This is a genomic window from Anaerolineales bacterium (assembly GCA_019637755.1).
Classification (GTDB): Bacteria; Chloroflexota; Anaerolineae; order Anaerolineales; family UBA11579; genus JAMCZK01.
This window is the reverse complement of record JAHBVC010000002.1, coordinates 618,595-673,564: the sequence shown is the minus strand read 5'-3', so window position 1 is coordinate 673,564 and position 54,970 is coordinate 618,595. Positions and strand designations below refer to the sequence as shown.

Annotated in this window: 60 protein-coding genes, 2 tRNA genes and 1 other annotated feature (2 of these 63 running past the window's edge); of the genes, 27 read left to right on the top strand and 35 right to left on the bottom strand. The window is 60.0% G+C overall.

The features are described 5' to 3' along the window. The 5 genes from rplA to KF821_11175 form a co-directional block, all read left to right on the top strand. Positions 1–430: the 3' portion of a 50S ribosomal protein L1 gene (gene rplA, locus KF821_11195; GenBank protein MBX3006377.1), read on the top strand. It extends 296 nt beyond the left edge of the window; only the last 430 of its 726 coding nucleotides appear in the window; its start codon lies beyond the left edge, outside the window; its stop codon occupies positions 428–430. A 22-nt stretch (positions 431–452) separates the two neighbouring features. Next, positions 453–605: a sequence feature (ribosomal protein L10 leader region), on the top strand. Positions 606–611: 6 nt separating this feature from the next. Beyond that, positions 612–1,136, top strand: a complete 525-nt coding sequence (gene rplJ / locus KF821_11190; protein MBX3006376.1) for a 50S ribosomal protein L10 — start codon at positions 612–614, stop codon at positions 1,134–1,136. Between the two features lie 37 nt (positions 1,137–1,173). After that, positions 1,174–1,554: a 50S ribosomal protein L7/L12 gene (gene rplL / locus KF821_11185; protein ID MBX3006375.1), complete on the top strand. Its 381-nt coding sequence runs from the start codon at positions 1,174–1,176 to the stop codon at positions 1,552–1,554. 149 nt (positions 1,555–1,703) lie between these two features. Then, complete coding sequence (locus tag KF821_11180; GenBank protein MBX3006374.1) at positions 1,704–2,381, top strand: response regulator transcription factor; 678 nt, start codon at positions 1,704–1,706, stop codon at positions 2,379–2,381. Further along, on the top strand, positions 2,382–3,854 hold the full coding sequence (locus tag KF821_11175; GenBank protein ID MBX3006373.1) for a HAMP domain-containing protein: 1,473 nt from the start codon (positions 2,382–2,384) through the stop codon (positions 3,852–3,854). Here the strand turns inward: KF821_11175 and KF821_11170 are convergent. Beyond that, on the bottom strand, positions 3,811–4,359 hold the full coding sequence (locus KF821_11170) for a transglycosylase SLT domain-containing protein (protein MBX3006372.1): 549 nt from the start codon (positions 4,357–4,359) through the stop codon (positions 3,811–3,813). The genes KF821_11175 and KF821_11170 overlap by 44 nt on opposite strands. A 171-nt stretch (positions 4,360–4,530) precedes the next feature. Further along, positions 4,531–5,184, bottom strand: a complete 654-nt coding sequence (locus tag KF821_11165; GenBank protein MBX3006371.1) for a hypothetical protein — start codon at positions 5,182–5,184, stop codon at positions 4,531–4,533. Between the two features lie 163 nt (positions 5,185–5,347). Between KF821_11165 and KF821_11160 the strand changes: the two genes are divergently transcribed. Further along, positions 5,348–5,821 carry an NUDIX domain-containing protein gene (locus KF821_11160; protein ID MBX3006370.1) on the top strand — a complete coding sequence of 158 codons (474 nt, stop codon included), beginning with the start codon at positions 5,348–5,350 and terminating at the stop codon, positions 5,819–5,821. 2 nt (positions 5,822–5,823) lie between these two features. Here the strand turns inward: KF821_11160 and KF821_11155 are convergent, their stop codons facing one another. Next, positions 5,824–7,053: a hypothetical protein gene (locus tag KF821_11155; GenBank protein ID MBX3006369.1), complete on the bottom strand. Its 1,230-nt coding sequence runs from the start codon at positions 7,051–7,053 to the stop codon at positions 5,824–5,826. Positions 7,054–7,126: 73 nt separating this feature from the next. On the opposite strand from KF821_11155, the gene KF821_11150 reads away from it, so the two are divergent. Next, positions 7,127–8,032, top strand: coding sequence for a DUF1028 domain-containing protein (locus KF821_11150; GenBank protein ID MBX3006368.1), 906 nt, complete (start codon positions 7,127–7,129; stop codon positions 8,030–8,032). On the opposite strand, the gene KF821_11145 is transcribed toward KF821_11150, so the two are convergent. The 9 genes from KF821_11145 to KF821_11105 form a co-directional block, all read right to left on the bottom strand. After that, positions 8,029–10,212: a cellulose biosynthesis cyclic di-GMP-binding regulatory protein BcsB gene (locus KF821_11145; protein MBX3006367.1), complete on the bottom strand. Its 2,184-nt coding sequence runs from the start codon at positions 10,210–10,212 to the stop codon at positions 8,029–8,031. The genes KF821_11150 and KF821_11145 overlap by 4 nt on opposite strands. After that, positions 10,209–11,321 (bottom strand): diguanylate cyclase, encoded by a 1,113-nt coding sequence (locus tag KF821_11140; GenBank protein MBX3006366.1) that lies wholly within the window; start codon positions 11,319–11,321, stop codon positions 10,209–10,211. The genes KF821_11145 and KF821_11140 overlap by 4 nt, the downstream gene beginning before the upstream one ends. 1 nt (position 11,322) lies before the next feature. Continuing rightward, a complete protein-coding gene (locus KF821_11135) occupies positions 11,323–12,471 on the bottom strand; it encodes a hypothetical protein (GenBank protein MBX3006365.1) in 1,149 nt (382 codons plus the stop codon). Positions 12,472–12,574: 103 nt separating this feature from the next. Further along, positions 12,575–13,009: a hypothetical protein gene (locus tag KF821_11130; protein MBX3006364.1), complete on the bottom strand. Its 435-nt coding sequence runs from the start codon at positions 13,007–13,009 to the stop codon at positions 12,575–12,577. Further along, positions 13,009–13,401 (bottom strand): hypothetical protein, encoded by a 393-nt coding sequence (locus KF821_11125; GenBank protein MBX3006363.1) that lies wholly within the window; start codon positions 13,399–13,401, stop codon positions 13,009–13,011. Before KF821_11125 ends, KF821_11130 begins: the two co-directional genes overlap by 1 nt. A 480-nt stretch (positions 13,402–13,881) precedes the next feature. Further along, a complete protein-coding gene (locus KF821_11120; protein ID MBX3006362.1) occupies positions 13,882–14,616 on the bottom strand; it encodes a hypothetical protein in 735 nt (244 codons plus the stop codon). A 10-nt stretch (positions 14,617–14,626) separates the two neighbouring features. Beyond that, positions 14,627–16,351, bottom strand: coding sequence for an ATP-binding protein (locus KF821_11115; protein ID MBX3006361.1), 1,725 nt, complete (start codon positions 16,349–16,351; stop codon positions 14,627–14,629). Next, complete coding sequence (locus tag KF821_11110) at positions 16,348–16,962, bottom strand: hypothetical protein (GenBank protein MBX3006360.1); 615 nt, start codon at positions 16,960–16,962, stop codon at positions 16,348–16,350. Before KF821_11110 ends, KF821_11115 begins: the two co-directional genes overlap by 4 nt. After that, entirely contained in the window at positions 16,959–18,143 is a 1,185-nt protein-coding gene (locus tag KF821_11105; protein MBX3006359.1) for a DNA double-strand break repair nuclease NurA, read from the bottom strand. The genes KF821_11110 and KF821_11105 overlap by 4 nt, the downstream gene beginning before the upstream one ends. Before the next feature lie 151 nt (positions 18,144–18,294). Here KF821_11105 and KF821_11100 point away from each other — a divergent pair, with 151 nt between their 5' ends. Next, on the top strand, positions 18,295–18,780 hold the full coding sequence (locus KF821_11100) for a hypothetical protein (protein ID MBX3006358.1): 486 nt from the start codon (positions 18,295–18,297) through the stop codon (positions 18,778–18,780). On the opposite strand, the gene KF821_11095 is transcribed toward KF821_11100, so the two are convergent. From KF821_11095 to KF821_11080, 4 genes are read right to left on the bottom strand one after another with little or no spacing between them, the layout of a single operon-like run. Then, entirely contained in the window at positions 18,777–19,184 is a 408-nt protein-coding gene (locus KF821_11095; protein MBX3006357.1) for a VOC family protein, read from the bottom strand. The genes KF821_11100 and KF821_11095 overlap by 4 nt on opposite strands. 6 nt (positions 19,185–19,190) lie before the next feature. Beyond that, entirely contained in the window at positions 19,191–19,517 is a 327-nt protein-coding gene (locus KF821_11090) for a DUF86 domain-containing protein (protein ID MBX3006356.1), read from the bottom strand. 13 nt (positions 19,518–19,530) lie between these two features. After that, positions 19,531–19,827, bottom strand: a complete 297-nt coding sequence (locus KF821_11085; GenBank protein ID MBX3006355.1) for a nucleotidyltransferase family protein — start codon at positions 19,825–19,827, stop codon at positions 19,531–19,533. Positions 19,828–19,886: 59 nt separating this feature from the next. Continuing rightward, a complete protein-coding gene (locus tag KF821_11080) occupies positions 19,887–20,363 on the bottom strand; it encodes a thioesterase family protein (GenBank protein MBX3006354.1) in 477 nt (158 codons plus the stop codon). 128 nt (positions 20,364–20,491) lie between these two features. Here KF821_11080 and pdhA point away from each other — a divergent pair, with 128 nt between their 5' ends. The 3 genes from pdhA to KF821_11065 are packed head-to-tail and all read left to right on the top strand — an operon-like array spanning position 20,492 to position 23,718. Further along, positions 20,492–21,463, top strand: a complete 972-nt coding sequence (gene pdhA, locus KF821_11075) for a pyruvate dehydrogenase (acetyl-transferring) E1 component subunit alpha (GenBank protein ID MBX3006353.1) — start codon at positions 20,492–20,494, stop codon at positions 21,461–21,463. A gap of 3 nt (positions 21,464–21,466) precedes the next feature. Then, positions 21,467–22,438, top strand: coding sequence for an alpha-ketoacid dehydrogenase subunit beta (locus tag KF821_11070; protein MBX3006352.1), 972 nt, complete (start codon positions 21,467–21,469; stop codon positions 22,436–22,438). Further along, the gene (locus tag KF821_11065; GenBank protein MBX3006351.1) at positions 22,438–23,718 is read left to right on the top strand and encodes a 2-oxo acid dehydrogenase subunit E2; all 1,281 of its coding nucleotides are present in this window, start codon (positions 22,438–22,440) and stop codon (positions 23,716–23,718) included. Before KF821_11070 ends, KF821_11065 begins: the two co-directional genes overlap by 1 nt. A 52-nt stretch (positions 23,719–23,770) precedes the next feature. On the opposite strand, the gene KF821_11060 is transcribed toward KF821_11065, so the two are convergent. Next, complete coding sequence (locus KF821_11060; protein ID MBX3006350.1) at positions 23,771–24,337, bottom strand: GrpB family protein; 567 nt, start codon at positions 24,335–24,337, stop codon at positions 23,771–23,773. A gap of 38 nt (positions 24,338–24,375) precedes the next feature. Here KF821_11060 and KF821_11055 point away from each other — a divergent pair, with 38 nt between their 5' ends. After that, the gene (locus tag KF821_11055) at positions 24,376–24,897 is read left to right on the top strand and encodes a hypothetical protein (GenBank protein ID MBX3006349.1); all 522 of its coding nucleotides are present in this window, start codon (positions 24,376–24,378) and stop codon (positions 24,895–24,897) included. Positions 24,898–24,941: 44 nt separating this feature from the next. On the opposite strand, the gene KF821_11050 is transcribed toward KF821_11055, so the two are convergent. The 4 genes from KF821_11050 to KF821_11035 all read right to left on the bottom strand — a co-directional run bounded on the left by KF821_11050 (position 24,942) and on the right by KF821_11035 (position 28,886). Then, positions 24,942–26,171, bottom strand: coding sequence for an ABC transporter permease (locus KF821_11050; GenBank protein ID MBX3006348.1), 1,230 nt, complete (start codon positions 26,169–26,171; stop codon positions 24,942–24,944). Then, a complete protein-coding gene (locus KF821_11045; protein ID MBX3006347.1) occupies positions 26,168–27,415 on the bottom strand; it encodes an ABC transporter permease in 1,248 nt (415 codons plus the stop codon). Before KF821_11045 ends, KF821_11050 begins: the two co-directional genes overlap by 4 nt. A 2-nt stretch (positions 27,416–27,417) precedes the next feature. Beyond that, positions 27,418–28,365: an ABC transporter ATP-binding protein gene (locus KF821_11040; protein MBX3006346.1), complete on the bottom strand. Its 948-nt coding sequence runs from the start codon at positions 28,363–28,365 to the stop codon at positions 27,418–27,420. 68 nt (positions 28,366–28,433) lie between these two features. Further along, complete coding sequence (locus KF821_11035) at positions 28,434–28,886, bottom strand: MarR family transcriptional regulator (GenBank protein ID MBX3006345.1); 453 nt, start codon at positions 28,884–28,886, stop codon at positions 28,434–28,436. Positions 28,887–28,984: 98 nt separating this feature from the next. Here KF821_11035 and KF821_11030 point away from each other — a divergent pair, with 98 nt between their 5' ends. The 5 genes from KF821_11030 (at position 28,985) to KF821_11010 (ending at position 35,466) form a co-directional block, all read left to right on the top strand. After that, positions 28,985–30,391: a PD40 domain-containing protein gene (locus tag KF821_11030; GenBank protein ID MBX3006344.1), complete on the top strand. Its 1,407-nt coding sequence runs from the start codon at positions 28,985–28,987 to the stop codon at positions 30,389–30,391. 64 nt (positions 30,392–30,455) lie between these two features. Continuing rightward, a complete protein-coding gene (locus KF821_11025; protein ID MBX3006343.1) occupies positions 30,456–31,940 on the top strand; it encodes a hypothetical protein in 1,485 nt (494 codons plus the stop codon). A 211-nt stretch (positions 31,941–32,151) separates the two neighbouring features. Beyond that, the gene (locus tag KF821_11020) at positions 32,152–32,907 is read left to right on the top strand and encodes a response regulator transcription factor (GenBank protein ID MBX3006342.1); all 756 of its coding nucleotides are present in this window, start codon (positions 32,152–32,154) and stop codon (positions 32,905–32,907) included. A gap of 11 nt (positions 32,908–32,918) precedes the next feature. Then, on the top strand, positions 32,919–34,601 hold the full coding sequence (locus KF821_11015; GenBank protein ID MBX3006341.1) for a hypothetical protein: 1,683 nt from the start codon (positions 32,919–32,921) through the stop codon (positions 34,599–34,601). A 109-nt stretch (positions 34,602–34,710) separates the two neighbouring features. Then, a complete protein-coding gene (locus tag KF821_11010) occupies positions 34,711–35,466 on the top strand; it encodes a sortase (GenBank protein ID MBX3006340.1) in 756 nt (251 codons plus the stop codon). A gap of 81 nt (positions 35,467–35,547) precedes the next feature. On the opposite strand, the gene KF821_11005 is transcribed toward KF821_11010, so the two are convergent. The 5 genes from KF821_11005 to KF821_10985 all read right to left on the bottom strand — a co-directional run bounded on the left by KF821_11005 (position 35,548) and on the right by KF821_10985 (position 38,822). Continuing rightward, positions 35,548–36,357, bottom strand: a complete 810-nt coding sequence (locus KF821_11005) for a hypothetical protein (protein ID MBX3006339.1) — start codon at positions 36,355–36,357, stop codon at positions 35,548–35,550. A 188-nt stretch (positions 36,358–36,545) separates the two neighbouring features. Beyond that, entirely contained in the window at positions 36,546–37,556 is a 1,011-nt protein-coding gene (locus tag KF821_11000; GenBank protein MBX3006338.1) for a carbohydrate kinase family protein, read from the bottom strand. A gap of 137 nt (positions 37,557–37,693) precedes the next feature. Then, on the bottom strand, positions 37,694–37,891 hold the full coding sequence (locus KF821_10995; protein ID MBX3006337.1) for a hypothetical protein: 198 nt from the start codon (positions 37,889–37,891) through the stop codon (positions 37,694–37,696). Continuing rightward, entirely contained in the window at positions 37,888–38,331 is a 444-nt protein-coding gene (locus KF821_10990; GenBank protein MBX3006336.1) for a hypothetical protein, read from the bottom strand. The genes KF821_10995 and KF821_10990 overlap by 4 nt, the downstream gene beginning before the upstream one ends. 104 nt (positions 38,332–38,435) lie before the next feature. After that, complete coding sequence (locus KF821_10985) at positions 38,436–38,822, bottom strand: Hsp20/alpha crystallin family protein (GenBank protein MBX3006335.1); 387 nt, start codon at positions 38,820–38,822, stop codon at positions 38,436–38,438. Positions 38,823–38,950: 128 nt separating this feature from the next. On the opposite strand from KF821_10985, the gene KF821_10980 reads away from it, so the two are divergent. The 4 genes from KF821_10980 to KF821_10965 all read left to right on the top strand — a co-directional run bounded on the left by KF821_10980 (position 38,951) and on the right by KF821_10965 (position 41,049). Then, a tRNA-Pro gene (locus KF821_10980) sits at positions 38,951–39,024 on the top strand. Between the two features lie 15 nt (positions 39,025–39,039). Then, positions 39,040–39,381 (top strand): hypothetical protein, encoded by a 342-nt coding sequence (locus KF821_10975; GenBank protein MBX3006334.1) that lies wholly within the window; start codon positions 39,040–39,042, stop codon positions 39,379–39,381. A gap of 73 nt (positions 39,382–39,454) precedes the next feature. After that, entirely contained in the window at positions 39,455–40,735 is a 1,281-nt protein-coding gene (locus KF821_10970) for a formylglycine-generating enzyme family protein (GenBank protein MBX3006333.1), read from the top strand. Beyond that, a complete protein-coding gene (locus tag KF821_10965; GenBank protein MBX3006332.1) occupies positions 40,732–41,049 on the top strand; it encodes an SUMF1/EgtB/PvdO family nonheme iron enzyme in 318 nt (105 codons plus the stop codon). The genes KF821_10970 and KF821_10965 overlap by 4 nt, the downstream gene beginning before the upstream one ends. Before the next feature lies 1 nt (position 41,050). On the opposite strand, the gene KF821_10960 is transcribed toward KF821_10965, so the two are convergent. Genes KF821_10960 through KF821_10950 form a run of 3 tightly spaced genes read right to left on the bottom strand, consistent with a single transcriptional unit; the run spans position 41,051 to position 42,875 of the window. Further along, complete coding sequence (locus KF821_10960) at positions 41,051–41,611, bottom strand: YdeI/OmpD-associated family protein (GenBank protein MBX3006331.1); 561 nt, start codon at positions 41,609–41,611, stop codon at positions 41,051–41,053. Further along, complete coding sequence (locus KF821_10955) at positions 41,608–42,150, bottom strand: DUF1697 domain-containing protein (protein MBX3006330.1); 543 nt, start codon at positions 42,148–42,150, stop codon at positions 41,608–41,610. Before KF821_10955 ends, KF821_10960 begins: the two co-directional genes overlap by 4 nt. Continuing rightward, entirely contained in the window at positions 42,147–42,875 is a 729-nt protein-coding gene (locus tag KF821_10950; protein ID MBX3006329.1) for a hypothetical protein, read from the bottom strand. Before KF821_10950 ends, KF821_10955 begins: the two co-directional genes overlap by 4 nt. Before the next feature lie 131 nt (positions 42,876–43,006). Between KF821_10950 and KF821_10945 the strand changes: the two genes are divergently transcribed. Together KF821_10945 and KF821_10940 are read left to right on the top strand one after the other, a co-directional pair. Beyond that, positions 43,007–44,140 (top strand): HRDC domain-containing protein, encoded by a 1,134-nt coding sequence (locus KF821_10945; GenBank protein ID MBX3006328.1) that lies wholly within the window; start codon positions 43,007–43,009, stop codon positions 44,138–44,140. A gap of 6 nt (positions 44,141–44,146) precedes the next feature. Continuing rightward, positions 44,147–45,544, top strand: a complete 1,398-nt coding sequence (locus tag KF821_10940; GenBank protein ID MBX3006327.1) for an MBL fold metallo-hydrolase — start codon at positions 44,147–44,149, stop codon at positions 45,542–45,544. A gap of 182 nt (positions 45,545–45,726) precedes the next feature. On the opposite strand, the gene KF821_10935 is transcribed toward KF821_10940, so the two are convergent. Together KF821_10935 and KF821_10930 are read right to left on the bottom strand one after the other, a co-directional pair. After that, the gene (locus tag KF821_10935; protein MBX3006326.1) at positions 45,727–46,578 is read right to left on the bottom strand and encodes an alpha/beta hydrolase; all 852 of its coding nucleotides are present in this window, start codon (positions 46,576–46,578) and stop codon (positions 45,727–45,729) included. Between the two features lie 8 nt (positions 46,579–46,586). Beyond that, positions 46,587–47,315 carry a siderophore-interacting protein gene (locus KF821_10930; GenBank protein MBX3006325.1) on the bottom strand — a complete coding sequence of 243 codons (729 nt, stop codon included), beginning with the start codon at positions 47,313–47,315 and terminating at the stop codon, positions 46,587–46,589. A gap of 139 nt (positions 47,316–47,454) precedes the next feature. On the opposite strand from KF821_10930, the gene KF821_10925 reads away from it, so the two are divergent. After that, a tRNA-Ser gene (locus tag KF821_10925) sits at positions 47,455–47,542 on the top strand. 117 nt (positions 47,543–47,659) lie between these two features. Further along, positions 47,660–48,757 carry an AlkZ family DNA glycosylase gene (locus tag KF821_10920; GenBank protein ID MBX3006324.1) on the top strand — a complete coding sequence of 366 codons (1,098 nt, stop codon included), beginning with the start codon at positions 47,660–47,662 and terminating at the stop codon, positions 48,755–48,757. Here the strand turns inward: KF821_10920 and KF821_10915 are convergent. Genes KF821_10915 through KF821_10900 form a run of 4 tightly spaced genes read right to left on the bottom strand, consistent with a single transcriptional unit; the run spans position 48,754 to position 52,089 of the window. Continuing rightward, positions 48,754–49,836, bottom strand: coding sequence for a glycosyltransferase family 4 protein (locus tag KF821_10915; GenBank protein ID MBX3006323.1), 1,083 nt, complete (start codon positions 49,834–49,836; stop codon positions 48,754–48,756). The genes KF821_10920 and KF821_10915 overlap by 4 nt on opposite strands. Next, the gene (locus KF821_10910; GenBank protein ID MBX3006322.1) at positions 49,833–50,546 is read right to left on the bottom strand and encodes a class I SAM-dependent methyltransferase; all 714 of its coding nucleotides are present in this window, start codon (positions 50,544–50,546) and stop codon (positions 49,833–49,835) included. Before KF821_10910 ends, KF821_10915 begins: the two co-directional genes overlap by 4 nt. Continuing rightward, positions 50,525–51,274: a class I SAM-dependent methyltransferase gene (locus KF821_10905; GenBank protein MBX3006321.1), complete on the bottom strand. Its 750-nt coding sequence runs from the start codon at positions 51,272–51,274 to the stop codon at positions 50,525–50,527. The genes KF821_10910 and KF821_10905 overlap by 22 nt, the downstream gene beginning before the upstream one ends. Then, on the bottom strand, positions 51,271–52,089 hold the full coding sequence (locus KF821_10900) for a methyltransferase domain-containing protein (protein MBX3006320.1): 819 nt from the start codon (positions 52,087–52,089) through the stop codon (positions 51,271–51,273). Before KF821_10900 ends, KF821_10905 begins: the two co-directional genes overlap by 4 nt. 163 nt (positions 52,090–52,252) lie before the next feature. On the opposite strand from KF821_10900, the gene dnaK reads away from it, so the two are divergent. Then, complete coding sequence (gene dnaK, locus KF821_10895) at positions 52,253–54,154, top strand: molecular chaperone DnaK (protein ID MBX3006319.1); 1,902 nt, start codon at positions 52,253–52,255, stop codon at positions 54,152–54,154. Between the two features lie 195 nt (positions 54,155–54,349). Further along, positions 54,350–54,970, top strand: partial view of a hypothetical protein gene (locus KF821_10890; GenBank protein ID MBX3006318.1) — the 5' portion only. The gene runs 99 nt beyond the window's last position; the window shows 621 of its 720 coding nt (coding positions 1–621); it begins with the start codon at positions 54,350–54,352; its stop codon lies off the right edge, out of view.

Genomic DNA, 54,970 nt, shown 5'->3' with positions numbered 1-54,970 from the left:
ATCGCTGAAGAAGATCGCCAATGGCTGGCTGGATTTCGATGTGGCCCTCTCCATGCAGGAGATGATGGGCAACCTCGGTAAGAGCGGCCTGGCGCGTGTGCTCGGCCCGCGCGGCTTGATGCCCAACCCCAAAGCCGGCACGGTAGTGGCCGCCGCGGAAGATTTGCCGCGTGCCATCCGCGAAGCCAAGGCGGGCCGCGTCGAGTTCCGCGTGGACAGCACCGGGAACCTGCACGTGCCGATTGGCAAGGTGTCCTTCACTGCAGATAAGCTGCAGGAAAACTTCGCCGCTCTGCTGGATGCCGTAGTCAAGGCGCGTCCTTCAGGCGTGAAGGGTGTGTATGTGCGCCGCGTCTCGGTCAATGCCACCATGGGGCCCTCGATCAAGGTGGATACTTACCAGGCGCTCAACCCGGGGGTTGCCGCCTGATCCTGGGCACGTGTAGTACAATCTAGCCGCTTTCGCTCTACCAAAGATAGCAGGCGTTTGCGCAGGAAGCTGCGCAGGCTTAATCCCCTGCCGAGGTAAGGGCTTGATCGTAGTTTTTTTTGACTGCGTAAAGTCTTTGCTTCGTTTTTTGGAGCAAAGACTTTTTGTTTAGGAGGTAAATTTGGCGCTTTCAAAGGAAAAGAAGCAAAGCATCGCTGCGCAGTATGAGCAGTGGCTGGGCGACGCCGAAGCGGTGTTCCTTGCCGAGTATTCTGGCCTGTCCATGCCAGCGTTCGATGAGCTGCGCAAGCGCATCCGCGAAGTTGGCGGCGAATTCCACGTGATCAAAAACACGCTGGGCCGCCGTGCCTTCAAAGCCGCCGGGTACGACGTGCCTGAAGCCGACCTGCTCGGCAGCACGGCCATCGGGCTGGCGTTCTCGGATGCCCCTGGCGTAGCCAAGGCCCTGGCAGACTTTGCCAAAGAGCAAGAAGCCGTAAAGATCAAATCCGGCTTTCTCGGCAAAGACTATCTGAGCAAGCAAGACGTGACCCGCCTGGCCACGCTGCCGGCCCTGCCGGTCGTGCGCAGCCAGTTCCTGGCACTGCTCAATACGCCCGCCACGCAGTTGGTGCGCTTGTTGAATGAACCGGGCCGCCGTGTTGCCCAGGTCATCAAGGCCAATGCTGAAAAAGCAACGGCATAACATCAAACAATCAGAATATCGAAGGAGATATTGAAAAATGGCTGATCTTAGCAAATTGGTAGAAGAGTTGGGTAAGCTGACCGTAGTGGAAGCGGCTGAGTTGGTTTCGAAGTTGGAAGAGGCTTGGGGTGTTTCCGCTGCCGCTCCCGTAGCTGTAGCCGCTGCTCCCGCTGCTGGTGGTGGCGCTGCCGCCGCTGGTGAAGAGAAGACTGAGTTCGATGTGATCGTCAAGGACGCCGGTCCCAAGAAGATCGAGGTCATCAAGGTCATCCGCCAGCTCACCAACATGGGCCTGAAGGAAGCCAAGGACATGGCCGAGGCCGGTAACGCCAAGGTGCTCGAAGCCGCCAGCAAGGAAGCTGCCGCGGACGCCAAGTCCAAGCTGGAAGCCGCTGGCGCGGTTGTCGAGCTGGCCTAAGTTTCTGCACGTGCAAAACAAAACAGCCGCCGGATCTCCGGCGGCTGTTTTTGTTTGCACGTGCCGGCCAGCGGCTTTTAGCTGGCGCTCACCCAGCAGGCGGCAGGCGTGCGCTATGATATAGTCAAAAGTGATCAGGGAGAGCACGTATGGCGGCTCGAATACTCGTAATTGAAGATGATGAAGCCATTTTGGCTTTCCTGCGTCGTGGCCTCGGCTATGAGGGATACGAAGTAGAAACCGCGGAGGACGGCCAAAAGGGCCTGGCCCTGGCCGGCGGCAATCGCCCCGATCTTGTGGTTCTGGATTGGATGCTGCCGGGGATGGACGGCCTCGAGGTGTGCAAGCGTCTGCGCACCATGGGCAAGATCCCCATCTTGATGCTTACTGCCAAAGATTCGGTCAATGATCGTGTGCAAGGCCTGGATGCCGGCGCCGATGATTACATGGTCAAGCCCTTTAACCTGGATGAGTTGCTGGCGCGCATTCGTGCTCTGCTGCGGCGTACCCAGGTGCCCAAGGAAAAATCCTACACGTTTGGTGATCTGACCCTGGATACCGGCACGCGCCGTGCGCAACGCGGCGAGCGCGTGATCGACCTGACCGCCAAAGAATATGAGCTGCTTGAGCTATTTTTGCGCAACCCGCGCCAAGTGCTGACCCGCGAACAGATCTATGACAATGTGTGGGGCTATGATTTTGGTGGCGAGAGCAACATTATTGAAGTGTATGTGCGCTATTTGCGCCAAAAGCTCGAGGTTGGTAAGGAGAGCCGTTTACTGCATACCGTGCGCGGCATGGGGTATGTCTTGCGCGAAGATGAGTAAATGTCGCTGCGTACCCGCCTCACCTTGTATTACACCCTCGTGCTGGCGGCCGTGCTGGTCCTTTTTGGGCTGGCCGTCTATGGCCTCATTTCTGTAGTCCAGCTTCGCCAGGTGGATAGCGCCCTGGAGCGCGCCGCCCGCGATCTTTTGTTTGTCGCCCGGGTGGATGAACAGGGCGACATTATTTTTATCCAACGCGTTTCCTTCGATTCCAGCGTCATCAGCCAGGTGTGGAACACCAGCGGCCAATTGGTCGGCGTCACCCAAACGGTGGACCCGCAAAGCCCGCTGATGCAGCCGCTGGATGCCAGCGCCATGCAGGCTGATGAACGTACTTTCACCAATGTCACCATCAGCAGCATCCCCTACCGCGTGCTTAGCGTGCCGCTGCACTCCAACGGCCAGCGGGTTGGCGTGCTGCAGAGCGGCGCCTCGCTCAGCATCTTTGATGCGCTGCGAGCTGACCTGGTGCGCTATCTGGCGCTGCTCAGCGCTATCGCCATCCTGATCGCCGGCATGCTCGGCCTGGTCACCGGGCGCCGGGCGCTGGCCCCGCTGGCGACGATCACGGACACGGCTTTGCAAATCACGCGGGCCGATGATCTTTCGCGGCGCATTCCACCTCCCTCGGATCCCGAGGACGAGGTGGGGCGGCTGATCACCGCATTCAACGACACCCTGGCGCGCTTGGAGAAGCTTTTCACTACGCAGCGTCGCTTCGTCGCCGATATTGGCCATGAGTTGCGCACACCGCTCACCGTGGTGCGCGGCAATCTGGATCTGATGCGCCGCATTGGCAAGATGGACGAAGAATCGATGCACAGCATCGAGCAAGAGGTGGTGCGCCTTTCGCGCTTGGTGGAAGACCTGCTGGTGTTGGCGCAGGCCGAATCGGGCAAATTGCCTATGGACCGGCGGCGGGTGGAGTTGGATAGCTTGCTGCTCGAAGTCTTCAACCAGGTGCGCGTGCTGGCTGGCGATTCGGTCAAGCTGGAGATTGGCAAAATTGATCAGGTGCTGGTGTGTGGTGATCGCGATCGCCTGCGCCAAGTGGTGCTGAACTTAGTGGCCAACGCCATCAAGTACACCAAGCCAGGTGGCGTGGTGACCGCCAGCCTATCGAAAGATGCACAGGAAGCCAAGCTGGCGGTGCGCGATACCGGGCTGGGCATCCCAGCCGCGGATTTGCCGCATGTGTTTGAGCGCTTCTATCGTGGCGATAAATCGCGCTCGCGGGGCAAAGATGGGGCCGGGTTTGGCCTGGGCCTCTCGATCGCCTATTGGATCGTGCGCAACCATCGCGGTGAGATTGAAGTCAAATCACGCGCCAATCGTGGCAGCACCTTCACTATCCGTTTGCCGCTGGCCGATGAGAACTGCCCGGATACAACCTCTGACCTGCGCTTAGAAACTACCTTCCCCGTGGCGGCTAAGGCAACGCCGCCTGGCGCTCCGCCTGAGCACATAGACTAGCCCCGCCGGCGGCTAACCACTCCTGCAGTACCGCACTCTCACTGCGCCCGGCAACTGCATCGGCGTAGATGTGGCTGCCCCAATACTGGTAGTCACGCGTCTCTTGTGCCCAGGCGCTGCTGGGCCGGCTGGCGCCGTTGATGCCGCCATTGTAGCCGGCCAGCGCCAGGTTGGCGTCCCCATCGAAATGGCTCAATGATTTGCGTAGGTAGGCCAGGCCGCGGCGGGCATTGGTCTCCGGGGCGAAGGCATCCTCGCCGCTGGCAAAATGATAGGGCATCACCTGAAACAAACCTTGGGCGCCGGCGCCGGAAAGGGCGCGCGGGTCACCGCATGATTCGATTTGCATTACAGTCGCCACCAAATTTGGGTCGAGCGTATTCTCGGCCGCCCATGCCAGGATCTGGGGCTCCCAGCGCAAGACCTGCGGGGTGAATACATGTGCCAGCGCGGAGCTTGAAACCGGCACAGCGCTTTGGCTGGCCGGCGGGCGGGTATTTTCCAATGGCCTGCTGAGCAGGCGGGTGATGGGTAAATTCAGCAGCCCCCAAAATAACAACGAACCAAAAATTAGCACGCTTACCGGAGGGAACAGCAAGACCGAGAGGCAGCCACTCGCCTGGCCTGCCTCTCGGTCCTGGTACTGCACGAAAGAACGGTTCTGCGCAGACACAGCCTAGCTTTCGATGTCCTCGTACTGATAGCTGTGCTGCTGTACCGGCTTGGCCTGGCTGTGGCCTACCAACCCGTTGTACATGGCGGGCTGTGCGGCGCGGCTGCCTGCCGGCTGGCTGCGGCGCATGGTCGGCGGCATGCTGCGCTGGCTCTGCGTGAACAACTTGCCGCCCGAGCTGATCAGTGTGCCGATGGTCAGTACGCGGATCAGCCAGACGAATACAGCCACGAAGGCGGGAACCACCGCCAGCAGGGTGCCCATATCCAGCAACCCTTCGCCCAGCGCCGGGCTGTTGACCAGCGCAATGGAGACGCCCCACCAGGTCAGCGTAGCGTTCATCGTGGCGGCCAGCAACCAGGCGGCGAACAGGTACCAGGTGTCAGAGAGCTGCTGGCTACGCAGATCGGTGTGATTGGCAAACATGTGCGCGATGCCTGCGAAATCGATGGCGCAGAAGGCCACCGCCAGGATCGAAGCCCAGGCTACGCCGCCAAAGCGCAGATCGCCCAGCAGGTCGTGCAGGGCAAATTCGGTGGTGCTGAAGTTGAACAGCTCAAAGGCCAGCAACGCCGCAACTACCAGCAGGCCCCACACCAGATTGCGCTGAATAAAACCCGGAACACTGAAATTGCGAAGTAATCCTTTATTGACCATTTCTTGTTCTCCTCTGGCCTTCACGGCCAAACATCTGTTCTAAGATGGCTAGAGTATAGAACAAGAGAGCTAAAAGAGTCAATCGCCGTGTATGGGGGGTGCTTGCAGAGTCGCTCCTCTGTATGGTGAGAATCCAGAGATTCGCCGGCGTATAATCATGCGGATGTCAAAAACCAGCGCAGGAATCTTGATGTATCGTTTGAATGATGGCCGGGCCGAAGTGCTGTTAGTGCACCCGGGCGGCCCATTTTGGAAGAATAAGGATCTGGGCGCCTGGTCGATTCCCAAAGGGGAATATACAGACGAGGAGCCGTTGGCGGCGGCACGGCGTGAATTTTGGGAGGAGACGGGTTTTCAGGTCGAGGGGGACTTCATCCCGCTGCAACCCGTGATCCAACGCAGCGGCAAGCAAGTGAGCGCCTGGGCGGTGCAAGGGGATCTGGATGCGGCTGCCGCGCACAGCATTGAATTTGAGATGGAATGGCCGCCGCGCTCAGGCAAGCGCGCCAGCTTCCCAGAGGTAGAGCAGGCTACCTGGTTCTCTTTGCCTGAAGCCGTGCTGAAGCTAAATATGGCGCAAACCAGCTTTGTGTACCAATTGGCCACACACCTGGGTATCACGCTGGAACAAAGCTAGCTTCAGGCCGGGCTGCGCTCCATGACCTTGGAGACGCTAAAGGCAACGTTGTGGTGAGCGATCAGCTTGCCCTCGCGGTCCATGCGGATCAGATCGGTGCCGCGCGCCATCTTGCCATTCGCCAACGTAGCACTCCACACCACCCGTAAGAACTCGCCATACACTCCCGAATCCACCAGCCGGAAAGTGGCCTTAGGAAACGTGTCTTTGAATAGGTTCACGTACCAGCTATACAGCTCGCGCGATCCCGTGCGCCCTTGGCCGTTGCACGCCAAATGGCCATCTTCTTCGTACAAAAAGACTACCTGATTGGCTTTGCCGGAATTCAGCGCGGCGATCAGGCGCTGGCCAATCGCCAGGGCCTGCTGGGCGCGCGGGTCACGCACGGTGGGCGTAACCGGCTTCACCGGGGCGGGGGCCGGTGCCGGAGGCGTGGGGGCTGGCGGGGCCGGTACCACGGGCGGCGGCACGGGAGCCTGCGGTGTCTCCCAGTTGTATTGGCGCACGGCGTTCCACACATCCGGTTTCAGGTAAGCGGTTTGCCACTCCCAGAAGCTCGCGCCGGCCAAGCCTTGTGAGCGCGCCGCCTGCAAGAATTCCAGGATCTGCTGCCCGGTGGGCGACCAACTGCCTTCCCCATAGGCGGCCCCGGTGGGCACGATCGGGCGGTTGGGTTTGAGCGCCTTATACTCGTTGATCGAACGCTGCAGTTGCTGCGCCGGGTTGCTGGAGCCCACCCAATACACCTGCGGCAGGTTGATATCGCAATACTCCAGGAAGGTAGTGAACGGAAAGGGTGCGTGCAAATTGGGGTAGCGGTAAGTGCTGAGCCCGATGGTGAGCTTGGGTAGGCCGCTGCGCAGCTCTTTCATGTAGGCCTTGGCCACTTTCGCCATGTTGGCCGCCTTGAATTGCTTCTCCGCATTCACCACAAAGCCATCCAAGCCGAGTTGGTTCACCCGGGCAATCGCACGCCGCGCTTCATTGGTGGGGTTTACGCCGTAGATGTACTGCCAGCCCCACGGGGAGATGCCACGCGCTCGCAACGCGGCCACCAGATCGGGAACCATATCGACCCCGTTGGTGATGTTGTAGCCGTAGACGCCATCCGCCACCTTGATCAGCATATGGCGCAAGCCGGCCTGCTGGGCTGCCTCGGCGATTTTGGCCGGGTTGCCCTCGAATGCGCGTTTGACCTGCCAGAGATAGTAGCCTTTTCCTGTGAGCTCCATGCCTTGAAGATTGCAGGTTTTGTGCCAGGTAAGGCAAAAATCTAAACAGGAGTTCGCCACTATACTTACCTATATGACCTACTCCATCGTTGCATATGATCCGAGCACACGCCAATTTGGCGTGGCCGTGCAAACGCACCAGCCCGCTGTGGGCGCCATCGTGCCCTGGGTGCGCGCCGGCGTGGGTGCCGTGGCCACGCAGTCGCTGGTCAACATTTCCTTTGGGCCGCGCGGCTTGGAGCTACTCGGCCAGGGGGTGAGCGCGCAGCAAACTCTGGAGCAATTGATTGCCGCAGACGAAGGCCGCCAGCACCGCCAATTGGCGGTGATCGATCGCGCCGGTAATGCCGCGGCCTATAGTGGCGAAGGCTGCATTCCCTACTTTGGGCATGAAGTCGGCGAGCACTTCAGCGTGCAGGCTAACATGATGGCGCGCCCCACAGTACCGGCGGCGATGGCTGAGGCGTACCGCCGCGCGGGCGGTGACTTGATGCACCGGCTGATGTGCGCGTTGGAGGCAGCCGAAGCACAGGGTGGCGATATTCGTGGCAGCCAATCCGCTGCGATCGTGGTCTACGCCAGTGAGGACAAGCCGCAGTGGGAGAACCGGGTCTGCGATTTGCGTGTGGATGAGCACACCCACCCAGTGGCCGAGCTGCGTCGCTTGGTGAGCTTATGCCAGGCTGAACACATGAGCCAGCGGGTGGAAGCGCAGGCTGAGGCCTTGGCAGCCAACGAAGTGCTGGCGGGCTTCGCCGCGGCGCGCCAGGCCAGCGCGGACGCAAGCGAGATGGCGTTTTGGCAGGCATTATTTTTGGCAGATACCCTGGGCCAGCTAGCCGAGGCGCGCACGCTCTTGCAGCCGCTGTTTGCGGCGGAGCCACAATGGCGCGAGCTTTTGCAGCGCTTGCTGGCGATGGGCACGCCGCCCAACGGCCTGCTGGAGCATCCCGAAACGCTCGCCGCCCTGCTCGCTTAGCCTTGCGGCGGTTTGCCGCGCCGCTGCACCTGCAGCCAATGCGCCAACTGCGTCCATACCAGCAGCCCGAACGCCACGAGCAGCAAGGCCAATAGCGGCCACAACCACAACCCCTGGTTGCTGGCGGCTGCCAACGGAGCCGTGGCCATTTCAGCACTTACCGATGTGGCCGAAGGCACCATTGGGGCCAAGGCGCGGCTATCTTTGATCAGCGTACTGCCTTGCTGCGCTAGTAAAAGTACCCCATTGGTTTGTTCCGAAAAAGCGGGTTGGGTAACCAATCTCACTAAGCTGTTCAGGCTGTCGGGTGCATTGCTGAGCAAGGCCAGTTTGCTGGTGGTCTTGGAATCAGGCAGCCGGCCCAGCGAAGCCGCCGCCAGCGGCACGTTGGCGCTATAGCTCAGGCGATTGCCGTCACTCAGCAGCAGGGTTCCGCGGGTGCCGTCGCGTTCCACCCCGAATACGCTTTGCATTTCCAGGTCAGATAGAAAATCATCAAAGTTTCCCAGCAGGATCACATGGTCATTTTGCAGACTGGCAAAGGCGCTACTGCTGCTGCCGATCTGAACCTGTGCTTGCAACGGCCACACCTGGTATGTAGCGGCTAGCCCGCGCAAGAGCTCTGCGGCGCTGCTCCAGGTTGCGCTGTCCTGCGCAGGCAGCAGCAACGTGGTGGCTTGCATACCATCCTGCAGGAAGGGCAGCGGAAAATCTCCCAGGCTGGCTTCATGCTTGGTGGCCGGCTCTTCTGCATTGGGCAACTGTAGCGCCGAATCTGCGTAGATCGTCAGCCAGTGCTCCCCCTGCTGCGGGTCGGCGCATAGGTCTAGCGGCACCACATCGGCGGAGACCACCAGTTCGTTGACGCCGGGTTTCAATACAGAAGGCGGCAGCAAGGTCACCTCGCTGTGGCGTGCCGCGGTCTGATCTACCAGGCGTGTGGTGCTGAGCAACTGGCCGTTGATCGACAGACTCACACTGGAGCGCAAATAATCCAGCAGTTGGGAGTGGGCAAAGCGTAGATCAATAAACGCGGCATCACTGATCGCCCGATCAGGAGACACGTAAAAAGGCACACGCAACTCTGAGCGGCCAAAGCGGGTGAAGGTGAAATCATTGTGCCCCAGATCCGCCAGCGTGCTGCTTAACCGGTCCGTGCGCGGGGTAGCGGTGAACTGCTCTTCGCCGATGAGCGCCAGCGTGCGCTCGCGATTGAGTACCAGCGGGCCGCCCAGCGCCAAAGCGGCGCGGTTCACCGCCGCGTCGCTGCCGCCACTGACCACCAGCAGGCTGCGTTGCAGATTCCACGGGGAGCGGCTTACCTCGATGAAGCCCAACTCGGTTCGCTGGCTCACTGGCAGGCGCAAATTGGCGTCTTGATTGTGTGGCAGGGTGAGGGTATCCAACTGATTGAAGGCTTCCAACGGGCCAACAAAGATCAGGTGGTGTTCGCTTAACTCAGCTGCGCTCACTTCGCTCTCCTGGCGCAGCGTGATCGCCTGGGCTGGGGCAAAGCGCCCCAGCCCTGCGGCAGCGCGCAGGCCGGCGGCTACCTGCGCTTCGCTTGGATTGCTGGGTATGAGGATCAGCGTTCCGGGCTGCTCCAGCGCATCGGCGCTGAAGTAGGGATAGGGCAGCCGGCCAAGATCGGGCGTTACGGCGGTTTCGCTGTAGCTTAGGTTTAAGCTGGAGCTGGGCTGCAGCAAGGCGGTGCTGGAAAGATTAAGCGCACACGAGGCAGAAGCATCCCAGTAAATGCGCAAGCTATGTTGTGCGCCCTGTGCCAGCCGGCTGGGCTCCAGCGGCAGGCTGAGTTGCTGCTCGCCGTTGGCGCTGAGCACGTTGCGATACAGCACCGTATCATCAAGCAGCACCGAAAGGTGCCCGGCCACCAGGTTTTGCGTTGGCAGCTCCCCCTGGGCAGGAATATAGCTGGAGAAAAAGCTTTGCAGATCCAGGGTCAGGTTGCTGCCCAACTCGGGTTGCCAGTTGGCGGGGGTGGTGAAGTGTAGCGTAACCTCCCCATAGGGCCCTTGCAGGGCGGCGTAGGGCTCCATGCCCAGCGCGGTGAGCGGAATGCTGCGCTGCTGCAAGCCGGTTTGCAAGGCTGGCACAGCCGGCGCCAAAGCCAGCAGGCCTACGGTAGCGCACAGCAGAAAGAACTGGCCTAGCCGCTTCATGGCTTGGGCTCTCCCAGGTTTACCGGGTAGACAAAAATGCGTTCCGGCGCCTGGTTGGCTTTCTCCAGCGCATACTCCGCATTGCTGCATAGCTCGCTGAGCGTCTCCTCATTCTCCCAGGCAGTCAGGCCGATGCTGGGTTTGAGCGAAACCTTGTAGAGGCCGGAATGTTCCTCCATTGGTTGCAATAGCCCCTGGCGGATGCGCAGCAGGGTGCGTGCGGCTGGCTGCGGCGGCGTATCCGGCAGCAGGATGGCAAAAGCCGATTCATTCCAGCGCCCTACGGCATCGTTGCCGCGCAATTGCTTTTTGAGGATCTCTACCGTGTTGGTCAGGAAGTCGGTAAGCACCGCGTTGGGTAGCGAATTGGCAAACGTTTTCAGGCTTTCCAGTTCGATGATTGCCAGCGACAGCGGGGCATCGGGCCGGTCCGCCATGCGCCGCTCGATCAGGTTGCTGAAGTGGGCGCGCTTGTAGGCGCCCGATTCGGGATCGCGATTTAGGCGATCGCGGATCGCTTCCAGCGGGCGGCTGGCCTGATAGATCACGATGACTTGCAGGATGCCCAGCCCCAGCCCGCCGAGGGCGAACAGCAACAGCGAGAGCAGCGGCCGCGGGCGAATAGGGGCTTGGGGGGCGCGGGCCTCGTCCAGAACCGAGATGTCAAAGACCTGATAGATGCCCTTGATCGTGGCAATGCCTTGCGTGCCGACATTGTTAGCCAACGCAGCCGCAAAGGCTGGGCTTGGCCCATCAATGTTCAGGTAGAAGATGTTGGATTCCTGCGGCACCACCACACTGCGTTGGTAGCTGGCAAAATCCTGCCCGGCAGAGGGCATGTTCAGTTGTGTGTTTTGGTAGACGCGCTCGCTGGCTACGATCTCAGAGTAGGTAGTGATCACCGAGCGTTTCTCCAGCGTATCCAGGCTGGAAACCACATCGCGGCTGCTGGTGAGGTTTTCGTTGGGATAGATGACAAAGGACGTAGTGGCGCGATAGATCGGCGTGGCACTGATCGAGATCAGCACGGAGAGAATACAGGCTCCCAGCACATACATGGCGATCCAACGCCAATTGCTTTGCAGCAGATCAAGATAATGACGCACCATCTTACAACTCGGCTCCAATAATGAATGTACGTCCCCAGGTGGACACGTTGTCGCGGTTGATACAGGTTTGGAAAGTGAGCGTCATTTGCCCACCATACATGCGGTAGAACACTTCTGAGGCGCTGATCTTTTCGCCGGTGTCTAAATTCAAGAAATCACTGGTGGCGCTATTGGGGTTGAGCGCTTGAAAGCTGTGGATCTGGTAGATCTCAAATTCCATTACGCTGCCGTCACCCATTACTAGGCGCGCCACATCGCCCGGCGCCAGTGCGAAGAAACTGCCACCCGCCAGGTAGTTGTGCGCCAGCAACCCTTCGTTGCCGGTGTGCTGGCGCACGATGCGGAATTCGGTCACCTCACCAAAATTGCTGCTAACCCAGGCCGGGTCACTGGCGGGCTGCTGCACGATGGGGTATTCGAACTGTCCTTCCACAAATACGCCTACGCGTTGGTTGGCATCACCATTGCTCACGTTCTGCACGAACTGATCAAAGGCAGGCAAATTCAAGGCGGCCGTATCGGCATCCGTCAGCAGGGTCACAGTTACGCCGTCGCCGGTCACCGGCTGCAGCAGCTCGACCGTCGGGCTGGCTGGCAGCTCGGTGGCCACCACGGCCTGCGTAACCGTTGGCGTGTCTGTGCTGGCGGGAGTGGCGCTTGTGTGGGGTGGGCTGGCGGTGGGTGAGGGGGGCGGCTGCGTTGCGGCGGCTTGCGCACGTACCGGCGAGGTGCGCATGGCGAGGGTGAGTGCCAGCGCGGCCACTAGGGTGACGAGCAGCCCGGCAGCAATGGCGCTGCCCCAGATACGCCCCTCGCGCGTGTGCAGCGCGCCGGAGGCGGGCATTTGCTTGCGCAGGCTGGGCTGGGCGGGCATGGCTTGCGGAGCGAGCGCCGCCAAGCGTTCGAGCACTTTGGGGTTGTGTGGGCTGAGCTGCAGCACGCGTTGCAGCGCATAGATCTGCTTGCTGCGCTCCTCAATGGCAAAGCTGAGCAGCCACCAGCCTTCAGTGTAGTGCGGGTCTGCTTTGAGTGCCTGGGAAAGCAGCGCCAACGCCGCGCGGCGGTTGCCCACTTTGAGCAGGGCTTTGACTTGTTGGCTGGTATTCGAATGGTCCATCGCCGCGAAACTTTCAACAATGAAAGCTGACATCCATCTTATGCCATCCTGGCAACTATGCGCTTATCAGAAATGCAAGGAGAGCAAGGCTGGCCTTGCTCTCCTTGCGAAGTTGCAGAGATGCTGTTTTGAGGGACTAGTAGATAAAGGGTAACAAACGCTTGGTGCGCTGCATATAGGCGGGGTACTCAGCGAACTTGTTGCATAGCAGCCCCTCTTCATACTGCAGTTTGAGCACCAAATCTACCAGCAAGGCCAGCCAGAAGAAGATGCGTAGCGGGCTGGGCGCACTCAGCACCAGCGGCAGCGTAAACAGCAGCAGGCTGGTGTACATGGGATGGCGGATGATGGCGTAGGGCCCGTGTTGCACCATGCGCCCCCGCGCCAACGGCAGTGGCGAGGCGCCGAAGTTGCCGATGCCCATGCTAAAGATCGCCCAGGCGGCCAGCGCCAGGCCGGCGAGCTGCAGGGCGAGCAGAGCCCAAGGCTGCGCCAGCCATGGCCCGCTGAGCAGGATGGCGCCAATTGCGACGAACTGGACGAGGACGAAGACAAGAGAAGAGTTGACCATTATCGACCTATCTCTAGGGTATTGAGGAGAGCGGCAGAAGCTTTGTAGGGATCGTCTCCTTGCCACTCACTTATCCTAAATAGCTCTACTTTAGTACGATCAGAATTCTTGTAAAAGACACTATCAGCTTTTATGTGTACACGTCCTCCCGCTGGCCTTCGCCCCTGTTGCCGGAAAGCCATTTTGATCATTTCTGTTAACTCGCAAGGCTCAAGAGATACACGTTCTTTCCGGTTGTACCCTCTAGTAAAACCAATGTAGGGTTTCCAGGCTTTGTCGAAGGAGAAAAGGACCGTCTTGTTCTTGAGGTCAATCAGACACACTTTCCCAAGTTTCTCTGAATCCAGTTTGGATAATGATACTTCTTGTGTATAAAGGAACTCTTCTGCCATTTCCTTAGTTACTATGCATGAACCCGCCATTTTGTGACCTCCGCATGAATCAGAACTTTGCACATCCTAACCCTTGTGGGAATGGCTGGTTACTTTTTGAATCCGCTACTTTACTTGTAAAATACAGAACTATCCTGCAAAAGTCAGCCTCTAATAGTTAGGGAGAAGGAGGCAGCTCCTCTAATTCTTTAAGGCACGCGCGTCTCTCATCCAGCTTTAATCATAAATCGAGTGAATAGCCTGGCTTCTTTGCCATCCTATAGACCTCCTTGGTTTGGGGACGGCTATTAAAAGCCCAGTTCTTTCTTGAGCTGCTTCTCGCTCTTGCCGCCAGCGGCCTTGCGCCTAGCAGCTCTTGCCAGAGGGTGCCATCGTAGCGACGGCTTTGGATTGTTGGAAGCATCGGGATACCTAGCCCATCAGCTCACCGTCCAACCCCCACTGAGAGCGGCAAACTGGAAGAGCAGAAGTTGGCCCTGCTCACTTTGCCTTCTTCAGCAGCGTCCAGCCGCTGCCGGCGGCCAAGGCGGCCGCCAGCACCCAGGCGCTGTTAGCCACCAGCGCACTATCCGCCTGCTTGAGGGCGATGCCTACAAAGGCCCACACCAGAACCAACATAAAAGCCGCATCACGCTCGCGTAGCAGCATCGCCGCGCCCAAGCCGCTGGCAACCACCAGCATCACGACCGCCCACAGCTCGGCGCTAATGCCCCAGCCACCCCAGCCCACAAAAGTTAGCACCTGCGACGCATTGGCAATGGTGGCCACGGACACCCAGCCAAGGTAGACGCTAAATGGAATCTGCACGCACCAACGAAACAGGCGGTCCCCCTTGGTTGCTGCCACTTTGCGATAGATAAAAATCAGGCAGGCGAGCAGCACCACCATCACCAGGATGGTGAGCACAAACTGTTCGTAATGCCACAGCAAGATCCATGTGGCATTCGCAAGGCTAGCCAGCCAATAGGCGGGCGCAATCTCGTCAAGCACTTGCTTGCCGCGCTGGGAAGGGCCAATTTGGTACAGCGCAAATACAACCAGCCCAAGATAGATCAACCCCCAAATTGAAAATACATAGCCGTCCGGCACAAAGCGAATTGGAAAACGGTCAGAGATCTCCCCAGTGGTCTGTCCGTTGATGGGCAGGATGTTGGCCAAGGCGTTGACAGTAATGGTCAACAGGGTGAGTACTACTGTGATCGTTCTGCGCAACATAATGCCTCCCTTAGAAACCTAATTCATCTCTGAGCTTCTTTTCATTCTTGCTGCTCGCCTTGTTGCCTAGCTCCTCTTGCCAGAAATCATTGTTGAAGCGCCGGCTGCGTACCGGCAGCGGCATGGGCACGCCCCACGGCCCCAGCAGCAGCACATCCTCGCCAGATTGCAGGCGTGACAGCATACCCTTCAGCGTTTCACGCCCGGCCAGGCCAGAAAGTACGGCGCGGATGTCATCATCATCGCCTAGCCAGCCCGAAATGCGCGTGCCCAACTGCGACATGACTTCATCATAGATTTGGCTGGGACGCTGGTCAATCACCAGCAGCGTGACGTTGTACTTGCGCAACTCGCGTGCAATCGTTGAGAAGGTAGTCTGCGAAGCCAACTCCTTGTTGAGTAACTTATGTGCCTCTTCCACCACAATCACCAGGGGGCGCGGTTCCGGCGTTTTCTCGTTGTAACTCTTGGTCATCATGGCTTCCCACTGGGCGCGAATTTTGCGGGTGAGCAAATTGCTGACCAATAGATAATCCAAATCTCGGTCGTGCTTGCCAAAAGAGAGGATGACATGCTTGCCGTTTTTGAGCACGTCCACGATCTGGTCTATAGCCTTGTTTGAGCTACCCTCGGTCACATACTTCAGGTCGTTGATCTTGTTCTTGAGGCGTGAGTGCAGTGCGCTCACCGCTTTAGGGTGGATGTTGTGCCGCTCAGCCCAGCCTTCAATGCTGTCTTCCGGGTAGTCGCCATCCTCCAGTCCTTCTTCCTTCTTGCCCGGCCCCAGCGCCATAAAGCGTGAGAACCATTTTTCACCAAAGCTGGTTGCTAGCGCGTTCAGCGTGTTGGGTGCAGTGTCGCGCAGGTTAAGCTCGCTCCATAGCAACTCAATATCCTCAATTTGGATGTCGTCTTTGGCAATCTCCAAATTGATGTCGGGCGCATTGCCACGATAGATTGCATTGCTGCCTGAGCCCAGGCCCACAATCTGCACTTTGGATTTGCCAAACTTTTGCTGCAAACCCGCTACGCTGGTGCCCTTGTTCTTGTCGTGCACGTCATAGGCGTACTCGTTGTGCATGTCAAAGATGAGCAGGGATACCTGGTCATGCTTGATGAGCCCCGCCAGCACCACGAGGGTCAGGAACGATTTGCCCGTTCCCGTGGCGCCAAAAATGCCCGAGGAGCGTTGCACCAGCTTGCGCAGATCAATGCGCACCGGGTGGCCCTGCTCGCGGGTCGTGCCAATCACGAAGCCATCTTTGCTGCCGGCTTTGCCAAAGATTTCGGCGATATCGCCCTGGCTGGCCAGCATGGCGGAGGCATGGTGCGCCGGGACTGTCTTAACCGGTTCCACTGAGGAATCTTCGGCCAGTCCATCCTCTACAGCTTTCTGATGCTTGATATATTCAGGGGTGCCAGGCTCCGGGCCGCGTTGCATCATCAGGGCGGGTAGCACCTGCAAATTTGTGTAGAGCGTTTGGCCGTGCAATAGGCTCGCTAATTCCTGCGGGAGTCGCCCCCCGCCGGGCTCATCTGCAAAGCGCGGGTCAGTAGCGCCAAGCTGTAGGTCAGTTACAAGCCCGTGAAACAGCCAATCGCCGCTTTCAATGACTACGAACGCGCCCTCGCGCACTTCGTGGGCGGGCACTTGCAGGCGTACCTGCAAATTGTCCTTCAGGCTGCCGCCGACCACAAAGCCAACACGCTTGCGTCCCTGTGTATCTTCACTCATTTCGCTATCTCCATGCCGCTGTCAGCCAAGGCCGACATTACTTGCATCAGGGTTTGGTAATCGTCACGCAGCAAGGTAATGATTTCCTGCGTAGCACGCGTGCGCCACTGGGTATCGTTGTGTGCGGCAGCCGCCTGCGCTAGGTGCGCCGCCAGCAATTCAGCCGCGGGCGATTCCGGGTTAGCCCCGTTGCGCAACACATGCCGAAAGTAGCCCAGGCGCTCGGTAAATTGCGCCACCTCGGCTGGTTCGCACTGCCAGACGATATCGAGGCTCAGCGGGGCGCGTGGCGGCAACAGGTGCGAAATCACCCCGTCCCGGCTGTGCCCGATGGTGAGCACACTAATTTCCAGCGGCACAGTGCGGTTCCTGCGGTTGTCAGCGATGATGGCGTCATCCACTTGGTCGGTGGTGGCAATCTGGCGCACCATACCGTCGTCATCAATGTGCATGGCATAGATAAGGCCATAAATCCACATGGATTGGCCCAATGGCGCTCTAACCAGCGCACCGAAGTGCGGGGCATCTTCCTCGGTCACTTTCGTGCCGGCTACAAAGCCAGTGATGGCTGAACGCAACAGGTAGCCCACCTTGTAGGCTTGGGTCGTCATAGCGTAAACCTCCTGCGGCCGGGTAAGTTCTTAGCCGCTTGTTTTTGTGAAAGCTCGCCCGGTTCAACCCCCATGGCGCGCAGCTCATTGATCAGCAGTTGGGCCACTTGCTCGTGCTCTTCAAATTTCACCAATGCAATTTCGTGGGCGCGGTGCAGCACATAAGGATAGGTATAGTCACCCAGAACGCTGTTTTGCTTTACCAATACGGCGTGTAATGCATTCAGCAGTACTTTATCGTATGCCACCCAGCCAGGCACTTCTACGCGCGCCAGCCACGGCGCGCCGGGCTTGCCAACATTAAGGTAGAAGAAGTGCAGCGCCAAATGGCCGAAGTAGCGTTTGGCCGATTGGCTCTGGATGGCAAACAAAGCAGAACGCTCGCCCGGCTGCAGGATATCGCGCAGCAACAGTGCGTCGGTCACACCGCGCAACTGGCGTTCGCGCAGCTCCACCGTACCCGCGCCTGAGGGAAGCTGCATCACTTCCAACATACGCACCAGCAGGTCGGCACGCGGTTTGTCCACATAGCCGGCAGTCGCCGCGCCGCGCTGGTGTAACTGCTCTAGCGCGGCCAGGTACTCGGTTAGGTGCTCTTCAAACGCGCGGTTGTCTGCAGTGTCGATGACTTTGGCGCCCCATAATTCCAGCGGGCCATCTGTGAGCGTGATGATGGGCGTAGCGCTATCTGTGCGGGCCAGCTCAGCCAGCAACTTGCGCTCGCCCTTGTCGCGCTCCAGGCTTACCTGCTCCTCAGAGTAGCTGCCGCTGCGCGTGTACTCCGCCACGTGCAACTCGCTGCGCGTATACACCTCGGGCGCGTCGCTGCTGCCACCGTGCAGCCGAATGGCTCCGAGGTTCACCAAAAAATAGTGCACTGGTGCGTGGGCGTTGGGGTTAATTTGCGAGCCATCGGCAGCAATCAGGGTGTAGTTGGTTGGCAATGCAGGTAGCGCGGCGGCATGGGTCAGCGCCTCATCTACGGGTATTGCACAACGCAGGCGCGAGTCTGCCTGGGCTGCCGCTTCCACTTGCTGGCGGATGGTTTGCAGATCCTCTGCACGCCCGTGCAGCAACGCGCTGGCACTCGCGCGGCGATCTTCCACTTGGCGCAGGCCATCTTTAGCCTTCAGCGCTTCGGCTCGGGCTTGTTGGCGAAGGTCGAGATAGTTAACTGGCATGGTCAGGGCCTTGACAGACTGCTGGCGTACGTGGCATAGTAAGCGTAGAACACTTGTTCATTTTAGCATAACCACCTTGGCGTACCTGCAGGATTTTAATCGCAATACGTCATAGGAAATCTACCCTGCGAACAAGTGAAACGGAGCAAGGATGCATGAAGCACGTGGTTCTTACAACGGTTACTTTCGCAGCCCCAACGGAAGCAAAGATCAATTCACCCTGCGCCAGGCAGATGAACAATCTGACAAAGAGTTCATCCTGCGCGTAGCCAACTTCATCAAGTTGCTCGCCGAACAAGGTTGGACAGCGTGGGAAGCGGCCACGAGTATTGACTCAGCAGTCGTTGCCGAAGGCGCTGAGCGCGTTGCCAGCGATGCCCCCAAAGCCTTCGAGCTCGAGAGTATCCAGTTGGCTGCCGGCGGCGAGCACCCGCGCTGGGTGGTGCGCGGCGGCAACTTCAAGAAATTTGGCGTCACCTGCTGGCCCGAAGTGCTCGAGGCGGCTGGCATCGCCGAGAAGCTTGACCCCATGAAGGAAAACAAGCCCAAAGGGCGTTGGATGGCGCGCTACATCGAGCGCCAAAATGACGAAGGCCGCCTGGTGCCAGACAAAGTTGTGGAGTTGGTGAAGGGCTAGCCTTTTTGATCAGCCTGTAATGGTTGAAACAAAGTAACTTGCAGCCCATCAGGTGAACGTAGGCGAGCGTTCAAGTCATTCCAGGGCGTCAGCATTGGTTCGTGCTCCAGCACCGCGCCATACTTCACGGCGCGGGCCACGGCGGTGTGAATATCGCTTACTTCAAAGCAGAAACGGATCTGCCCGCTGACCCGGCGGCCAACTTCGATGTCGTCCACGCTAGCGGCATAACTGGGGTCAAACACCTCCAGCGCGGCGCGCCCGGCGTGGAACATCAGACCGCGTCCGCCTTCGTCATTGGTCCACAGCGCCGCCGGGTCTAGCCCCAAGCCATCACGGTAGAAGGCCACGACGCGCTCGTAGTCCTCGGTGGTTAGCGCAACACGCAATTCGGTAACTGGCATGGGGCTCTATCCAGTGAACTTTGAACGAATTTGTTTTACTTGGCCATAGAAGATCGGCAGCTCTTCCTGGAGGGTGTGCCAGATAATGTCTAAATCGACCCCAAAATACTGATGCACTACTTTGTTGCGTGTGCCAATGATTTGTGACCAGGGTACTTCTGGATGGTGCTCCTTAATTTCTTCAGGCAGATTCTTGGCAGCCTCACCAATAACTTCAATGTTGCGAATGACTGCGTCAATAACTAGGCTGCTTGCACTGAAGGATTGCATATTCATTCCTTCGGTATAACCTTGAATCTTGGTGATGGCTTCTAGAATATCGTCTAGATACACCTGCGCGCTTCGCCTAGACATATACGGCGTCTTGAAGGATCTCAGGTTTTAACGCTGGTTTCAGAGCCTTCTCAGTCACCAAATCCACGCGGCGATTAAGTAAATCAGCTAGCTGAGCCTCCAGTTGGACAAAACGGAACAAGCCGATGGGGCGCTCAAACTCAACAAGGATGTCGATATCGCTGGTGGGGGTCTCTTCCCCGCGGGCAAAGGATCCAAACACAGCCAGTCTGGATACCCCATATGCCTGGTTAAGCATTTGGTGCTCTTTGGAGAGAATGCCCTTCAGTAGTTCGAACTCTCGACTCATGCTAAAGCTATTCTACAATTCCCGGCTTGCAATTTCAACCGCGTGAAATTTTGTTCTATCTACCCGATCTTGATCGCGCCGCTCACCGGTGCATCCCAGCCGGCTTTGTTGCCGATGGCGATCTGCGCATCCCACAGCGCGGCGATCTCCTTCGGCAGCGGCGAGCTGCGCCGGGTGGCCATATTGATGTGGATGCCCAGCAATTCAGTGATGGCCGCCAGTTGCCCGTCACGGTCGCGCACCATGAAGTGCATCATCAAGAATAGCTTGGGGTTGCGTTGTAAAGCCCGCGAGTACACCTTGAAGCCCTCGCCCGCCCGCAGCTCGGCCAAATAGCGCGTATGTGACTCCAGCGCAAAGCTGCCGTTGCCGCTCTGCGTGTGGTACTCGTGCCCAAAGCCAAAGCTGTTGTACCAATTCCAGGTGGCCCGGTCAAAAAAGTGCGTGTACCACATCACGTTCATGTGGCCCAAAAAATCCAAGTGTTCTTGCTGCACCGTGCCTTCAAACATGAGGGGGAGTTTGCTAAAGTCCATAGGCTGATTATAAGGAGATTTGGCCACAGCGAAGAGGGGCGGGATGGCTTAGGTATAATCATTCCACGTGATCGATCATCACAACGCCTGTCCGCGGCAGGGGTTGTTAGTGTTCAGGAGCACCCTAGATGGCATTAAAAAAGAAGGACCACCTGGAGTTGTATCACCAGATGGTACTCATCCGCCGAGTCGAAGAGCGTTCGGCGGAGTTGTACCAGGCTGGCAAGATCGGCGGCTTTTTGCACCTGTATATCGGGCAAGAAGCGGTGAGCACCGGCATTGTCTCGGTGCGCCAGCCGCAAGACCGTATCATCACGGCTTATCGTGACCATGGCTTGGCGCTGAATGTTGGCATCCCGGCCAAGGCCGTGATCGCCGAGCTGCTGGGCAAGGAGACCGGCGTGTCCAAAGGCCGCGGCGGCTCGATGCACATGGCCGATGTGGAGAAAAATTACTGGGGCGGGCACGCCATCGTCGGCGCCCACCTGCCCATCGCCGCCGGTATGGCCCTCGGGGATCAATACGAGGGCAACGACGGCGTCACCATCTGCATGTTCGGCGACGGGGCTACCAACATCGGCTTCTTCCACGAAGGTGTCAACCTCTCCAAGGTGTGGAACCTGCCGGTGCTCTGGCTGTGCGAGAACAACCAGTACGGCATGGGCACCGCGGTAGACCGCGCCTCGGCGGTGGAGCAGATCCACATGAAGGCCGAAGGCTACGGCATCCCGCACTCTCGCCTGGAAGACGGCATGGACATCATGAAAGTGCGTGAAGCGGTGGGCGCCGCGCTCGATCACATCCGCAGCGGCAAAGGCCCGTATTTCCTCGAGATCATGACCTATCGCTTCGAAGGCCACTCGATGGGTGACCCGCAGCGCTACCGTGAAAAAGACGAAGTCACCAAATGGGAAGAATCAGATCCCATTGGCATCTATAACCGCTATCTGGTGAAAGAAAAGATCGCCACTCAGGCCGATCTGGACAAGATCGATCAGGCGGTCGAAACCGAAGTGACCGAAGCGGTCGAATTCGCAGAGGCCAGCCCAGACCCGGGCTTCGACACCCTCTTCGATTACATGTACGCGAGTAAGGAGTAGAGCATGGCAATCATCACTATGCGCCAGGCCATCTCCGATGCCCTATGGGAAGAGATGGAGCGTGACCCCAAGGTATTTATCCTGGGTGAAGAAGTGGGTGTGTGGGGCGGCACCTATGCCGTCACGAAAGGGTTCCTCGATCACTTTGGCGAGAAGCGCGTGCGCGATACCCCTATCGCCGAATCCGCCATCGTTGGCGCCGGCATTGGTGCTGCGATGGTGGGCCTGCGCCCCGTCTCCGAGATCATGACGATCAACTTCGCCTTCGTGGCGATGGATTACATTGTCAACGAGGCACCCAAGATGCACACCATGTTTGGTGGGCAGATGAAGGTGCCCCTGGTGATCCGCACCGCGGGTGGCGGTGGCCGCCAACTTGGCGCCACGCACTCACAAACGCCCGATGCGATCTTTGCTCACTTCCCCGGCCTCAAGGTCGTCTCGCCCGGCACGCCGGAAGACGCCAAGGGCCTGCTCAAAGCCGCCATCCGCGATGATGACCCGGTGCTGTTCATCGAGCACGCCGCCATGTACCAGGTGCGCGGCGAAGTGCCCGAAGGTGATTACACCACGCCCATCGGCGTCTCCAAAGTGCAACGCGAAGGTGACGCCGTCACCATCGTGACCTACTGCAAGGGTTTGCAGCTTTCGATGGCCGCCGCCGACCAACTCTCGCAAGAAGGCATTGAAGTTGAGATTGTGGATCTGCGCTCCTTGCGTCCCTTGGACATGGGGCCGGCGTTGGCTTCATTCAAAAAGACCAACCGTGCCGTCATTGTGGAAGAAGGCTGGCCCAGCTACGGTGTAGGCGCTGAAGTAGCCACCCGCCTGTACGAGGCCGCTTTCGATTACGCTGATGCACCCGTCAAGCGTGTAGCACAGAAGGAAGTGCCGCTGCCGTATAACGCCGCTCTGGAGCAGTTTGCGCTGCCGCAAGTGGCGGATGTGGTGGCTGCGGTGAAAGAGGTGCTGTAATGGCAGACATCGTAACCATGCCCAAGCTCGGCTTTGATATGGCCGAGGGCACTCTGCTGCGCTGGGTCAAGAAAGAAGGCGACAAAGTAGAAAAGGGTGAGCTGCTGGCCGAAATCGAGACCGATAAGGCCACAGTAGAAGTCGAATCCCAATACAGCGGTGTGGTGCTCAAGCACCTGGTGACCGAGGGCACCCCTGTGCCCGTAAGCAACCCCATCGCCGCCATTGGCGCGGAGGGTGAGAAGTATGAGGGGGCAGCAGCACAAGCAGTCGCGCCTAAAACCGAAGAGAAATCTGTTAATCAAGAGCCATCAGTTAATCAAAAGCAAGCGATTATTGGATTAAACGATAAACAGATTAAGACGGACGACAAGCCAATCCCAGGTGCTGACGCTGATGGCCGCTTACCCGACGGCGTCCGCGCCTCGCCCCTGGCGCGCAAGATCGCTCAGGAGCGCGGCGTCAACCTCAAGTCCGTGCGCGGCTCCGGCCCACTCGGCCGCATCACCAAGCGTGATGTTGAAGGCGCCAAAGCCGGCGGCAGCGGTTTGTCGCTGCCTGGCCTGCAGCTGGCTGACCTCGGCCCGGCGCCAGCCGACAAGCGCGTGCCGCTCACGCGTCTGCGCTCGGCCATCGGCCGCCGCATGGTGCAATCTCGCCAGGAGATCCCACACTTCTACGTCACGCATGAATACGATGTAGACCGCCTGCTGGAAGCGCGCGCCCAGGCCAATGCCGCCCTCGAAGGCAGCGGTGAGAAGCTCAGCGTGAATGACTTCATCATCAAGGCCGCCGCGCTGACCCTGCGCCAATACCCCAACCTCAACGCCAAATTGGATGGCGACGCCATCGTGCAGCTCGGCCAGGTCAATATCGGCGTAGCCGTAGCGGTGGAAGGCGGCCTGCTGGTGGTGGTGTGCCGCGATGCAGACCGCAAGCCGCTGCGCCAAATCTCGCAGGAAGTGCGTGAGATGGCCGGCCGCGTGCGCGGAGGCAAAGTCAGCACGGAGGATATCGAAGGCTCCACCTTCTCCATCAGCAACCTGGGCATGTACGATGTGCACAGCTTCACTGCCATCGTCAACCCGCCTGAGGCCGCCATTCTGGCCGTGGGTGCTGCTCAGGAAGTGCCGGTGGTCAAGAACGGCCAGATCGCCGTGGGCAATCGCATGCGCATCACCATCTCGATCGACCATCGCATCAGTGATGGTGCCGAGGGTGCGCAGTATCTGCAGGCCCTGGCTGCCTACATCGAGAACCCCATCGCGCTGCTCATGTAGCGCGGGGATATACAGACAATCAAAACGGCGGGCCATTGGCCCGCCGTTTTTGTTACGCGTCTGAGGCAGCGGGTTGCCAGCCTGTGGCCGCGGCCCAGTCTTCCGCCGCGAGGTAGATCAGATCCACCGCCGGGTCTTTGACGTCGGGGTAGCTGTCACTATCGGCCAGATTGGCAGCCAGGCGGCGTTTGAGCTCGCCATAGGCTGCTGCGCTGGCAGGGTGGGCGCGCAAATAATCGCGAAAGAGCAACGGATAGCACTGGTTGGGCTGCCCCGCAACGCGCACATGAATATGCACCACGCGCGTAGCCGGAGCCTCACGAAAATACAGTTTGCGCCAGGCCTCGGCGGCGCTGGCACCGCCGGGTGGCACGTGGTCGCGGTCGATCTCTTTCCGGTATTGGTAGCCGGCGGCTTGCAGGGCTGCGATCACCGCTGGGCGCAATGCGGCCACGCTGACCTGGATATCGAGGATGTCTTTAGCGGCCAGCCCCGCCACTGCGGTCGAGCCGATGTGATCGATGCGCAGCGCCAGGTCGCCGAGCGCCGCGCGTATGCGCGCCGCCTCACGGCGGAACTCATCTGGCCAGCCTGGCTGGTAGTCGCTTATCGTCACCATGGCGGCGGGATTGTAACTCAGCGAGGTATCATAGGTTTATGGACTACCAACGCTTTCTGACGGATGGTTTGCCACAGCTAACCGACTATTTGCAAACCGATGATGTGTTTTGGCTGCTGGATGCGGACCCGCAGCTGACCCTCGGCAATGTATTGTTGGCCGAAGCCAGCTTGCAGGCCGAAGGCAAGCTGCGCCCAGAGGATCGCCGCGCCATCGCCGAAGCCAAGCGCGCCTGGCCGGTACTTTGGCGTAAGAAAGCTGAACGTGAATTCGCGGCACGCCTGCGCCAGTGGTCGCATTACCTTGCCGAGCTGGCGGATAAGCCCAAACAACATGCGCTCTACTATGCCAATGAGGTGCGCCCGCGCGTGCTGATGCAACTGCTGGGCGAAGCCGCGCCGGAGCTGGCCGGCAAGCTGCCGGCACTGGATGCTGCGCTTAAGCCGTTGGTGCAGCCAAGCGAGTTTATCTGGGATGCTAAGCTGGCAGACACCTTTCCGGCGGCCCCGTACTGGTTTTTGCGCGTCAAACCCACACTGCCAGACGAGGACGAAAAGTAATAAAAAAGCCTGCGGAATGCGCAGGCTTTTTGTTGTGTCTTGCGCTATTCGTACTTGAAGCGCCACACACCCAGCACCAGAAACGCCAGGCCAAACAGCACCAACATGCCCGCACTGGGTAGCACTTCGGCCAGGCCGAAGCCGCGGATGATGATGTCCTGAAAGCCGCGCATTGCCCAACCAGTGGGCAGCCACAAGGCAATCTTCTGCATAAAGTCTGGCACGATCTCGATCGGCCACATGGCGCCGCCCAGGCCCGCCAACGGCAGGATCAGCAGCATGCTCAGCGCATCGATCTGCGCATAGGTGCGCACCAGCGCCGCCAACAGCATGCCCATGCTGGTGATGCAGAAGGCGAAGGCCAGCACCATGGCCGCCAGCGCTACCGGGGATTGGCCCCAGGGCACATCAAAGGCCACCTGGCCCACGACGACCAGCAAACTTACCTGCGCCAGGCCAGCAACGAACACGCCCAGCAGCTTGCCACCCAAGATCGCCAGCTTGCTCGCCGGCGTGGTTAGCAGGCGGCGCAACGTGCCTTGCTCGCGTTCCAGCAAAATGCTGCTGGCGCCGTACACGATGAAGAACATCGAGAAGATGACCATGTTGCCCGGCGAGGCTTGCGTGAAGCCGATGGGGATGTCGGTTTGCTCATCCAGCCGGGTCAGTTGGCGCGTGGTCACTGTGATCGGCTGGGTTTCCTGCGCGGCCTGAGCAGCCTCAAGGCTGTCTTGCAGATACTCAGCCTCGCTGGGCGCACCCTCACGGCTGAACAAATCCATACGTTCGGCTACCAGCAGGCTGGTATTGGCGATCTGCACGCTGGCGCTCACATCAAACAGCGCCGCCAGTACGGCTTGCTCCACCACCTGGGCAGACAGCGGCTCGTTGATCCGCGTCAGCAGCGGCAGGCGCGTGGGTTGGCCGGCTTCCAGATTGCGGCTCATCTCCGTCGGGATCTGCAGCAGCACACTGCTCTCGCCATCTTCCATGCGGGCGTCAGCCTCAGCTTGGCTCAGGGTTTCGGCCTGCAGGCTGGGGTGCGCATCCAGCCGTGCGATCAGCTGGCTGCCAAAGGGGCCGGCATCCTGGTTCACCACCGCAATGTTCCAGCTGGGCGGCTCGTCATCACTGGCAAAGCCTTGCATACCCACGCCCAGCACAGTGGTGAAGATCAGCGGCAGGGCCAGGCCCCAGATAAAGGTGCTGCGGTCTTTGTAGGTTGTGTATAGGTACAACCAAGCGATGTTAAGCAGGTTTTTGAGCTGTTTCATTTCACGAACCGTTTCTGAAAGGCCATCAGGGCCAGGCCAAAGGTCACGAGGCCAATCACGGCCAGCACCAGCGCCGGGGTTTGAATGTCGGCCAGCCCGCCGCGCTCAACGGTGAGCGCCAGCAGTCCGTCCATCGCCCAGCGATTGACGGTGAGCTTGCTGGCCAGGTTGACGATGCCAGTCAGCCCATCCGTGGGGAAGAAACTGCCGCCCAGCGCACCGAACACCAACGAAACGGCACTGCCCACCACGCCGGCATGGTTCTCGTTGCGCGAGAAGGCGGTCAGCATGGCGCCCAGCCCGCTGGCGGCGAACACCGTCAGCACGACCATGATCAGCAGCCCCAGAATGGAGTTACCCCAGTTGACGCCAAACAGCAGTGCCGAGCTGAGCACCAGTACGATGAACTGCAACAAGCCGGTGAGGAATGTGCCGCCCATCTTGCCCAAGATGATTTGCCAAGTGGGGGTGGGCGTGCTCATCAACCGTTGCAAGGTCCAGTTGCGCTCTTCTTGCAGGATGGAGCGGGACCCTTCGAACATGCTGAACATCAAAAAGAACACCGCCATACCGGGAATGAAGAAGGCGAAGGGGTCAAACGGCTCTTCATCTTCGCCGGTAGCGATCATCTCCAAAGACAGTGTGGGCTCCTGGAAATCAAAGCGCTCGCTTTGCAGTTCGGCGCCAATCGCTTCGCCCAGGGTGGCCATCTCGGCGCCCAGCAGCGGTGCATACGGCGCAATGCGGTCGCCAGATACGCTGCCCGCCAGCAGCATGGTGTTGATGCTGGCGCTGATGCGCTCCACAATGCTCTTGACGATGATCGGGCTCACGGATGCGGCAGGGTCGGTATGCAGCTCCACGCTGGCTGTGCCGCTTTCGCCTTCGCCGTCAGGGATGACGGTTTCACTAAAATCTGCAGGGATCACCAATACGGCGCGCAGTTCGCCACTTTCAATGCGCGCTTTGGCCGCCGCGGCATCCTCACTGATCTCCAGGGCGATCAGGTTCTCCAAATCAGGGCTGGTGAGCACGTCTTCATAGGCTTGGCCGAGTTCGCCGTCGTCCAGGTTCACCAGCGCCATGCGAATGTTCTCGATAGGCGCCTCATCACTAGAGAAGTTGCCAAACGCCAAGCCGATCAGCGCGCTGATCATCAGCGGGGCGGCCAGCATGCCTACCAACGCCTTCCAGTCACGGAAGCGCGTCAGCGTATCTTTGAACGCAATCTCAAGGGCTTTCATGCTCAGTCTCGCAGGGCACGGCCGGTGAGGTGCAGGAACACCGCTTCAAGGTTGAGTTCCTCGATCTTGATGCTCTTGACCTGGCCCCCGGCGCCCGTGATGGCGGCGATGATGCCGCTGAGTTGCTCATTGGCGTGGTCAGCTTGCAGCAAGAGCAGCTCGTCTTCGTAGGCCGCCTTGTGGATGCCGTTCAGCGCATTCAGCTGCGCCAGCAGCGGTTGCGGCTCGCTGATACCACTGATGCCAATCTGCAGCGCATCGCGCTCGCCCACCAGCTGGGTCAGCTCGTCCTGCGTGCCCAGCGCAATCAACTTGCCGTGGTCCACAATGCCGATGCGCTTGCTCAGCTCGGCGGCTTCTTCCATATAGTGGGTGGTGTACAGCACGGTTAGCCCGCGCTGGTTAAGCTCCAGCACCGTATCCAGAATGCGGCGGCGGCTTTGCGGGTCAATGCCTACGGTGGGCTCATCCATGAACAGCACCTTGGGCTCATGCAGCAAGCCCACGGCAATGTTGATGCGCCGCTTCATGCCGCCGGAGTAGCTCTCCACTTTTTCGTTGGCGCGGTCGCTCAGACCGGCGATCTCCAGCGTCTCTTCGACGCGTTGCTTGAGGTGGGCGCCGCCCAGGCTGTACATCTTGCCCCAGAACATCAGGTTCTCGCGCGCCGTCAGGTCAGGGTACAGCGCAATTTCCTGCGGCACCACGCCAATGATCTTTTTCACCGCGTCGGCGTCTCTTCGTACTGAGTGGCCGTCAATGAGGGCGTCGCCCTCGCTAGGGCTGAGCAAGCAGCTCAATATCGAGATGGTGGTGGTTTTACCGGCGCCGTTTGGCCCCAGCAGGCTGAAGATCTCCCCCTGCTGAATCTCAAAGCTGATGCCTTGTACCGCGTGGGTTTTTTCGTAATGTTTGTGCAGGTCTTGCGCCTGCAAGATGGGTTGGCTCATGTCATTTCCTTGGTTGATTTGGCGAACATCCTATATACGAGTGAGCGGGGGTGTGGGTTGTTTGCGGCTTAGGCCTTCTTTTGCGCCTGGCGCAGATGCGCTTCCAGATGGTTCAGGCTGGCGAGCATGTTTTGCAGCGCCGCTTGCGATAGGCCCTGCACCGTCTCGTCTGCCAGCTGCAGCGCCGGGGCTATGCTCTGTTGCAGTATGGCTATGCCCGCCTCGGTAAGTGAGAGCCGGTGGCTGCGGCGGTTCGCACCCGGGCGGCGCACCAGCAGCCCGCGCTTGACCAGTGCCTGCGCCACCACCGAGAGTGTGGCGCGCTCCACAAACAAGTGGTCTGCCAGCTCCGAGGGGGTAATGCCCTCGCCGCGGTCTAACATGATCACACCCACCAGCGTGCGGAACTGCGCTTGGGTCAGGCTGAACTCGGCAAAGCGCTGGTCAAAGCCCGCCGCCATGCGTGTGCCCACGCGGATCAATGCGGTACATACTTCGCTTTCCAAAGTTGGCCGGTTCATGGTTAGTATTCTAACTGTTAGACATCAAACCGTATAGCGGAAAACTCTGTGGCTGCGGAGGCGTATATTAGAATCAACACCACCCTGCGGAGAGTGCCATGCGTTTCAAAATCCTTGCCCTGCTATGCCTCAACCTATTGCTGGCGGCTTGCGCTGCAAACATCAGCGCAGCGGATCAAGTGGCCACCAGTGTAGCCGCCACCCTGGCGGCCAACGGGCAGCCGGTGCCCACTGCGCAGCCTACACTGGGCGAAGTGGCTACGCAGGCGCCCAGCGAGCCGGCCTGCAGCAATGCTGGCTTGGTGAACGTGGCCTATGTAAAGGACGGCAACCTGTGGTTGTGGACCCAGGGCGGCATGCGCACGCAGCTCACCGAAAGCGCGGATGTACTGGAGGTAGCGATCTCCGGCGATGGTTGCCGCATTGCCTATACGCGCAGCCAGCCGAACCCGCAGTACGACCCTGATAGCGAATTTGCAGCGCCAGAAACGCTGGCCGAGCTGTGGGTGGTGAGCAGTGATGGCGCCAACAACCGCGCCTTGGTGGATACGGCCTACTTGGCCAGCCAGCCAGTGCCGGATGGCAACAACATCGCCTCGGTTGCACGTTTCCAGTTTCAGCCGCGCAGCCACAGCCTGGCCTTCAATACTCAGATGCTGCACCCCGGTGTGGGGCGTACCTTACGCAATGATCTTACGCTGGTCAATGTCGATTCAGGTGAGCTGACCCCATTGCTGGGCGTGGAGCAGGGCGGTGACGAATTTGCCTTCTCGCCAGATGGTCAGCAGATCGCCTTCTCTACCCCCACGCAGGTGCATGTGATCAATAGCGATGGCAGCTATTTGCGCCGTGAGCTGATCACCTTTTCACAGGTCATCACCTACAGTGAATATCTCTACAGCCCGCCACTGTATTGGGCGCAGGATGGCCGCGCCCTGCTGGTGGCTGTGCCGCCGGCAGATGCCTTGGCCCCTGGGCGGCCGGAGACCGCGTTGTGGTGGATTCCCTTGGATGGCACGCCCGCCTTCCAGGCAGGCAGCGTGCAGGCGGCCTTCTTCATCATGGGCGCGGCGCGCTTCTCGCCCGATGGCGGGCGGGTGGCCTACCTGCGCCCGCTGGATGGCGATAGCGGCGCCAACGAGCTGGTGATTGCGCTGAGCAACGGCAGCAATGAGTCGCCGGTGTTGCGCGGCGAGCAGATCCAATTCCTGGCTTGGTCGCCGGATAGCAGTCGCTACCTGTACTCCTATGTAGATGGCGCCGCCCGCTTAGTGCTGGCCAACGCCGCCGACAGCCAAGTTAGCCCGCTGGCCCTGCCGGGCACGCTGGCACCTTTCGCGCTGCAAGTGCAATGGGTGGATGCGGCGCGCTTCCTGATCCTGGAGCAGAGTCAAAACGGTGGGCGTTTAGGCCTAATGGATACGCTCGGTAGCTACGAGGAAGTCGATCGCTTTGCCGTGCCGTTTACTTCGTTTGCCGTCACGCGCGAACTGGGTCAAAAGTAAGGGCGAAAAACAGGCGACTCCTCGCTATACTTAAGCGCTAGGAGCCTTTAAGGTAGCCATGTGCATGAAGCCCGCCCCTTCTTCCACCCACGAACGCGGCCAAGTAATCGTTTTACTGGTGCTGGTCTTTGTGGCCCTGCTGGGTATCACCGGCGTGGCCATTGACGGCGGCCGGCTCTATAGCCAGCGGCGCTCGGTGCAGAACGCCGCCGACAATGCCGCGCTGGCCGGCGCGTTTGCCTTGTGCAATAGCACCAACGTGGTCTCGGCGGCGGTGGCATCGGCAGCGCAAAACGGCTTTACCGCGGCGCCGCCAGATGTTACCGTGAGTGTACAAAACCCCTCCGGTAGCGAGTATGTGACTGTTACGATCACCAGCCGCCTGCCCCTGACGCTAGGGCGCCTGGTGTACTCCGGCACCCCCCAAGTCAAGGCCCGCGCCGTGGCGCGCTGCAAGCCCGGCGGCGGGGCGGTGGGCTGGGGCAATGGCTTGATCGCCCTCGATCCCAATAATGACAACGTGGTCTACGGGCCAAGCAGTGGGTGCCTGCGTGTAGTGGATGGTGGCGTATTTGTCGAATCCTCAAACTCGAGCGCTCTATTCCTGGATGGCGGGGATGGCAGCGGTTGCCCCGGTGGAGCACGCATCGTTGCGGAGTGGGTTCAGTTGGTGGGTGGGGTGAGCTTGCCCTCGTGGGTGATTCCTTATGGCAACCCTTCTCTGTGGATCAAGCCTTGGCCGCCAGAGACGGGGCGTACCCCGCGTGGCGATCCAATGGAAGATGTGGCTACTCCACCCATTCCCGCGCAGCCTGGCGCTCCAGCCACGCCCACGATCCATGGCACCTGTGGTGGGGTATTGGATGCCAACGGCAACTTGAGTATCGGTACGGGGCGGGCTTGGTGCTCCACTGGGGTCACCATTTATCCTGGCCGTTATCGTAGTATCGATATCTCCACGGATGTTCCTGTGACGATGCAACCCGGTTTGTATTATGTGACCAATGGTAACTTTACGATCAGCGGGCCAAGTACGAATATGCCCACAGGGACAGGTGTAAGTATTTATGTCGCCAGTGGCAATGTAACCATTACCAGTAGCGCTCAGGCCAATCTCACCGCGGGCAGCTCCGGCGTACTATTTCATGTAGAGAATGGTAGCTTTAATGTTGGTGGCGATAGCGCGGCTTCGCGTACGTTGAACGGAATGATCTATGTTAACAAGGGGGCGATTACGATTGATGGTGGCGCCGCGCTGACTACTAAAGCGCCTACCAGCGGGCCTTATTCGGGCTTGGCCTTTTTTATGGGGCGTGCTAACACTAATGACCTTACTGTAACCGGGGCCGGGGTGCTTTCCATGACCGGTACCATCTATGCCCCTAAAGCACGGATTGCCTCGACTGGTTCGGGTAGTAACAAGACAGTAAATGGGCAGATGATTGCTGGCCGCTTTCTCGTTACGGGCGGTGGGCGGATTACCATTAACTATGATGATGACGTCGTTTTTGGGGGCGGTGGCTCGTCTAGCGTAGAGCTTTCTGAGTAGGTTAGATTTAAGTTAGCTCACCTCTGGCCCCGAATTCGCCTAACTTAAATGCAAGCTTCCCAAAAGCGGTGCTTGCATTTAAGTTAGTATCTGTTATGATTTAGGCTGGAAAAAGTAGAAAAATGGTTGACTCGCGGCCGAATTTATCGTTATTAAAAGGTCGATTTGTTTTGCTACGAGAAACCGAAAAGAAAAGTGGGTAATAGTGCTGTTGGCTGAAGAAAAGGAACTCAATACCACCGCTGCTGGTCTGGATTTGGATGCCGTGCAAGAGCTCGGCTCGCAGCGCGTCGTGATGGTGGTTGAGGATGATCCCGATACGCTCAATCTGCTCAAGCTCACCCTGCGCCGCGCCGGCATGAACGTAGTCGGTGCCTCTGATGGCAAGCAGGCGCTGCGCAAGTGGATGGACACCAACCCCAGCATTGTGCTGCTCGATCTGATGATGCCCGAAATGGATGGCTGGGAGACTTTGAGCCAGTTGCGCGCCATCAGCGACGCGCCGATCATCATCCTGTCGGCGCTCAGCCAAAAAGAGAACATCGTGCGCGGCCTCAAAGAGGGCGCCGATGATTATGTCTCCAAGCCCTTTGTGGGCGATGAAGTTGTGGCGCGTATCGAAGCGGCGCTGCGCCGCTCCGGCCCGGCCAAGCCGGCTTCGGTGCTGGTCTTCCCCGATCAGGGCCTGGCCGTGGATATGCAGAGCCACCAGGTAACCCTGCGCGATCAGTTGATCGATCTGACCCCGCGCGAGTTCGCCGTGCTTGAAATTCTGGCGCGCCAACACCCCAAGCCCGTTTCCTATGAGACGCTGGCGCGCGAGGTGTGGGGCGAAGACAACGACAAGATCCGCGAGCGCATTAAGTGGATCGTATATTTGCTGCGTCAAAAAATCGAGAAGGACCCCAGCCGCCCGGCGTTGATCTTAAACAAGACCCGCTTTGGCTACCAGCTGGCAAGTGAGTGAGTATGAGTACTGTGCGTAAATTTCTTTTTGCGGTAGTCATCGTGGCCGTGGTCGCCGCCGCCGCCAACAGTGTGGCGCGCGCCTGGGACTGCAATGGCCGTTACAACTTCCGTGTAACCGAAACTGGCTCCGTGGAAGTTGAGAACATGTCTGGCATCTATGAAGTTGCCCAGCAGGCGCGTGTAGAGATTAACGGGTCTGAGGTGGCGCGCTTTAATGTGCCCGCGCTGAACGGCAACTCCCCCTGGCGCCAGATTGGCACCATCACTCCGCCCACCACCACCTGGACCTGGAAGGTAATTGGCACTGTCGACTGTCGTGATGAGGGCAAGTACACCATCAAGACGCCCACCCCCTCGCTGACTCCGTCGCTGACGCCTTCACTGACCCCCTCGTTGACGGCTTCGCTGACCCCCTCGCTCACGCCTTCGCTGACGCCATCCAACACGGCGACCTTCACGCCGTCACTCACTCCGTCCAATACCGCTACGTTGACGCCGTCGTTGACGCCATCGTACACGGCCACCTTCACGCCGTCGAACACGCCCACGCACACGGCGACCTTTACGCCATCCAGCACGCCGACGTATACGGCGACCTTTACGCCGTCCAATACGCCCACTTTCACGGCGACCCTGACCCCATCGGATACGCCGACGGCCACCGCAACCCTGACGCCATCCTACACGCCGACCTTTACGGCGACGCTGACGCCGTCCAACACGGCGACATTCACCGCCACCGCGACCTTCACGGATACACCCACCCCGACGGCTACCTACACGGCCACGGCTACGGCAACCTTTACGGATACGCCGACGCCCACCCCTACGGATACGCCGACGATTACGCTGACGCCCAGCATTACTCCCACGGGTACGCTGACGCCTAGCGCCACCTTCACCAACACCAGCACGCCGTCGAACACGCCGACCTTTACGGCAACCTTCACCGCGACCAATACGGCGACCTTTACCTCGACGGCTACGTTTACGGCCACCTTCACGCCCACCTTTACCGGCACGGCCTCCCCGACGATCACCGCTACCGGCACCCTGCTGGCCAGCCTGACGCCGACCAATACGGAGCCGGCCACCAATACGCCCACCAATACCGCCACCTTCACGGCTACCCCCACCGTGTTTGTACCGATCACCGGCGATGGCATCACCTTTGTTGGCCTGTGTGTCGACCAGGCGGGCGAGATCGTCAACACCAACGAAGCTCAGCCGGGTGACCTGCGCTGGGAAGTGAGCAACGCCAACCCCAACCCGATCACCTTTGTGTGGTGGGTGGTGGGTGGCAGCGCCTCGGGTGGCCCGATCGCCGTGCCGGCTAACAGCACGATCGTCTTCGGCTCGCCGGTGAATGGTGCCCTGCCTAACACCGTATCGATCATGTGGATGGACCCGGCCGATGGCCAGTCGAAGTCGCTCAGCAACAACAACAGCGGCACCCTATGCAATGGCGAGCTGCCCACGCCGACGGTAGCCCCCAGCCCCACGCCGGGCGTGCTCATCCCGATCACGGGCATTGACCTGCCGGCCATCTTCCGTGACAACATGTTCCTGAACCTGGGCATCGGTGTCTTCGGCTTTGCACTGATCCTGCTGGGTATCGGCATGAAGCTTGACCGTGACCGCCAGCACCGCGCTGCTCAGGAAGATGAATACGAAGACGAGGATGAAGACTAGGCACTCCGCGTAACCCGAAAGCAACAAAAAGCGGGGCCAGCATGGCCCCGCTTTTCTTGTTTTACCACCCTGGAGTGCAGCCTAGAGGATAGAATCACCACAGAAAACTATGGATATGTACCCGCCACAACCCACGAAAAAAGAATCCAATGCCCTGTTCATTGTGCTGGTATTCCTTGGCTTGGCCGTGATTGTCTTCGCGCTAGGCAAGAGCGTTTTTGATGTCGCCACTATGCCCCCGGCGATCGACCTGGCGGCCGATGATGCCCAGCAAGCCGGCTTTCTGCCGGTGTACTCCTCCGCGGGGCACGAGGCCGATCCGAGCCTGGTCTCAGTAGGCGTGATGCCAGATGGCTTCCCCACGCCGCAGCCGTTGGCTGAGGGCGAGACCCCGGTGGGCCAGGTGCCGGATCGCATCATTATTCCCGCCATCGAATTGGATGCCAGCATTGTGCCGATTGGTTCCATCGATCTGTCGTACGAGGACGAGACCTTTCAGCAGTGGTTGGCTCCTGATTACCGAGCCGTCGGCTGGCACCAAACCTCAGCTGGCCTGGGCGTGCCCGGCAATACTGTGCTCAATGGCCACCATAATGTACACGGCGAGGTGTTTCGCGATCTGTATCGCTTGCAGAAAGGCGATGAGATCGAGGTCTACTCCAACGGCCAGCGCTTTCAATATGTCGTGGTGTATACCGCGGTCTTACCCGAGCGCAACCAGCCGATGGAGGTGCGCGTGGCCAACGCCGAGTGGATCCAGCCCACCGAAGACGAGCGCCTTACGGTGATTACTTGCTGGCCGTATGAGAGCAACACGCACCGCGTACTGATCGTCGCCGTGCCTGTCTCGCCGGCTACCTCGTAGCCGGCAAAGAAAAATCCCCGCCTCCTCAAGCGGGGATTTTTCAGGGGAACCAGTCCCGTTCCTCGGTAGGAAGAAGCTCGCTCAGCTAAGCGGGACTGCGGTAATGAACAGGCGGCCCCAGGTGCTGATGCCATCCCGCTCAATGCAGGTCTGCAGCACCAGGGCGTTATCCTGGTTATACACTTTGTGAAACAGGCTTGAAGCGGAGAGTTGATCGCCGCTGTTCAGGTCAACGAAGGCGGATTGGGTGGAGTCGGGCGACAAGGCCTGGTAGCGTTGCGTACCGGTCACTTGGAAATCACGCGAGCTGCCATCCCCGTAGACCAGGGTAATTACCTGGCCGTTGCTGATCTGGGCGAAGGCGCCGCCGGCCAGGTAGTTGTGCGCCAGAAAGCCCTGGCTGCCGTACTGCGCGGCCAGGCCGAACTGCGTCACCACATTGGGCTGCTCGCTGACGAAGGCGGCGTTACCGCCCTGGCTGGCAACGCCATAGGCCATTACACCTTCGACATAGATACCGGCAACCTGGCCGGCGTTGCCGTTGCTCACCGAGCTGGCGAAGCTTTGCAAGGTGGTGGCCTGTGCAGGGGCCGGCGCCGCGGCGCTTTCAGCCGCCGCCACGGGGGTCGTGTCTACGGCGGGGGCGCTGCGGTCCTTCTGCAGGTTGATCACGAAAGCCTGGGCCAGCACGGCACCGGGGTCAGCGGCGGCCGGGCCGCCCTTCTGGGGGGCCTCGGCGCCGGTTACCGGGGCGAGCACTGTCTCGCTTTGAGGGGCAGGCGGATCGCTGGGGGCGGCCGCTTGGGCCGAAACGGGTTTGATGGCGAACATGGCTCCGAAGATAAGTGCGGAAAGGGTACCGAGGAAAACGAGGATGCTGAGCGATTTCATACTATCTAACCTTCCTTCGAGTTTGAGGAGAACTCGATTTGTAGTTAGATTTTAGTTAGTATGAAGTATTTATTCTATAGTAGTAGGGTACTCTTTGCAGAACTGAAAGGTATCAGCCCCTAAAACACAAAAAGAGCGGCATTTGCCGCTCTTTTGCTCATTTATATGATTGAGGTGCTTGGGCGAGCCTAGAGGCTCTGTACGGCTGCGGCTAGGGATTGCAGGCGCGATTCGGCCAAGCCAGGCAGGGTGTCGCTGACATAGGCCGCACCGCTGCCCTCCATGGCCAGCGATTGCAGCGCGTTTCCGTAGAGAGTGGCCCGCAGGAAGTCTTGTGTGCGTTGCAAGCCGGCAATGAACCCGCCGCAAAAGCTGCTGCCGGCATGGGTGACATCGCTCAACCGCGCCGGATAGGGCGGGATCTGGTAGCGCTTGTGCGCATCCACATCCAGCAGCCATTGGCCGCGATGCAAGCTGTGCACCACCACGGCTTTGCAGTTAAAGCTCCCCAGGGTATCGATCAGCTTCCAGATCTCTTGGGTGCGGTTGGCGAACAGGGTCAGCAGGCGTTCTTCGCTGGTGAGGAACACCGTCAGGCCGTTGACCAGCTCGGGGATCTCGGCCAGAAAGTCAGGATGCATGTAGCCTCGCCCGGCGTCCAGGGTGATCGTATGCGTGCCTTGCTCTCGCAAGGCCGCAGGCAGCAATTTGTGACTAAAAAAATCCAGCGGGCAGAGATGTGCGGCGGCCGCCCCCTGAAAGGCAGCGGGCACGTCTTCGGCACGCAACGAAAGCACATCCCGGCTGCGCTTCGAGTCCAAGTGTTCCACCGGCGCCTGGTAGCCCAGCAGTCCCTTGGGAAAGGGCAGGGAGCGGCGCGCAAAATGCTTGATGGGATTTTCGCCGTGCGCGGTGACTACGTCACTATAGGCGATGAAACGGCGGAGATCGTAAGCCGTGTCCAGCCGCTGGATACCACGCGTATCCAGGCGTTGGGCCTGCAAGGCCTGCTCCCATTCGCGCGGGAAATCATTGCCCACCCGGCACACCAGGCCGGGCACTTCGCCCCACACCTGGTAGGCCGCCGCGGCATACAGCAGATTGCCGCCGGGTTCATCGATCAGGGCTTTGCCTTCGGCGTTGAGGATCGTTTCGCGTTCAATGCGGCCAAATAACAGACAGGAGGGGGCTATGCTCATGCAGCGGATTATAGATGAGCAGGGGGATCCGCGAACCAGGCCAGCGCATCTGTCGTTTCTTTCACTCGGCGGTGCAATCAACAAAAAAGCAGACTTGCGGTCTGCTTTTTTTACGAATACTTGAAGTGCGTGGGTTCTTAGCTCTCGTCGCCCAACTGAGCGATCTGGCGCAGCAGGCCAAAAACCAGCAGGCCGATGCTCAGCCCTTCGCCGCTGGTGATGGCGACTTCGCTACCGCGTTGCTCGGCGCGGCGCAGCAGCAAAACGCCGGTGGCCAAGCCCATCACGGCGCCCAAGACCGCGCTCACTGCCAGCAGGCTGTTGCTTTTTCTCATCGCAAACGCTCCCTTTGAAAGACGCGGCGTAGTGCCTCGCCCCAACTTTGTGCCGCCAGCATGGGTTTAGCGGCGTAATCGGCACCGCGCAGAACGGCGTGGTTGGCTTGCTGCAGCCGACGATGCAGGTAGATGGTGTGTTCGGGGATCCAGCGCATGGCACGTGCCGTGAAATAGATCGCGGCGACTAAGGCCACCAGGAGGATCACGCCGATCAGAATCAGCGGGATGGCCAGGAACAGCGTGGCCACTTGTGCGGCGCGGGCCGCATTGCCCACGTTGGCGGCCAGCAGGGTATATAGCCCGGCACCGCCCAACAGCCCACCCAGGCCTAACGGCAGGGCAATTTGCAGCCATACCTGGCGTACATGGCGCCGGCGGGCCAGCGGATGGCGCGCGGCGCCAAACAGATCTTCGCTATGCAGGGGGTCACGGCGCATACCCCTAGTATAGCGGATGTGATTGGCCGTGGTGAAGGGCACAAAAAAAAGCCGAGCGTCGCTCGGCTTTTTTTGGCTAGTGCCAGTAAATTGACTGGGCCAAGTTACTTGGCTAGCACGGCAATCTTCTTGCTCTTGGCGTGCTCGGCCTTGGCCAGGCGCAGGGTCAGCAAGCCATCGTGCATTTCTGCCTGGGCGTGCTCGGCATCCAGGTCGCTGGGCAAGCGCAGGGTGCGCTCAAAGCGCCCGCTGGGCAGCTCGCTCAGCAGCAACTGCTCGTTTTCCTCCAATACGGGGTGAGGAAACTCGCCTTGCAGGGTGATGGTGTTCTCCAGCACCTCGATCTGCAAATCCTCGGCTTTTAGGCCGGGCAGATAGGCACGCAGCAAGTATTCGTCGCCATTGGCGCTGACGTCCACGGGCACATGCACGCCGGGGGTGCGCGTTTGGCTGAAGCGGCGGGTGCGGGGGTTAAGGTATAGGGTCATCATCGGTTCATCTCCATTGATAGGATGTGATGGCCAGAGCATAGCCCGCCTGCGTAAGAAATCGATCAGCGTCTTATCAGCGCTTGGTTAACGGCGCTGGCCTTCACTGTATTGGTATACTGTGTTGGCTGCGGGGTGTAGCGCAGCCTGGCAGCGCACCGCGTTTGGGACGCGGTGGTCGGCGGTTCGAATCCGCCCACCCCGACCTATGTTGAAAACTATGCTGAAAACAAAAAACTACGTTCGTAACAACCGCAAAGCCCACGGGGTGATCGAGGCGATCCACCTGGATGCCAATGGGCAGCTCGTCTGGGTGCGTGCCTATGAGCGCCGCGGCCCTACCTGGTCCGACACCGTGCTGCTTGACCGTGACGCGCTGATCCAGCGCCTGCAAGCGGGCAAGCGCTTCTATATCGGTGACCGGCGCGAGCAGTGGGCCTCCGAATTTGAGCTCGGGGCGCGAGTGAACCTCAAGAAGACTCACCGGGGCACCTTTCTGGTACTGGGTGAAGGCCGCGGTGACCTGCCGCAGGATTGGCTGGAAGGCGCACCGATCGTATAACCCCTCACAAGCAAAAAGCGCAGGCGGCAAGCCTGCGCTTTTTTTTTGGGCCAGCTAGTTTACAATTTGGGGCATGCATGGGTGGAAACTGGATAAGAAGGCCTTCTTTCGTTACGTCTTGCCCGTATGTCTCGCCATCTTTCTGTTTGTCCTGCGCCTGCTACGCATTGAGGCCCCCACCACGGTGGATGCCAATGCCTTCGCCGCTGCCCCCACCATGGTGCAGGCATCCGGCACAGTAGCGGACAACGAATACATCATTTTTGATCTCAACAGCCTTGAAGTGTTGCAGGAAAGCGAAGCAAGCCTGGATGGCATTCAGATCTATGTCATCTTTCAGGATGGCAAAACCCTGCCCTGGGGCTATCACTTTCCGTTTGAAGAGGATGTCTACCGCGTCCAAGCCGGTGACACGATCATGTTTGATCGCTACGCCGGTTCGGTGAAACTGGATACGCTGGATGAAAAGCTGGATGTAACTATACTGGTGGTGCGCTCGAATGTCGTTGACCAACAGGTGTTGGAAGCCGTCAATGACCTGCTGGGGGATGTGGTGAGCCTGGGTTTGCAGCTGCCCGATATGTGGGACCTGGTGTTTAGCCAGGCCAGCAGCCTGGGTTCGCAACCGGTGATGGAATATCTGGTGCGCATGGAGCCGGTGGATGTGCAAGTGGTGTCGTTGCGGCGTGAAAACAACTGGAGCATCGGTAGCCCGATCCACGGCCTCTCGCAGGCAGAGGCCTTCCAGTTCACCTACACGGTGGCCAGCTCGAAGACGCCTACGATCATCAAAGAGCCGGTGGTGGTAACGGCGACGCCACTGTATGTGCTCAACACGCCTACGCCGCTGGCTGTGGTGGCGGCGCCGTCACTCCTGATCCAATCTTCTAATGAGGCTGAGAATACGATCGATGGCCAGGCGTTGGTGCGGGTCCCTGCTGGGGAATTCAGCATGGGGCTTACCGAAGTGCAGATCAATGATCTGTTTTCGCGCTGCGTGCTGTGCACCACCAATGTGTTTGCAAACTCCAAACCGGTGCATGCGGTGTGGCTGGATGAGTTCTGGATCTATCGCACCGAAGTGACGGTGGCTCAGTACAAACTATGTGTCAGCGATGGTGCCTGCCGGCCACCGTACCGCCTGTCTTCGGTGACCATGCGCAATTACTATGACAACCCGCTGGATCAGGACGCCCCGGTGATCAATGTGGATTGGCATATGGCCAATGCCTATTGCCAATGGGCAGGTGGGCGCTTGCCCACGGAAGCGGAGTGGGAAAAGGCGGCCCGCGGCACCGATGGGCGGCTCTTCCCGTGGGTGACCAGCTCCCCTCCAGCCGGCATGCTAACGTGAGCTACGCTTTTGGCGATGTGACCTATGTGGGCAAGTTTCCGGCGGGCGCCAGCCCCTACGGCGCGCTGGATATGGCCGGCAATGTGTATGAATGGGTCAACGACTGGTTCCATGAGCGCTACTATGAGATCTCCCCGGCGATCAACCCGCCCGGCCCGGAGAATTACGAAGGCGAGTACTTTCTAAAAGTGGTGCGCGGCGGAAGCTATAGCTGGGATGGCGCGCTGGCCAGTGCGGGGTTCCACGACTCGTTTGAGATCAATAAGTATGGCCATGGCGTTGGCTTTCGCTGCGCCGTGGTCGCCGCGCCCTAAACTATACGTTCAGGCGTTCACCCTGGGCGCTGGCTTCGATCAGGCGCTGTAAGCGGCGCCATTGCGTTTCCTCGCGTTTGGCGCTGATCACCCACCAGGTCATCGTCTTTTGGTAGCCCGGCGGCTGGGCGTTGAAGTAGGCCCACGCGCCTGCATTGTGCTTGAAGGCTGCCGCCAACCCCGCGGGCCATTGCATCTGGCGCTGCTCAAACGAATACTGTTGGCTGCGCGCCGGATCGCGTTGTTCGTAGGCCTGCAGGCCGGCTGGCGTCATCAGCCCTAGCGCGTGCAATTCCTGCACGCGTTTGAGGTTAATCGCGCTCCAGTGGCTGCCCTTGCGGCGCGGTGTGATGCGATTGGTGAAACTCTCGTCGTCGATGCGCTTGCGAATGCCATCGATCCAGCCAAAGCACAGCACCTGATCCACCACTTCGGGCCAGGTGATGCTGGGCTTGCCGGTGTGCTTTTTGTACATGCCCACCCAGAGTTCAGTGGCGCTCTTATGATGTTCGGCGAGCCATTGGCGTAGCGCCGCGCTGGAGACGAAGAATACTGGCTTCATCCAGCTTCACTGAGCAGATCGTGGAGCTTTTGCACGGTCTTCCAGGTGCGCGTGGTGGCCTCTTCACCAAATTGCTTGCCGAGATAATCCATATAGCTCAAGCTGCTGGTGGTGGGTTCTACTACGCAGGCCAATTGGTGGCTGCCAGCAGGGAAGATACGGAAGCTCTTATCTGGTGCGATGTAGGGCAGTGAGCGGTTTTTGCCCAGTGGCTGTGTCAGAAAGGTGATGTGCGTACGGCTGCCTGCGGACAAAGTCTCTTTGGCAAACGGATCTCGTTTTATCAGTGCGGCGATCTCGGCAGCGCTGACCACCAGGGTGGGCGAATCGAAGCCAAACGTTTGCACAATCTGTGCCTCGATGGCTGCCGCCAGCGTGGCATGGTCGCCGTTTTTACTGGCGAATACTACGTTGCCTGAGGCCTGCAGGGTGCGCACACCGCTGTGGCCCATGCGCTCGAACATGGCGCGCAATTCTTCCATTTTCACGCGGCGCTTGCCGAGATTGATACCGCGCAGCAACGCGACATAGTGCTTCATTTTTGACTCCGTTGTCGTAAAACCTCAAAAGCGATCGCCGCAGTGGAAGAGGTAACGTCCAGCTCGGCCTTGAATTCGCGCCCATAGGGGATGCTGAGCAGGCCGTCACACTGGGCCAGGGCGGCGGCGTTGAGCCCCCGCCGTTCACCGCCGATCAGCAGGAATAGCGGCCCGCGCAGGTCGGCGGCGTGCAACGGCAGGCTGCCCGGCGCCTTGGCTGCCGCCAGGCAGCGGTAGCCGTGCGCCTTGAAGAAGGCTAGGGCCTCTAGCACATCCGCGCGCGCCGTGAGCATGTGCTCGCTGGCGCCGGCGCTGGCCCGCGTGACTACGTTCAGCGCGCTATCCCAATTGCGCAGCGGCGCTACCAGCCCGCTGGCGCCGGCGGCATACAGGGCGCGGATGGCTTGCCCGTAGTTGTAGGGGTCTTCCACGCCATCCAGCATCACCACCCAGCCCGGCGCCTCAGCCAGCGCTGCCAGCGGCGCAAAGCGCCGCTCGCCCGCCAGAGCCACGATGCCGCCGTGGCTGCGGCCTTGTACCAGGCCGTCGATCTCCTCGGTGGCCACGAACTTCAGCGCCACTTGTTGCTCAGCCGCCAGGCGTTCGATCATGCCCAGGTTGCGCACCTCTTTGCCCTGCTGCACATACAGCGCGTCGAGCGGGCGGCAGGCTGCTTGCAGCGCCGCCAGCACGGAAACCCAGCCTTCGAGAACCAGCGAATTCATAGAAACTCAGTATACAAGCAGCCGCGCCGTGCAAAGCGAAAAACCACGTACCGCATGCGGCTGCATGTCATGCGCATGCAGTTGCGCATTCATCCATCTCGGCGCGCTTTCTTACATATAATAGCTGCCACATGTCTAGTAGCACGCCAGCACTGATCACCAGCACGGACACGCTAACCGCCCTGGCAGAGCGCTTACACCACCACCCGCTGATTGCGGTAGATACGGAAGCCAATAGCTTACACGCCTATCGTGAACGGCTGTGCCTATTGCAGTTTTCCACCCCTGACGAAGACGCCTTGATCGATCCCTTTCCTTTGCCGGATCTGGAGCCGCTGGCCGCGCTGTTTCTCAGCCCGGCCCACGAGAAAATTTTCCACGCCGGTGAATATGATCTGATCGTCATGCAGCGCCAATACCACCTGGATTTTGCCAACTTATTTGACACGATGATCGCGGCGCGTACTCTGGGGCGCAAACGCGTCGGCCTCAGCAGCTTGCTGGAAGAAGACTTTGGCATCACGCTGGAAAAGCGCTTCCAACGCGCTGATTGGGGCGCCCGCCCGCTGCAACCGGCGCTGCTGGAGTATGCGCGCCACGATACACACTACCTGCTGCAATTGCGCCACAAGCTCAAGGCGGATCTGGAGGCGGCGGGCCGCTGGGAGCTGGCTCAGGAGGATTTCGCCCGCCTGCCGGCGCTTACCCGCCCCAGCCACGCAGGCGAAGATGTGCCCGAGGTCTGGCGCGTCAAAGGGGCGCGTGATCTGACGGCGCGCCAGGCAGCGATCCTCAGCGAGCTGGCCGAATACCGCGCCCAGCGGGCGGCCCAGGCGGATGTGCCGCTGTTCAAGGTGATCGGCGATAGCACGCTGGTCGAGATCGCCAAACTGGCGCCGCACACCCTCGAGGAATTGGCGCCCGCCAAGGGCATGAGCGAGGGCCAGCTACGCCGCCACGGCAAGCCGCTCTTGGCGGCCGTACAGCGCGGCCTGCAGGCTGCGCCCCTGCGCCGGCCGCCGCGCCCCCCGTATGACGAAGCCTATGTGGAACGTTTAGAAATACTACGCGCCTGGCGCAAAGCCACTGCCAAGACACTGGATGTCGAATCGGATGTGGTATTGCCACGCGATATTATGGAGAGCACGGCCCGCGCCAACCCGCACCGCCTGAGCGAACTGGAAGCCCTGTTTGCCAGTGTGCCCTGGCGTTTCAAGACCTGGGGTGAGCATGTACTCAAGGCCTTGCACCCCAACCAAGGATAGCGTGATATGCAAATTCATTTTCATGGTGCGGCACAAACAGTAACCGGTTCGCAGCACTTGCTTGAGATCAATGGCCGCAAGCTATTGCTGGATTGTGGCCTCTACCAGGGGGCGCGCAAAGAATCAGCCGAGCGTAATACTCACTTTGCTTTTGATGTGCAGGCCGTGGATGCGGTGATCCTCTCACACGCCCATATTGACCATAGCGGCAATCTGCCCAATCTGGTCAAGAGTGGCTATCGTGGCGCCATCCATGCCCAGAACGCCACCGCCGATCTGTGCAAAGTCATGTTGGAAGATTCGGCCAATATCCAAGAGAGCGACGCTGCCCATATCAACCGCCGTCTTAAACCGGGCGAGCCGCCGGTGGTGCCGCTGTATACCGTGGCGGATGCCAAGCAAACGCACAGCCAGTTCACCAATCACGATTACATGGCCCCCTTTGACGTGTTGCCGGGCGTGCAGGCCACCTTTGTGGAGGCCGGGCATATTCTCGGTTCGGCGGCGATCGCGTTGGATATTGATGATCATGGCAAGCAACGCCGCTTCTGGTTCTCCGGCGATATTGGCCGGCCAGGGCTCACCCTGATCAAAGACCCCGTGCTGCCCAGCGCCGCCGATACGCTGTTGATTGAAAGTACCTACGGTGACCGCAATCATTTGCCGCCGGAGCACGCCGCCGAGCAGCTCAGCGGCATCATTGGCGATACCCTACGGCGTGGCGGCAAAGTGATCATCCCCGCGTTCGCAGTGGGCCGCACGCAGGAGATCGTATATCACCTGCACCAGTTGATGGATAGTGGCGCGGTGCCCAAAGCGCCTGTATTTGTGGATAGTCCGCTGGCCGTCAACGTAACCGATATTTTTCGCCGCCACCCCGATTGCCTGGATGACGAAACCCGCGCCTTTTTGAAGGATGACAAGCACACCGAAGCCCTGGGCTTCGATATGCTTACCTACATCCGCTCAGTCGACGAGTCCAAAGCGTTGAATGAACGCAAGGATCCGATGGTGATCATTTCCGCCTCGGGCATGATGGAAGTAGGCCGCGTGCTGCACCACCTGGAGCACAACGTAGATGACGAGAAGAGCCTGGTGCTGATCGTCTCGTGGATGGCGCCGCACACGTTGGGGCGCCGCCTGGTGGAAGGCGCCGAGCGCATTCGTATCTTCGGCAATGAGTATGACCGCAAGATCCGCGTGGCCAGCATCAACGGGTTCTCGGCGCATGCGGGGCAAGATGGCCTGCGTGAGTATGCGGCGGCGGTGAAGGACCGCGTGCGCAACATTTACCTGGTGCATGGTGAAGCTGGCCCGGCGGCGGCACTAACCGAGAAGCTGCATGGCGATGGCTTTGCCAATGTGTACTACCCTGCCCGTGGCGATGTGGCCGAGCTGTGGTGAGCTTGCTGGCAGATATTTTACGTTGAGCGTAAGTTGCCTGTGACCATATGACTGTAGGGGGGCAGCATGCTGCGCCCCTACAGAGCCAAGCCGTCATTCCGAGCGTAGCGAGGAATCCTTTAGGGCATAGCGCAAACAAGCCTGTTAAAGGATTCTTCCAAACCTAGAGTGACCACGGCCCGCTATGCTTTGCCAAGCAAGCGTGCTACCTCGCTCACGATAATTTCAGGCTGGTGGAACATCACATAGTGCCCGGCACGTTCGGCGGGCACAAAGCGCGCCTGGGCGAGCTGTTGCGCCGTCTTGCGGTGGGCCGCATTGATCGATTTGCGCTGCTTGCCATCCAAGAAGCCAGCCTTCATGCCGCTGATCACACTCACCTCCATGCCCTCTAAACGGGTAGGGTGGTCGCGCAACCATTCCATATCTGGGATGAAGTTGGCGATCTCGGCGGCGAAATTCTCCGCGGCGCGCAGCGTGAAATCAAACGCATAGTGATCCTGGCGCACATCGGCCGGCTGGTGTTTGCCCGGCCCCTGGCCGATCAACTTATACAGGCCTAGCTTGGCCAGGGGGATCAGCAGTTTGGGTGTGGCTTCGAACTGCTTGCGTGCCGCGGGCGTAAAGAAATCCGGCGCGTTCTCGTCGCTCTGGTCCACCAGCACCAGCCCGCGAACCGCCAACTGGCCGCTGGCGGCCAATTGGCGCACGATCGGCCCGCCCCAACTGGCGCCCACCAGAATGAAGGGCGCTAACTGCGGCAGGCTGGCCAACAGCGCCGCCAGGTCGGCCACTACCCGCGCGAGGGTGTGTGCATCCCGGCGGTCATCGCTGCGGCCGGTACCGGCGCGGTCATACACCAGCGTGGTGGCACGTTCGGCCACGGCGGGCTGCACCTGGCCCCACATCGCGCCGGAGAAGCCCATGCCCGCTTCAAACACTACCGTTGGCCCGCCTTCCCCTTTGAGCCAATAGTGCAGTTTGCGCCCATCGGGCAGGGTGAAGTAATGGGAGTTTCCGTAAGTGTGCGTCATGGCGGGCCTCAATGCTTCGTAGTTTCAGACCAGTAGGATTGCACATGCATGCGCTCTTTGTCAAAGCCATGTTCGCTTCTGAGCGCGTGGTGCAGCAGCTTCAACGTGCCCGCTTCGCCGGCGGCCCAGGCGAACCAGCCTGCTCGCGGGCGGTGCGGGATGGCTGCCAGCAATGATTCCGGCCCGCGGCGCGGCACGCGCTGCAAGGTTAACTGCGGATGGCTGGCCAGCGGAATTGTTGCATCGTGTGCGTCGTTGCTTTCCAGATAGACTTCCAGCGGGGTGCTGGGCTGGGCGGCGGCGATGAGGTTGTTGATCGCCGGCGTGGAGCACGCATCGCCGATGAGTAGGAAGCTGGCCGGTTCGGGGTGCGGCATGCGAAAGCGTGAGCCCAGGAACGTGCCCGTGAGCTGGTGACCCGGTTGGGCGCTCTCAAACCACAGCGTGGCCGGCCCCGGCGGCTGGTGCAAGAGTACATCGATTTCAAACTCACCCTGCGCGGGGTAGGCGGCCACCAGCGTGTAGGCGCGCTGCACCTCCTTGCGCTTGCCATGCGTATCCGGGAACCAAAAGCGCAGCCAGGTGGCCGGGTGCCACTCGATCTCTTGCAATAGCTGCGGGCTGCTGAAGCGAAAGCGCACAAAATGCGGTGCGATGCTCTGCTTGCCCAGCAAGGTAAGCTGGTAATCTTTGGCCCCATAGCCTTTCAGCACCAGGCCAGTCAATCCTCTGCTCACAAGCACTCCTCAATACTAATTTATTAACTTGCCCCATCTTAGAAGCGTGCCGCGGCAGGGTCAATGCAGACTGGTGAACTGCTTTCTCAATCCGGGTGAGTTTCTGCTGGCCTGCCCACGCTCCGTTATAATTCGAAGTGGAGAGGTGCCAGAGTGGACGAATGGGGCAGTCTCGAAAACTGTTGTGGTCCTTGGGGCCACCGAGGGTTCGAATCCCTCCCTCTCCGCTGAAGAAAATCTGGAACCACAAAGACACAAAAGGCACAAAGTTTTAATTCTCTTTGTGCCCTTTGTGTCTTTGTATTTATCCGCTTTTGGCTTTATTAAGCTTAGGATTACATACTATGAAGCCAACCGAAATTATTCGCCGCCGCCTGGCCAACCAGCATCTGGCGGGCAAACCGCTCAGCACGCCACTCGAGGTTGTATCCGCCCAGGGCGCGCTGCAGGCGCAGGATTTCTACGGGGCACTCTGGGCTTTGGCGCAGCGCCTGCCCGCCGGCTGGACGGAGAGTGCCGTCGAGGCCTGGTTCGCCGATGGGCGCATTCTGCGCACCCACATCTTGCGCCCCACCTGGCACTTTGTGGCCCCAGAGGATCTTGGCTGGATGCTGCTGCTGAGCGCGCCGCGCGTCAATGCGTTCAACGCCTACATGTACCGCCAGCACGGCATAGACACCGCCACCCAAAAGCGCTCGTTGAAGGCATTACAGCGCAGCCTCGAAGGCGGCCGCCAATTAATGCGCAAAGAGCTCGCCGAAGCTCTTGAAGATAGTGGCATTCCCATTGGCAGTGGTGCGCCGGGCAGTATTCGCTTGGCACACATCATTATGTTTGCTGAGTTGGCGGGCTTGATTACCAGCGGCCCGCGGCGCGGTAAGCAATTCACATACATGCTGCTGGATGAGCGCGCCCCAGCTGCGCGGCGCCTGCCCGCGCGGGCTGAAGCCTTGGCCGAACTGGCCCGCCGCTACTTCGGCGCCCGCGGCCCGGCCAGCGCACACGACTTTGCCTGGTGGTCTGGCCTCACCCTGGCCGATTGCCGCGCCGCTGCGCAGGCCGCTGGGCTGCATAGCACTGAGTTGGATGGCAAAACCTACTGGTGGTCAAAAGAGCGTGCGCCAGCCAGGAGCGTGCGCAGCGCCTGGCTGCTGCCCAATTTTGACGAGTACGGCATTGGCTTTGCTGATCGCCGCCATATTGAGCCGCAAGCATACAAGTCGTTCTGGGCGGGCGGCAACTACATGCTGCCCCATTTCTACATCATCAACGGGCGCACGGCGGGCATGTGGAAGCGCGAGCTGGGCAAGCAAGAGGTGCGCATCACGCTGCAATCGCCCTTTGGTGGCGATCTGAGAGCTGACGCCAAGGTACTGGACGGAAATATCCAGCGGTATGCAAAGTTCCTGGGCTTAGCGGCGAAGGTGGAGCTGCTGGTTTAGAAACGGCTGAGCCAGTGGCGGCCGTTTTGTTGCAGCAGGCTGCGATAGAGCTGGCGATAGCGCTCGGCTTGCTGCCGCAGATCGAAGTCTCTTTCGATGCGTGCCCGCCCTGCCGCGCCCATCCGCTGGCGCAAGGCGGCATCCTCTACCAGGCGCGCCAAGGCCGCCGCCAGCGCCGCCACATTGTTGCTCTCAAACAATAGGCCGGTCTGGCCGTCTTGCACCAGTTCGGGAATATCGTCGACCGCGCTGGCTACCACCGGCTTGCTGGCGGCCATTGCTTCGATCAGCGAGTTGGGGATGCCCTCGTTGTTGGGCAGCGAGGTACACGTGGCGATATCAAAGCCCTTGGTCACCGGCATTGGGTCAGCCACTTCGCCGGTAAAGGTCACCGCGGCGCCCAGCGCTGCGGCCTCAGCGCGCAGCTGAGCCAGCATCGGCACGGCCCCCGGTTGAGTGGTATCGCCGCCGCAGATCACCAAATGCACATGTTGGTAGTGGCTGTGTTGGCGTAACTGCTTGACGGCGGCGATCAGCAGCGAGAGGTTCTTGCCACCGCCCAGGCGCGAGGTGCGGCCGATGATGATCTTGTCGGTACCCAAGCCAAAGCGCTCTATGGGCGCAGCATCCACTGCCGCCAAATCCACCCCGTTGTAGATCGTGTGAATTTTCTCGCTGGGCATCAGCCCCGCCAGGTGCTGCGCCATGCCAGCGGTGGACGCTACCACCGCATCCAGCCCGGCCTTGCTGCCCAGGGCTGCACCGCTGCGCATGCCGTCCACCCGCTCGATCACGCTGGGCACGCCGGCCAGCCGCGCCGCATCGGCGTACAGGCGCAGATTGGCGATCTGCGCCAGGTCAATCCGTTGGCGCAGCAAATAGCCTGCCAGGGGCAGCTTGCGAAAGGGCACTACAGCCACCTGAGCTACCTGGCGGTACTCTGGCAGCACGTAGTCGGAATGGGTGGCAATAAAGTGAAAATCAAATTCATCCGCCAGCTCACCCGCCAGGCGGTAGAGCCATTTGGGCATGCCGCCCACGCCAAACATCTGCAACAAATACGCAATGCGCGCTTTCATGCCGGTTTGTGGGCGCGGATGCCGAAGCCGCTGGTGTAGCTGCTCCACACGCGGTGCTGGGCATGCTGCTGATCAAAGCGCAGGGCGCGGCGGCGTGCTGCCGCCATTAGCCGCGGCAGCAGCCAGCGGTTGAGCCGCCGCGGGCGGCTCCCTTCGAGGAGGCGCTGTTGCCACCAATGGCGCAGCATGTCGGCCAATACGCTGCCAAACAGGCCCTGTTTTTCGATAACGATCTGCGTGAACCCCAGCCGCTGCAGATTCTCGCTCCAAAACCATTCGGTATAGCGCCCATAGTCGCTCGGGTCTGCATGCTGGCGGAACATGAATGGCACGGTGGCGAGCAGCAGGCCGCCCGGCTGCAGCACGCGCTGGATCTGCTGCACTACGGCCAATGGATCACTCACGTGTTCAAGCACTTCGGAACATAGCACGGCCGGGTAGCTGGCGGTTGCCAGTGGCAGGTGAGCGGCATCGGTCAGCAGGTCTAGCCCTTTGTCGGTCACCAGGTTGGCCACGGTGACCTGCAGGCCCTGGCTGGCCGTGCGGCTATGGCCGCGCTGGCCATGCTTCACGCCGCCCAGGTCCAGCAGGCGGCTGCCGCTGGGCAGCTGGGCAAGCTGCTGCGCCAGGAAAGCATCCACCTGCTGGCGGCGCAGCGAATAGGAGAGCTGCTCCTCGAGCGTCACCTTCATGGCTTCAGTTCGGCCCACACCTCACCCCAGTGCACTTCCTGGTGCACGATCTGCAAGCCGGCCGCCTGGGTCTCTGTCGCAAACTGTGCCAGGGTGAACTCAGTCTTGTGGTCCAGATCCAGGCGCCACTCGACGCCGAGCTCCTGCTTGAGCGGCACGCGCCAATCGCGCTCAAACAAGGGCACGCGGATGAAGATGCGCTTGGCGCCCGTGGCTTGCATGGCTTGGCGTAAGAATTCCGGCCGCTCGACGATGTGCTCAAGCACATTGGAGAGCACGATCGTGTCGTACGGGGTGTCTAGCTTTAATTGCAGCGCGTCTTGTACCGTGAAGCGCAGATTGGGCAACTGGTAACGGTGCTGTGCCTCGGCAATACTCTCGGCGTTAAGGTCAACCCCGTGTACCTGAGCGCCGGTGCGCTGGGCGATATCGAAGGCCACCGCGCCCATGCCACAGCCAATATCCAGCACGCGCTCATCGGCACCGATGCGCTCAACAAAAAAGTCGTGATAGCCGGTGTGGCGGTGCTTGGAATGCACCCCGCCGCCGTACACCCCCGAAAGCGGCCCTTGCAGCGAATACAGCAGCGCATCCAGCCGGAAGAGGAAGCGCAGGCCATCGGCTGCGGGCAACTGCTGGCTGCGCGCTACGATCACGCGCTCCAGCATGCGTTCCAGGGCAGCCTGCGGCAACCGGTTGGCGACCCAGGCTAAGGCTTTGGCAAACATTCGCGCGATGCGTGTCATCGGCTGGGCCCCAGTTTGCGCAGGAAGATGTTTTGATCGCGGCTGATCCCCTGGCGCGCCGCAAAGCGGTATGCACGCGTATGCTCTTGGCCGGCCTGCTTCCAGCCAAACAGCCAGTTAGGCTCCATGCGCATGGTGAGCACGTTGCGTGCAAAAAAGAGGCGGTTAAGCTCAGGTGCGGTAACGAAATTCACCGTGTTGAGGAAAGCCGCCGAGCGCCCCTGCAGCCGTAGCCGTAGGGCGGTCAGCCAGCGCGGCGAAAAGGCTGGCCGGTCGATCTTATAGTGCGCCTCATATGGGAAGCGATAATCCGGTGTTTGAATGAAGACCAGGCCGCCGGTTTTGCATACGCGCAGCATTTCATCAATCGTGGCTTCTACATCCTGCACATGTTCGATGACGGTATAGCAATAGATGAAATCGAAGGTCTCGTCAGGATGCGGAATGTGCTCGGCTACCGCCTGCTGAAAGCGGGCCTGCGGCAGCCCGTAGAGCTCGGCTTTGAGGTTGAGGATCGCCATCGCCTTGTCATACGGTTCGATGCCGTAGACCTCAGCGCCGCGCTGGTGCAGCACGATGCTCTCGGCCCCCGTGCCAGCGCCTACCACCAGCACGCGTTGGCCGGCGAAATCCAGGCCCAGCCACTCTTCCACCTTGCGGATGTTAGGCTCAGCAAAATTGGCTTCTTCGTCCAGGCGATACTCAATTCGTTCGCGCCAATCACGCAGGCTCAAATCCACCCGGTAGTAGTCTTCATAATATTGGCGCAGGCGGGTTTCGATCTCCGCGCGCAGGTCTGCGGGGGTAGGGCTCATCAAATACAGGCTCCAAAACAGGGGTCAACAGATGTGCCGGTCATTGTAACCGCCCATACTAATACGAATCCAACGCCGTGTTAACGCCGCTCTTGTGTTGGCGCAGTATTCTGGCGCATGTATGTGAGCAAACCGTACACAACTTACTAATAGGAGAACGAACATGTCCAAAATCATAGGAATTGACCTGGGAACCACCAACAGTGTGGTCGCCACCATCGAGGGCGGTGAGCCTACCGTCATCTCGACCGCTGAGGGCGGCCGCCTGCTGCCTTCCGTAGTGGCGTTTAGCAAGAACGGCGAGCGCCTGGTGGGCCAAACCGCCAAGCGCCAGGCGGTGATCAACCCGGAGAACACCGTATCCTCGATCAAGCGTTTCATTGGCCGCCGCTATGCGGATGTGGCCGAGGAGCGCAAGATGGTGCCCTATGAGGTGATCGAAGGCCCCGGCGGTGATGCGCGCGTCAAGCTGCCCGCCACCGGCAAGCAATACAGCCCGCAGGAGATCTCGGCGATGGTGCTGGGTAAGCTCAAGGCGGATGCCGAAGCCTACCTGGGCGAGAAGGTCAGCCAGGCGGTGATCACCGTGCCGGCGTACTTCAACGACAGCCAGCGCCAGGCCACCAAGGATGCCGGCAAGATCGCCGGCCTCGAAGTCCTGCGCATCATCAACGAGCCTACCGCGGCTGCCCTGGCCTACGGGCTCGACAAGAAGGCCAATGAAACCATTCTGGTCTTCGACCTGGGCGGTGGTACTTTCGATGTCAGCCTGTTGGAAGTGGGCGACGGCGTGATCGAGGTCAAGAGCACCAACGGTGATACGCACCTGGGTGGTGATGACTGGGATGAAGCCATCGTCAACTGGCTGGCCGACGAGTACAAGAAGGATCACGGTATTGACCTGCGCGCCGACCGCCAGGCACTGCAACGCCTGCGTGAGGCTGCGGAGAAGGCCAAGATCGAGCTGTCCACCTTGACCGAGACCGACATCAACTTGCCCTACGTCACCGCGGATGCCTCCGGCCCCAAGCACTTGCAGTACAAGCTCAGCCGCGCCAAGTTCGAACAACTGACCGAGAGCCTGCTGACCCGCCTGCGCGGCCCGTTCGAGGCCGCCATGAAGGATGCGGGCCTGGCGACCAGCGCGATTGACGAAGTTGTGCTGGTGGGTGGCTCCACGCGCATGCCGATGGTGCAAGAGTTGGTGCGCAGCCTGAGCGGCAAAGAGCCGCATAAGGGCGTCAATCCGGATGAGGTGGTGGCCGTAGGCGCCGCCATCCAGGCCGGCGTGCTGGGTGGTGAGGTCAAGGATGTGCTGCTGCTGGATGTTACGCCGCTCTCGCTGGGGGTTGAAACCCTGGGTGGCGTGATGACCAAGATGATCGAGCGCAACACCACCATCCCGGTGAAGAAGACCGAGGTCTACTCCACCGCCGATGACAACCAAACCGCGGTGGACATTCACATCCTGCAGGGTGAGCGCACCCAGGCCGCCGACAACATGAGCCTGGGCCACTTTCGCCTGGATGGTATCCCCGCGGCGCCGCGCGGCGTACCGCAGGTAGAGGTGACCTTTGACATTGACGCCAATGGCATCCTCAGCGTGACCGCCAAGGACAAGGCCAGCGGCAAGGAGCAACGCATCACCGTCACCGCCTCCACCAATCTCAGCCAGAGCGAGGTGGAGCGCATGGTTGAGCAAGCCAAGGCGCATGAGAGCGAAGATCGCCAGCGCCGTGAGCTGGTGGAGGCGCGCAACGCCGCCGACAGCCTGGCTTATCAAACTGAGAAGACTTTAAAGGAGCTGGGCGATAAACTGCCGGCTGCCGAGCGCAGCAGCATCGAAGCCAAGGTGCAGGAGTTACGCAGCGCTGTGGAAGGCGAAGACCGCCAGCGCATCCAGCAGCGTAGCGAGGACTTGCAGAACGCGTTCCACGCCATCAGCCAGCAGCTTTACGCGCAGGAGCAAGCCGCCGCGGCTGACCCCCAGGCTACCCATAACGGGGCCAATGGGCACGGCCATAGTGATGAAGGTGTGGTGGAAGGCGAATTTCGCGAGGCCTAAGCCCCACAAGTTATGTACTAACAAAAATGCGAGCCATTGGCTCGCATTTTTTGTTGCCCAGTGCGCTGCTACTTTGCAAGTCTGCAAAGAGTCTTAATCCTCAAGCGATTCTCTTAATGCGCGCCGCGGTAACGTGGGTCAAGACGATGCGTTCCCCTCGATAGCAGCACAGCGTATTTACTCATGGAGGTATCAATGGAAACGCAAAACAATCGTCGTAAATGGCTGCTTGCTACTGTACTGGCTCTCTTGGGCGCCGCCACCCTGTGTGTTTGGGGCGTGGCAGCCGCCGGTGTACGCTTTAGCTCGCCGCCGCTGGAGGCCGCTATTCAGGCCTTCAAAGAAACCCGCACCGAGTCTGACCGCCCCGATACGGGGAGCGGGGATGTAAACATCTCCGTTCCTGGGGATGGGAACGGCAATGACAATGGCGGGGATAATGGCAACGGGAATGGCAACGATGGCAATGGGGAGGATGGCAACGGGGGTAACGACGGCAACGGTGGCACTCCGGGCGCCGACGCCAATTGTTTCCTCGGCCTACTGTGTTTGGATGCTCGCGTCAACACCGCCAGCACCTCGGCGGACGGCGCGTGGCTTGACGTCAATGCCAATTCGCAGGATGGTGGCCTCTTCGTCAATGCCGATGTGAACGCCGGCGAAACCCAGCGCTGCTTCCTGGGCCTGCTGTGCATTCACTCCACCACCGATGCCAGCCTAGCCCCCATCCAGGCGCAGAGCGACTCCGCCCTGCAGTTGAACACCCCACTGCTCAACAACACGGTGCTTGACGTGAACGCCGATGCAGACCTGGTG

Bases quoted from the DNA above. Each gene is read 5' to 3' on its own strand.
- KF821_10905 (MBX3006321.1), bottom strand. From the start codon at position 51,274: ATGACACGCATCGCGCGAATGTTTGCCAAAGCCTTAGCCTGGGTCGCC.
- KF821_11065 (MBX3006351.1), top strand. From the start codon at position 22,438: ATGGCAGACATCGTAACCATGCCCAAGCTCGGCTTTGATATGGCCGAG.
- KF821_11125 (MBX3006363.1), bottom strand. From the start codon at position 13,401: ATGGCAGAAGAGTTCCTTTATACACAAGAAGTATCATTATCCAAACTG.
- KF821_11150 (MBX3006368.1), top strand. From the start codon at position 7,127: ATGACCTACTCCATCGTTGCATATGATCCGAGCACACGCCAATTTGGC.
- pdhA (MBX3006353.1), top strand. From the start codon at position 20,492: ATGGCATTAAAAAAGAAGGACCACCTGGAGTTGTATCACCAGATGGTA.
- KF821_10960 (MBX3006331.1), bottom strand. From the start codon at position 41,611: ATGAAGCCAGTATTCTTCGTCTCCAGCGCGGCGCTACGCCAATGGCTC.
- KF821_11010 (MBX3006340.1), top strand. From the start codon at position 34,711: ATGGATATGTACCCGCCACAACCCACGAAAAAAGAATCCAATGCCCTG.
- KF821_11000 (MBX3006338.1), bottom strand. From the start codon at position 37,556: ATGAGCATAGCCCCCTCCTGTCTGTTATTTGGCCGCATTGAACGCGAA.
- KF821_11080 (MBX3006354.1), bottom strand. From the start codon at position 20,363: ATGGACTTTAGCAAACTCCCCCTCATGTTTGAAGGCACGGTGCAGCAA.
- KF821_10915 (MBX3006323.1), bottom strand. From the start codon at position 49,836: ATGAAAGCGCGCATTGCGTATTTGTTGCAGATGTTTGGCGTGGGCGGC.
- KF821_10975 (MBX3006334.1), top strand. From the start codon at position 39,040: ATGCTGAAAACAAAAAACTACGTTCGTAACAACCGCAAAGCCCACGGG.
- KF821_10995 (MBX3006337.1), bottom strand. From the start codon at position 37,891: ATGAGAAAAAGCAACAGCCTGCTGGCAGTGAGCGCGGTCTTGGGCGCC.
- KF821_11095 (MBX3006357.1), bottom strand. From the start codon at position 19,184: ATGCCAGTTACCGAATTGCGTGTTGCGCTAACCACCGAGGACTACGAG.
- KF821_11030 (MBX3006344.1), top strand. From the start codon at position 28,985: ATGCGTTTCAAAATCCTTGCCCTGCTATGCCTCAACCTATTGCTGGCG.
- dnaK (MBX3006319.1), top strand. From the start codon at position 52,253: ATGTCCAAAATCATAGGAATTGACCTGGGAACCACCAACAGTGTGGTC.
- KF821_11155 (MBX3006369.1), bottom strand. From the start codon at position 7,053: ATGGAGCTCACAGGAAAAGGCTACTATCTCTGGCAGGTCAAACGCGCA.
- KF821_10970 (MBX3006333.1), top strand. From the start codon at position 39,455: ATGCATGGGTGGAAACTGGATAAGAAGGCCTTCTTTCGTTACGTCTTG.
- KF821_10990 (MBX3006336.1), bottom strand. From the start codon at position 38,331: ATGCGCCGTGACCCCCTGCATAGCGAAGATCTGTTTGGCGCCGCGCGC.
- KF821_10920 (MBX3006324.1), top strand. From the start codon at position 47,660: ATGAAGCCAACCGAAATTATTCGCCGCCGCCTGGCCAACCAGCATCTG.
- KF821_11115 (MBX3006361.1), bottom strand. From the start codon at position 16,351: ATGAGTGAAGATACACAGGGACGCAAGCGTGTTGGCTTTGTGGTCGGC.
- KF821_11130 (MBX3006364.1), bottom strand. From the start codon at position 13,009: ATGGTCAACTCTTCTCTTGTCTTCGTCCTCGTCCAGTTCGTCGCAATT.
- KF821_11040 (MBX3006346.1), bottom strand. From the start codon at position 28,365: ATGAGCCAACCCATCTTGCAGGCGCAAGACCTGCACAAACATTACGAA.
- KF821_11005 (MBX3006339.1), bottom strand. From the start codon at position 36,357: ATGAAATCGCTCAGCATCCTCGTTTTCCTCGGTACCCTTTCCGCACTT.
- KF821_11100 (MBX3006358.1), top strand. From the start codon at position 18,295: ATGCATGAAGCACGTGGTTCTTACAACGGTTACTTTCGCAGCCCCAAC.
- KF821_11135 (MBX3006365.1), bottom strand. From the start codon at position 12,471: ATGTCAGCTTTCATTGTTGAAAGTTTCGCGGCGATGGACCATTCGAAT.
- KF821_10950 (MBX3006329.1), bottom strand. From the start codon at position 42,875: ATGAATTCGCTGGTTCTCGAAGGCTGGGTTTCCGTGCTGGCGGCGCTG.
- KF821_11175 (MBX3006373.1), top strand. From the start codon at position 2,382: ATGTCGCTGCGTACCCGCCTCACCTTGTATTACACCCTCGTGCTGGCG.
- KF821_10900 (MBX3006320.1), bottom strand. From the start codon at position 52,089: ATGAGCCCTACCCCCGCAGACCTGCGCGCGGAGATCGAAACCCGCCTG.
- KF821_11085 (MBX3006355.1), bottom strand. From the start codon at position 19,827: ATGAGTCGAGAGTTCGAACTACTGAAGGGCATTCTCTCCAAAGAGCAC.
- KF821_10955 (MBX3006330.1), bottom strand. From the start codon at position 42,150: ATGAAGCACTATGTCGCGTTGCTGCGCGGTATCAATCTCGGCAAGCGC.
- KF821_11140 (MBX3006366.1), bottom strand. From the start codon at position 11,321: ATGGTGCGTCATTATCTTGATCTGCTGCAAAGCAATTGGCGTTGGATC.
- KF821_11070 (MBX3006352.1), top strand. From the start codon at position 21,467: ATGGCAATCATCACTATGCGCCAGGCCATCTCCGATGCCCTATGGGAA.
- KF821_11105 (MBX3006359.1), bottom strand. From the start codon at position 18,143: ATGCCAGTTAACTATCTCGACCTTCGCCAACAAGCCCGAGCCGAAGCG.
- KF821_11165 (MBX3006371.1), bottom strand. From the start codon at position 5,184: ATGGTCAATAAAGGATTACTTCGCAATTTCAGTGTTCCGGGTTTTATT.
- KF821_11160 (MBX3006370.1), top strand. From the start codon at position 5,348: ATGTCAAAAACCAGCGCAGGAATCTTGATGTATCGTTTGAATGATGGC.
- KF821_10945 (MBX3006328.1), top strand. From the start codon at position 43,007: ATGTCTAGTAGCACGCCAGCACTGATCACCAGCACGGACACGCTAACC.
- rplL (MBX3006375.1), top strand. From the start codon at position 1,174: ATGGCTGATCTTAGCAAATTGGTAGAAGAGTTGGGTAAGCTGACCGTA.
- KF821_11045 (MBX3006347.1), bottom strand. From the start codon at position 27,415: ATGAAAGCCCTTGAGATTGCGTTCAAAGATACGCTGACGCGCTTCCGT.
- KF821_11120 (MBX3006362.1), bottom strand. From the start codon at position 14,616: ATGTTGCGCAGAACGATCACAGTAGTACTCACCCTGTTGACCATTACT.
- KF821_10940 (MBX3006327.1), top strand. From the start codon at position 44,147: ATGCAAATTCATTTTCATGGTGCGGCACAAACAGTAACCGGTTCGCAG.
- KF821_11050 (MBX3006348.1), bottom strand. From the start codon at position 26,171: ATGAAACAGCTCAAAAACCTGCTTAACATCGCTTGGTTGTACCTATAC.
- KF821_11035 (MBX3006345.1), bottom strand. From the start codon at position 28,886: ATGAACCGGCCAACTTTGGAAAGCGAAGTATGTACCGCATTGATCCGC.
- KF821_11145 (MBX3006367.1), bottom strand. From the start codon at position 10,212: ATGAAGCGGCTAGGCCAGTTCTTTCTGCTGTGCGCTACCGTAGGCCTG.
- KF821_11060 (MBX3006350.1), bottom strand. From the start codon at position 24,337: ATGGTGACGATAAGCGACTACCAGCCAGGCTGGCCAGATGAGTTCCGC.
- KF821_11180 (MBX3006374.1), top strand. From the start codon at position 1,704: ATGGCGGCTCGAATACTCGTAATTGAAGATGATGAAGCCATTTTGGCT.
- KF821_10985 (MBX3006335.1), bottom strand. From the start codon at position 38,822: ATGATGACCCTATACCTTAACCCCCGCACCCGCCGCTTCAGCCAAACG.
- KF821_10935 (MBX3006326.1), bottom strand. From the start codon at position 46,578: ATGACGCACACTTACGGAAACTCCCATTACTTCACCCTGCCCGATGGG.
- KF821_11055 (MBX3006349.1), top strand. From the start codon at position 24,376: ATGGACTACCAACGCTTTCTGACGGATGGTTTGCCACAGCTAACCGAC.
- KF821_11025 (MBX3006343.1), top strand. From the start codon at position 30,456: ATGAAGCCCGCCCCTTCTTCCACCCACGAACGCGGCCAAGTAATCGTT.
- KF821_11110 (MBX3006360.1), bottom strand. From the start codon at position 16,962: ATGACGACCCAAGCCTACAAGGTGGGCTACCTGTTGCGTTCAGCCATC.